This is a genomic window from Pseudophaeobacter sp. 1A16562 (assembly GCF_041008785.1).
GTDB lineage: Bacteria > Pseudomonadota > Alphaproteobacteria > Rhodobacterales > Rhodobacteraceae > Phycobacter > Phycobacter gallaeciensis_A.
Genome location: NZ_JAXGFT010000007.1, coordinates 167,913 through 224,988 on the forward strand (window position 1 = coordinate 167,913; position 57,076 = coordinate 224,988).

Below are 57,076 nucleotides of genomic sequence, written 5' to 3' on the forward strand. Positions count from 1 at the left end.
ACAAACCATGTTCCGACCCTAGCAACAAGATGCTTTGCCGGGGAGCGGCGCAGCAAAGGGGGCGACACATGCGCGCCGCCCCCTCTCTTCTCTCGGTTCTGGTGCCCATGTCGGGCTACTTACCTGCTGGCACTCTACCTCTTGCTCGCCCTGCCTCTTGCCGGACAACCGGTGTTTCAGGCCGCCTCGGCTTTTTCCATTTCCTCGGAAAAACTCTTGAAGAACTTGGCAGCCAGCTTCTTGGCCGTGCTCTGAATCAGGCGACTGCCGAGCTGTGCCAGCTTGCCGCCGATATCGGCCTTGGCGGTATAGGTCAGCAGGGTGCCGCCATCCTGTTCGGTCAGCACCACCTCGGCACCGCCCTTGGCAAAGCCCGCCGCGCCGCCATTGCCCTGACCTGTCAGTGAGAACCGCTCGGGCGGGGCATCGGGAGAGAGGGTCACTTGCCCTGAGAACTTCGCCTTCACCGGGCCGATTTTCAGCACCACCTTGGCTTCCAGCTCGGTGTCGGAATGTTTGATCAGCTCCTCGCAGCCGGGGATCGCCTTTTGCAGTACCTCCGGGTCGTTGAGGGCCGCGTAAACCTCGTCTCGCGGGGCGTTGATGAAGATTTCGTCGCTCAGTTCCATGCTCGTTTTCCTTCTAGCAACAGGGGAATTTGACGGAGGCCAGAACCTTGGCCTGCGCATCACTCAATTCGGGGAAAATACGCCACCATAGGCTGCGGATCAGATCACGCATCTGCTGCCTCCCCGCGCTGAAGCGCCCGGCGGCGTTGCACTAGTTCGGCAAGGATCGACAGCGCGATCTCATCCGGGGTGATGGCGTGGATATCAACGCCTGCGGGCGCCTTTACGCTGGCAAGAGCCTCAGGCGACACACCCTTGTCCTGAAGACGATGCGACAGGGTGGCAAACTTGCGGCGGCTACCAACAAAGCCGATATAGCGCGCCTTTTGCATGAGCGCCTGGCGGAGCGCCGCCTCGTCCCCGCGCCCCTGGGTTGCGACCACCACAAAGGGCGCGCTGTCCCAGATTGGGTGTTCGTCGAAATGCTCCACCACCCGGTCGGGCATGGGCAGGTCCACATCCTGCGGCCCCGGCAGGCATAATGTGCGGTCGAATTCGAACCGCGCCGACAGCTCCACCAGCGCCTGCGCCACCGGGCCGGAGCCGCAGACCACCAACGCAGGCAGCGGCAGCACGGGTTCCACGAAAATGTCCAGCACACCCTTACTGGGGCAGCCGTTCCGGGCGTATTTGATGCCGTCGCGTTCCTCGCCTGCGCTGACGCCCGCCTCTGCGAGCAATTCTTCCGGTCCAATCGACAGAAGCTGCGGCGCGCCACTCTCGATTGCCTCGCGCGCGGCGCGGCCCACGGCGCCGCGCACGCAGCCCCCGCCTAAGAAACCGACGACGATCTCGCCCCGCGCATCTATCAGCGCCTTGGCGCCCGGCTTGGCCGAGGTCGCCGCCACGGTCCGCACCACGGTCGCCATGGCAAAGGGTTCGCCGGCGCTGCGCCGTGCCTCGGTTTCGCGGGCCAGATCCTGTTCCAGGCGTGGTCCCAGTGATGAATGTCCTGCCATGATGAAACTCATATCGCCCCCAGTTTTTGATCGAGGCTGGCCAGTGCCTCCAGCGTGTTGGCCGCATCGAACAGATCCAAATACGGCAGTGCTGCCGCCATGCCGCGCGCAATCGGCTCGTAGCCCTTCCAGCCCTTCAGCGGGTTGAGCCAGACGATCCGGCAGCCACGCCGCTTCAGCGCCTCCAGCGCCGATGCGATGTGTTCGGGCGGGTCGCTGTCGTAGCCATCCGACAGGATGATCACCACTGATCGCCCATCCACGAACCGGCGTGCATAGGTCGCCGCGAAATGTTCCAGCGCGCCGCCGATGCAGCTGCCGCCGCCGATGCCCTCGGCCATCAGCGTCACCCGGTTGAGCGCGCGCATCGGGTCCTCTTCGCGCAAAGCCTCGGCAATGCGCACAAGACGGGTGTGAAAGAGATAGGCGTCTGCATTTGCATCGGCCCGCATCAGCCCCGCCAGAAAGGCCAGAAAGGGGCGCGCATAGACGAGCATCGAGCCAGACATGTCACACAGGGCAACGATCTTCACGGGGCGGTCGGGACGGGTGCGCCGGGCCAGCCTGAGGGGCACGCCACCGGTGGCCACCGCCTTGCGGATGGTGCGGCGGAAATCCACCGCCCTGCCCCGCCGCGCCGCCTTGCGCCTGCGGGAGCGTTTGTCACGCAAGGCCTGCCCCAGCCGCAGGGCAACCGCTTCGGCCCTGCGGATGTCTTCAGGATCCACAAGATCGCGCAGATCCTTCTTCATCAGGTTCTTCACATCCGAGGCGACCAGCCGCCCCAAGCCGTCGCTTTCCGCCTCGCCACCGCCGCTGCCGCCGGGGGCGTGGATTGTGCCTGCACCCTCTGTCTCTGTCTCGCCCGCGTCCTTGCGGGAGGAGCGCATGTCCTCATTCTTGTGTGTCTTGTCGGTGGACACGGTCTTCTGCCGCACGCGGCCCGCATCCATCCAGAAACTGTCAAAGAGCGCATCAAAGCGTTCCACATCCTCGGCGCGGCCTGCGCAGACGGCACGCAGGGCGGCGCGGGCCTGTGCCGGGTTTGCCGCCTCTACCGCACCGAGGGCCGCCAGCGCGGTGCCGGTTTCGGCCACGCCCAGCGCAAAGCCATGGGCACGCAGATGCGCCATGAAGCCCGCAACCCGCGCAGCCGGACCGGGATCGCGGCCCGCAAATTTGGTGACCCGGCTCATGCGGCGCGCCCCGCAAGCCGCTGGGCGACCTCTGCCGGAACCGCGCTGCGGTCGGCCTCGGTTTTCAGCAAGGTTGCCATGGCCGCCATCAGGGCGGCTGGGTCTTCGGTGAGGTCACCAACCCCAAGCCCAGCAAGGGCGGCTGCGAAATCCAGCATCTCGGCCACGCCGGGTTTCTTCACCAGATCTTCCTTGCGCAGGTCCTGCACAAAGCCGACGATCTGCCCCGCCAACTGGGCGCTAAGACCCGGACAGCGGGCGTCCAGAATGGCGAGTTCGGTCTTGCGGTCGGGATAATCCACATGCGCGTACAGACAACGCCGCCGCAGCGCGTCCGACAGATCGCGGGTGCCATTGGCCGTCAGGATCACCAACGGGCGGCTTTTGGCCGTGATGGTGCCAAGCTCCGGCACGGTGATCTGGAAATCGGCGAGCACCTCCAACAGGTAAGCCTCGAATTCCTCATCGGCGCGGTCGATTTCGTCAATCAGCAGCACCGGGGGAATGTCCTGGCGGATCGCCTGCAACAGCGGGCGTTCGAGCAGGTAGTCTTCGGAGAAGATCTGCGCCTCGGCCTCCTTGCCTGTCTTGCCGGAGGCCTGGATCGCCAGCAGCTGACGCTGGTAATTCCATTCATAGATCGCCTGTGCGGCATCCAGCCCTTCATAGCACTGTAGCCGGATCAGCCGGGTGTCGCGGGCGGTGGCCAGGGCGCGGGCGACCTCGGTCTTGCCGACACCGGCAGCCCCTTCCAGGAGCAGCGGGCGGCCCAGTGTCACCGCCAGATGCAGCGCCATCGCCAGATCATCGGAGGCGACATAGCCCTGGGCACCAAGGTCTTTCTGAAGGTCGAGATAGGTCATGATTGCAACAGGAGGGCCGCCGAAACGGCCCCCCGTTCTCCCTTTATCCGTGCAGGCCCAGATCGCTCGCGATCTTCCAGATCCGCCAGTGATCGTGGGGCATGTGGCTTTGGCGAAGACCAAAGGCACGGAAGGCGTCATGCACCGCGTTGGAGAAGGCCGGAACACCGCCGACGTTGGGGCTTTCGCCCACCCCCTTGGCGCCGATCGGGTGATGCGGGCTGGGGGTTTCGGTGTGATCGGTGGTGTAATGCGGCGTCTCAACGGCAGTCGGGATGAAGAAATCCATCAGCGTGCCGGTCTTGCAGTTGCCCATATCGTCATAGGCGATCTCTTGCCCCATGGCGATGGCGAGCGCCTCTGTGAGGCCCCCATGCACCTGCCCTTCGATGACCATCGGGTTGATCCGGGTGCCGCAATCGTCCAGCGCGTAGAACTGGCGGATTTCATGCTCACCGGTGTCAACGTCCACCTCCATGACGCAGATATAGGCGCCAAAGGGATAGGTCATGTTTGGCGGATCATAATAGCTCACCGCCTCAAGCCCCGGCTCAACGCCCGGGATGGCCTGGTTGTAGGCGGCATAGGCGATGTCCTTCATGGTCTTGAACCGCTCGGGCGCGCCCTTGACCAAGAACCGGTCCACGTCCCATTCCAGATCGTTGTCATGCACCTCCAAGAGGTAAGCCGCGATCATCTGCGCCTTGGCGCGGATCTTGCGCCCCGCCATGGCAGTGGCAGCACCGGCAACGGGTGTGGAGCGCGAGCCGTAGGTGCCCAGACCGTAAGGCGCGGTGTCGGTGTCGCCTTCCTCGATGGTGATGCTGTCAGCCGAGAGACCGATTTCAGACGCAAGGATCTGCGCGAAGGTGGTCGCATGACCCTGCCCCTGGCTGATGGTGCCAAGGCGCGCGATGGCCGAGCCGGTTGGGTGAATGCGGATCTCGCAGCTATCAAACATCCCCATGCCAAGGATATCGCAGTTCTTCACCGGACCCGCGCCGACTATCTCGGTAAAGTGCGTCAGACCAATGCCCAGAAGCTTGCGCGTCTTTCCGGCCTTGAAGTCCTCCACCCGCTGCGCTTGCTCGGCGCGCAGATCGTCATAACCTACAGCGGCCAGCGCCTTGTCCCAGGCGGTGTGGTAATCGCCCGAGTCATATTCCCAACCCAGCGCGGACTGATAGGGGAACTGATCGGCCTTGATGAAGTTGATGCGGCGCAGTTCGGCTGCGTCCATGTTCAATTCCATCGCCAGGACTTCGATCATGCGTTCAATGAAATATGCAGCCTCCGTCACCCGGAAGGAGCAGCGATAGGCCACGCCTCCCGGCGCCTTGTTGGTATAGACGCCATCAACGCCCACATAGGCGACCGGAATGTCATAAGATCCGGTGCAGATGTGGAAGAAACCAGCCGGGAATTTGGTCGGGTCGGCGCAGGCATCGAACGCGCCGTGGTCGGCGGTCACATGGCAGTGCAGCCCGGTGATCTTGCCCTTCTTCGTGGCGCTGATCTTGCCCTTCATCCAGTAATCGCGGGCAAAGGCGGTGGCCATCAGGTTTTCCATCCGGTCCTCGATCCACTTCACCGGCTGGCCGGTGACGATGGTCGCAACGATAGAGCAGACATAGCCCGGATAGACGCCGACCTTGTTGCCGAAGCCACCGCCAATATCGGGCGAGATCACGCGGATGTTGTGTTCCTCGATACCCGACAGGATCGAGGCCACGGTGCGCACCACATGCGGCGCCTGGAAGGTGCCCCAGAGGGTCAGTTTGCCGTTGATCTTGTCCATGCTGGCGACCGAGCCGCAGGGCTCCAGCGGGCACGGGTGGGTGCGGTGGTAATAGACCATCTCTTCGGCGACCACTTCGGCCTCGTCGATCGCCTGCTCGGTGGCCTCCTTGTCGCCCTCTTCCCAGAGGAAGATGTGGTTGTGATGGCGGCGGGGGCCATGGGCGCCCTCTTTTTCGTCCTTGATGTCTTCGCGCAGGACGACATCGGATTGCAGCGCCTCAAAGGGGTCCACCAGAACCGGAAGTTCTTCGTATTCCACCTCGACCAGCTCTACGGCGTCGGCGGCGATATAGCGGTCCTTGGCGACGACGAATGCGACCTCCTGCCCTTGGAACAGCACCTTGCCATCGGCCAGCACCATCTGCTTGTCGCCCGCAAGGGTGGGCATCCAGTGCAGGGCCAGCGGTTCAAGATCCTTGGCGGTCAGCACCGCAACCACGCCATCCAGCGCCATGGCGGCATCGATATTGATCGATTTCACCCGCGCATGGGCATAGGGCGAGCGCACGAAATCCCCGTGCAGCATGCCCGGCAGATTGACGTCATCGACGTAGTTGCCCTTGCCCTGGGTGAACCGGGCATCCTCGACCCGCTTGCGCGAGCAGCCCATGCCCTTGAGATTGTCGATCCGTTCTTGACGGTCCTCCAGATCCTTCATTGTGCGGCCTCCTTGGATGCGTTGAGTTCGGCCGCAGCGGCGAGGATCGCCTTGACGATGTTCTGATAGCCGGTGCAGCGGCAAAGGTTGCCTGCGATGCCGAAACGGACCTCTTCCTCGGTTGGGTTGGGGTTTTCCTGAAGCAGACGATAGGCCCGCGTGATCATGCCGGGGGTGCAGAAACCGCACTGAAGCCCGTGATGTTCGCGGAACATTTCCTGCAGGATGTGCATGCCATCGGGGCTTGCGATGCCTTCGATGGTGGTGATCTCGGCGCCATCGGCTTGTGCTGCGAACATGGTGCAGGATTTCACCGACTTGCCGTCGATATCCACGGTGCAGGCACCGCAATGCGAGGTTTCACAGCCCACATGCGGGCCAGTGAGGTTCAGCCTCTCGCGCAGGGTGTGCACCAGAAGTTCGCGCGGCTCGGCGGCGACCTCGTGCTTTTCGCCGTTCACCGTCAGGGTGATGATTTGTTTTCCCATGGTGTCCTCCCTCAGGCCCGCGACCAGGCGCGTTCGATGGCCCGGCGCAGGATGACGCCAGCCACGTGTTTCTTGAACTCGACCGGTCCGCGGTTGTCCTCGGTCGGGTCGATGTCGCCCAGCATGGCCGTGACTGCATCTGCCATGGCATCGGCGCCGCAATCGGTGCCAATCAGGGCCGCCGCCGCATCCGCCGAAAAAACCGGCGTGTCGCTGAGGTTGGTCATTGCAATCGAAGCGGAAGCGACCTTGCCGTCCGCCTTTTCCAGGATCACGGCCGCAGCCGCCGTGGCGTAATCGCCAATCTTGCGCTTTTGCTTTTCATAGGCCTGCCCGCCCTTTGGCACGGCAAAGAAAATCTCGGTCAGGATCTCGTCATCCTCGCGGTCGGTCATATAGGCGGCCTCGTAAAAGTCGCGCGCCTGAACCGCGCGGGTGCCATCCGGCCCGTGCAGGGTGAAGGTTGCATCCAGGCACTGCATCAGCCCCGGCATGTCGTTGCCGGGATCGCCATTGGCCACGTTGCCGCCGATGGTACCCATGTAGCGCACCTGCGGATCGGCGATCAGCAGCGCGGCTTCGCGCATGATCGGAGCAGCGGCTGCCAGCGCGTCATTCGTGATCAGCTCGTGCTGGGTGGTCATCGCGCCTATGGTGACGGTGCCACCCTCGACCGAGATGCCCTTCAGCTCGGCAATAGACTGCAGGTCGATCAGATGCGGCACATCCGCCATGCGCAGCTTCATCATCGGAATGAGGCTGTGGCCGCCCGCCATGACACGGGCGTCATCGCCGTGTTCTTCCAGTACCGCCAGGGCCGCGTCGATACTGCCCGGCCGGTGGTATTCAAACTCTGAGGGTATCATCCGTTTCCTCCCTGAATTCCGGATTGCGGATAGTAAAGGCGCCGCTGCCGCCCTGGGGCGAGGCTGCGGGAACGACCGCCGAGGTTGCGTTCACGAAATGCGAATGGGCTGCACGAGTTGCGAAAGCCCCGTCAGACATGGAATTTCGCCGCCAGGCACAACCAGAACATGCAGCACGAGTCGCGGCGGCAAATCGCAGATGTCCGGCGCAATAAGCAGAGCCCCGTCACGGCCCATTCGGGAGTGTCAGATAGGGAGGTGTTGGGCTGCGCTGTGACGCCCAATGGTTCCGGGCCCAAAAGTCAGCCAATGAAAAGCCGCCAGACCCGTCCGGGGGTTGGAGGGGGGCTGGAGGATGCAGGCAGAACCGCAGGCGCCCTGCCCTGCCCTCCGCTACATGCCCAGCTTTGCCCGCACCTCGCTCAGGCGGGAGCGGCTGACAGGCACCTTGGGCAGCGCAGGGGTTTCATCGAAGTAACACACGCCGTTGTCCTTCTTGCGCTCGAAACTGGTGACATGCGCCAGATTCACCAGATAGCTGCGGTGGGTGCGGATGAAACTGCCGGTGGCGGTGCGGGTTTCGGCCTCTGAGATTGACCAGGGACAGAATAGCTTCGCCTCGCCGCTGTAGAGCACGGTGTAGTGACCTTCGGCGCGGATGGCCGACACGCTGTCCGGGCTGATGAAATGGGTGCGCGCATCGGATTCGTAAGGTATACGCGCCTCCTGCGGGATCTCGGCGACCTCCGCTTCTGGCCCGGTCGCCGCCGGATCGATTTCCTCAGCCACAGGCGGCTGCACGTCAGCCTGCCCGGTCTGTGCCGTTCCCTCCCCGCTCAGCCGGGTGGCAAAGGTGGCGCCACTGAGCAGGAAACTGCCCGAGAGCACAAAGGCCGACAGAGTGACCCCAAAAGCCAGCACGCCCCGGCTCATCGGTGGCACAAAGGTGGTGTATTCGGCAGATTGGGTGAAACCCGTGCCCGCCATGGCGATGAAATGCACGGCAAAAACGGCGATGCCAAAGCCAAAGGTGCCCAGCACGATATTGCGGGCGCTGCGGTGGCCATAGGAGACCTGAAACGACGCCATACTGAGCGCGATGGAGGCGGCAAAAGCCATGGCGATCTGCGCCGGGGTATAGCTTGGCACGCACAGTTCCATCCCCGACATGCCGATGTAATGCATCGCCGCGATGCCGCTGCCCATGATGACCCCGGCCAGCATGATCTTGCCTCGTGTCCGGGTGCCGAAATGCACGATCAGCAGCGCCAGCCCCATGAACAGGATCGCCGTCAGGGCCGAAATCAGCGTCACTAGCGGATCGAAGTAATAGGCCACCGGAAGCTCCAGCCCCAGCATGGCCACGAAATGCATCGACCAGATGCCGCTGCCCAGGATCACCGACGCCGCCGAGACCACGATCTTGCGCACCGGCACCGACATCTGCGAGGCGCCCTGCGTCAGTGACAGGCCGGAAAACCCCGCGATCAAAGCAATGGCCAAAGATGCCAGAACAAACTGGCTGTTATGACTGTAGTCGAGCAAAAGGGCCTCCCTTCCCCATGCAGCACTGCGTCAGCATATCCGCAAAATTTCACCCGCGCATAGAAAAAGACGCGCCCCGGAGGGCGCGCCTTGATGTTCTGTCAGTTGATCACTTGTCGTCGTCTTCGTCGAATTCGGCCATCAGAGGATCCTCTTCATCCTCATCATCGTAATAGCCCTCTTCGCGAAGCTTTTCTTCGCGTTTCTTCTCGACCCGGCTGACCAGGAAGATCGAAATCTCGTAAAGCCCATAGACAACCGTGAACAGGATCAGCTGGGTGATCACATCCGGCGGCGTCACCAGCGCAGCCAGCACCAGAATGGCCACGACTGCGTATTTGCGCACCGATCCCAGACCTTCGGCGCTGACCAGACCGGCCTTGCCCATCAGCGTCAGCAGAACCGGCAGCTGGAAACACAGGCCAAAGGCCATGATGAACTTCAGCGTGATGTCCAGCGACTCGTTCACCTTACCAAAGAAGGTGATGCGCACGCCGTCAGCCGTTTCCGGCACCACCGCAGCATCCGTCGGCAGCTCGTCAACCGCACCTGAGAGCAAGTTGGCAAAGATCGACGACACATCCGCAAAGCCAAGGAAAAAGGCCATCGCCAGCGGGGTGACGACGAAATGCGCAAATGATGCGCCCAGAAGGAACATCACCGGCGCCGCGATCAGGAACGGCAAAAAGGCGTTCTTCTCGGTCTTGTAAAGGCCGGGTGCCACGAACCGCCACAATTGGAAGCCGATCACCGGAAAGGACAAGGCAAAGCCGAAGACCATCGAGATCCGGAACAGCGTGAACAGGTATTCCTGCGGGCTGGTATATTGCAGCGTCGGCGACGGGTCGCCCAGCTCGCGCAGGGTGGCCTCGATCGGCCCCAGCAGGAACTGCAGGATCGGTTCGGCCACGGTAAAGGCCAGCACGATCCCGACGATAAAGGCCCCCACCGCCCGGATCAGGCGGGTGCGCAGCTCTGCCAGATGCTCGATCAGCGGCGCCGTGGAGTCCTCGATATCATCCGTTTGACTCATGATTTGGTCTCTTTGTCTTGATCCGGCTCCCCGGCACCTGCCTTGGCCGCTTCCGCTGCCGCTGCGGCCTCTTCGGCCTCACGAGCCTGGCGGTCAGATGCGGCGCGGGCGGTGGCCTCCTGGATCTTCTTGGCATCGGCGGCGCGTTCGGCGGCCAGCTTTCCGGTTTCGCTGTCCGGATCGAATTTGGTCGGGTCAATCGATTTGGCCATATCCTGCGCCGCCTCTTTGACACCGTCCATGGCCGTGCCAACTGGATTGGTCGCTGCCTTCAGCCCCTGCGCCATATCCTTGACGCCCGCCTCATCGGCGGCGTCATTCATCGCGCGGCTGAATTCACGGGCCATGCCCTTGGCCTTGCCCACGAAGCGGCCGACGTTGCGGAACAGCACGGGCAGATCCTTGGGACCGACCACGATCAGCGCAACGATCCCGACCACCATGAGTTCGGTCCACCCAAGATCGAACATGGCGGATTACGCCTTGTCTTTTTCGGTCTCGGGGGTGATGTCCTTGGCGTCGGCAGCGGCGTCCTGCTCCAGTTCCTCGGTGCTGTCTTTCACGCCTTTCTTGAAGGCGGTGATGCCCTTGCCCACTTCGCCCATCAGCGAGGAAATCTTGCCGCGGCCAAACAGGACCAGAACCACGACGGCGATCAGCAGAATGCCCGGAAGGCCGATATTGTTAAGCATGTGAGTGTCTCCTTCTTATCCGGTGCCCATCCGCACCGGTTTTGTCTGTCATCCCCATTTTTACGGACGCGCCGCGCTGCCGCATAGATCTGGCAGGCTGTCGGGGGGCTCAGGCAGGGTAAAAATTACTGAAATCCACATCCGCCCAAACACAACTGACAGGTTTATGTCAGTTGCCCCCTGCTAGGTCCAGCCTGTCACATCAATAAGGAGACACCGATATGACAGACACCCAGACCACTCCGGTTGCCGAAATCGTTACCTTCACCCTGGCGAACGGAATCACCCCGGCGGCCTTTGTCGAGATCAGCCGGCAAAGCGAAGCCTTCGTGCGGGCGCAGCCGGGGTTCATGTTCCGCCGTCTCAGCTGCGGCGCCGACGGCCGCTGGAGCGATCACGTGGTCTGGCGCGATCACGCGGCGGCCATGGCGGCGGCAGAGGCCTTTCCCAAGCAGCCCTTTGCCGCGGCGCTGATGGAGGCGATTGAGCCCGGCAGCATCGACATGCGCCACGAAGACATCCTGTGGCAGATGGCGGCTTGACCTAACGGTGCGGCGCGGGCCAAGGCTAGGATCATGCGCCGCACCGACCGCCTTTTTGAAATCATCCAGATCCTGCGCGATGGAAAGTTGCACCGCGCGCAGGACATCGCGGCGCGGTTGGAGGTCTCTACCCGCACCATATACCGCGACATGGACACGTTAGTCGCCTCAGGCGTGCCGGTCGAAGGGGAGCGCGGCGTCGGCTATATGGTGCGCGAAGCAATCACCCTGCCGCCCCTCACACTAACCCCGGAAGAGCTGGAGGCGCTGAACCTCGGCATGGCCATCGTCGCCGAGGCCGCCGATCCGGACCTCAAATCCGCCGCGCAGTCCCTGGCGGCCAAGGTGGACGCGGTGCTGCCTGCCGAGACCATCGCCGAGGCGGATGCCTGGAAATTCGCCGTCTACCCCTTTGCCGATGCGGCGCGGGGCTTTGCCCAGATGCCCACCCTGCGGGCAGCGATCAAGGCGCGCCAGAAGCTGCAGATCACCTATCGCCGCATCGATGGCGAAATGACCCGGCGCAAAATCCGCCCGCTGCACATGGAATACTGGGGCCGTGTCTGGACCCTCACCGCCTGGTGCGAAGCGCGCGAGGATTTCCGTGTCTTCCGCGTTGATCTGATCGAAGAGGCCACCGCCCTGCCCCAGTTGTTCGTCGATGAGCCGGGCAAGCGGCTGTCGGATTACGATCCCTACCGCGACAAACAGGAGAGCTGATCACTCCTCCTCTTCCTGCTTTTTGCGGCGGCGCCGGACAAGCACATAGATACCGCTGCCCAGCGCCCCGCCGATGGCCGCAGCCAACGCAACATGCAACATCAGCGCGCCAAGGGTCAGGGGAAACAGGGCGAGCGTCATGATCACCGCCTCGGCAAAGCCGCCCGGTCCCTGATAGGAGGCAAGGGAGAACAGCGAATAGCAAACCCAGACGACCGACAGCAGACCAGCGCCCGAAAGCGCAACCCATAGCCTTCCCGCATCCTTTGGCTCGGCAACCGAAACAGCGGGCACCAGAACCGCGAGGACATACTCTCGCCACTTGCTTTGGCGCCCGCAGATTGCCGCCTTGCAGGCCGAAATCTCCGCAAGGGCGAGCACGATCAGCGGCACGGCGTGAAACAACGCGACGGGTATGAACAGGGACACGCCCCGCGACCAGGACACCATGGACACCCCGGCGTTCTGCAGCGTGATCCAGACCAGCCCCCCTGTTGCATAGATCGCCCCAAGGCCTCCCAGCCAAGTGAGATGGGCAATCAGGCGCACCCCACGCAAATTTCTGGCGGCCCAAGGCGGGATCTCTGGTTCGGTCTCTGGCTCTTCCGGCATGTTCTGTGCCTCCCGTGCCCGAGTATAAGACAACGGCAGAAACATCGGTTCAAGACGTCACCCCTTGGGGCGGCTCGGCCTGCCGGTGCACGCGCTTCACGGGAAAGTCACCTCTGCCCCGCCCGCCCGTATATTGCAGCCTTGCATCTGTTCCCCTAGCGTTTGCCCAGTTCATCACGCGGGAAGGCGTATCACATGGTCCAGGGAAGCTGCTGTTGCGGCGCGGTACAATTTCAACTGACTGTGCAACCGCCGATGATGGGCACCTGCCATTGCTCCCGCTGCCGCAAGGTCGGCACCAGCGCCATCGTGCTTGTGCGGCCCGGAGACGTGCAATGGATCAAGGGCAAGGATCAGGTCACCACCTACACGCCTGAGCCGCCCTTCAAATTCATCCGCTGTTTCTGCAAGATCTGCGGCACCTCGCTGGGGGAAATCCTGGCCGAGGACGAGCGTATCGCAATCGCGGCAAGCGCGCTGGATGGCGATATCGGCGTCAGAAACCAGTTTCACGAGTTCGTCGCTGACAAGGCCGATTGGTACGAGATTTGCGACGATGCCCCGCAATACGACGGTGCACCGACATAACGCCAACGACGGAGTGGTTCCCTATCCCTTTGGGAAGACGAAACACCGGTTGCGCGGCACGGTGAGCCAGAGGACGCGGCCCACTTCGGGCAGGAACACGTTAGGTACCGTCACCTTCAGGAGCGATCCGTCAAAATCCATGCGGAACTCGACCAGGCTTTCATGGCCAAGAAAGCGCGCCCGCTCGACCACACCGCGCGCCGGGACGCCGTCGCTGGGGGTCGGCAAGGGACCTTTGCCCGCGCGGTCGAAATCAATGCGCACATGCTGCGGGCGAAAGACGATCTCCACATCGGTGCCGTCTGGCACGCCCGGGGCCAGGAACTGGCCGAATGGCGTCTGCGCCAGCGCGCCGTTCACCTGTGCATCCAGAACGTTGACGTCGCTGAAAAAAGCCACCGCCGCCTTATCGACCGGGCGGGTATAGACGTTATAGGGCGCGCCCTGCTGTACGATCCGCCCGCCCCGCATCAGGGCGATCTCATCGGCCATGCGCATGGCTTCTTCGGGCTCGTGCGTCACCAGAAGGACTGCCGTGTCCTCTTCGCGCAAGAGCGTCAGCGTCTCGTCGCGGATGCCATCGCGCAGACGGTTATCAAGACCGGAGAAGGGTTCATCCATCAGCATGATACGCGGACGCGGCGCCAGGGCGCGGGCCAGCGCCACGCGCTGTTGTTCGCCGCCCGACAGCTGGTGCGGGTAATCGTCGATGTATTTCGACAGCGACACCTTGGCGAGCAGCTCCTCGACCCGGGCGCGTTTCTGATCTTTCGGCCCTTTCAGACCAAAGGCGACGTTATCCGCGACGCTCAGGTGCGGGAACAGGGCAAAGTCCTGAAACATCAGGCCAATCTCGCGCCGCTCGGGCGGGACACGGAACACCGTGTCGCAGATCAGCTTGCCATCGACATAGATTTCGCCCTCGTCCTGCATCTCCACCCCGGCGATCATGCGCAGAGTGGTGGATTTACCGCAGCCCGAGGGACCCAGCAGGCAGGTCACCTGCCCCGCCTGAATTTGCAGGGACACATCGTCGACCACCGGGCGCCCGTCGAAGAACCGCTTGATATTGCGGATTTCCAGCCGTGGCGGGGCCATGGTGCTGAGCAGTTCGGCAGGGGCAGTGTTCATGCGGCCTCGGGGCTGTCTCCGACGCTTTTCATCGGGTTTGGCGCAGATGTAGCAGCCCCCCTGTCAGGCTTCAACCCTGCGGCTGCCGCGTGCCACTGCGGCAAAGCCGACCACCAGCACGATCACGCAGATCTGCAAAAGCTGCTCGTATTTGTGCCCATCATAAAGCAGCGCCGAGACGCCAGGTGCATCGCGGAACATATAGGCCGCCGCGCCAAGTATGGCAGAGCCAAAGCTGACCAGATAGGCCCAGGTCGCCACCTGACGTTTACCGAGAAGTCCCGCTACCAGCACCGGGGTCAGGAACATCGAGGCGGTACCGGATACAGCCACCGCGTCAAACAGCGTCTTGTTGCCCCAAAGCGTCAGCGCGCCACCAGCAGCGGCAAAGACCACCATGGCGATACGGCCGCCCATCAGGCTGCGCGGCGCAAGGCGCAGTTCTTCGACCACCAGACGCGCGGCCGAGCTGAGCGCGGAATCCAGCGTCGAGAGCGCCGAAACCAGCAGCGACACGATCAGCATGACGAAAACCCAGCCCGGCAGCATAGTCGCCCATGTCCCCAACAGCTGCCCTTCGTATTCCGCGCCCTCAAGGGAGGCCTGAATGCCGAAAAAGCCAAAGGCGATGATGCAGAGCGCCGAAATCCAGAAGGCATGCAAAAAGCTTTTGCGGGTGGTGGCGGGATCGGCAAGAAAGCCGCGGTCCATCATCACCGGATCATGCACCGGGTAAGAGAAGACCTGCAGCGCAGCAACCACCAGCAGCACCCAGCCGTTGTGGGCGCCCGCCGCCCCCGGTGCGGTCATCACCGCAGAAATCTCAAAGCCCGGGCGCAGGATCAGCGCCACAAAGGCGGCGCCAAAGACCACGAGGAAAAGCGACATCTGGATCACATCGGTGCGCAGCGCCGCCGACAGCCCGCCCCATGCGGAATAGGCCAGCGCCAGCACACCGACCACCAGGATGGCGGTTGTCTCGGCCCCTGCCACATCCGGCAGGGCGGCGGCAAAGATCAGCCCGACCACCAGCAGGTTGGCAAAAACTTCGGACAACAGGCGCAGTGCGATCACCAGATTATAGGCGGTGGTGCCCGTGGCGCCGAAACGCTCCGCCAGCCAGGATTGCACCGATGTCGCACCCTGCGCGCGCATCCGGCCAACGATATAGCCGCCGGTCAGAAAGGATCCGTAGTAGGCCGCATAGGCCAGCGTGCCCGCGATGCCGTAGTAAAAGCCCAGGATCGCCGCGTTCATCAGCGAGCGCGCGAAGATCCATGTGGTCACCTGCGACAGCACCAGCGTCCACAGGGTCGGCGCCTCGCCCCTGTCGGATTGACCGCCGAAGAACCCGCCCACCGTCGCCCTGCGCGGCGCGTAATAGAGGCTGAGCAATATGATAGCGGCAAAGATGGTGGTTATGGCGATGGCCTGCATGATCGTTATCCCCGTTTTGATGGGCTTGGCGTAGCAGGCAGGCCTTCACCGCACCATATTGCCCACAGGAATGTGAAGCGGTGTCAGGGACAAACTGGGTGACCTGCGTGCAAAACAGGCACCCTCGGCGGCCGTTACGCCGGATATTCAAGCGTCCCAGCTGTTGCCGATTACTTCCCCGCTGGCAGCAGGTCGAACGCAGCCTCCGCCCGCACAGTGCCATTGACCAGCAGCTCCAGCCGATGCGGCCCGGGCACCAGTTTGAACGTGGTGGCATCCCCTTTCAGCTTATGCGCCTTGCTGAGCTTCAGAGTACCACGCACGAGCTTTGCCTGTTTCAGCTTGAACACCTTGGCCGAAGCTTTGCCGCCGGGGCGCTGAAAATGCAGCCGGTAATCAACCAGCACCGGCTGCTCGGCTGGCCCCGCCAGATCGACAGAGAAGGACAGCGCATCGCCGATGGGCACCTCTGCGCTTTGCAGCGTGATCCTGGCCTCCACCGGCGCCTCCGGATCATATCCCAGAAGGCCCAGTGCGCCCGGGTGCCCCGCCTTCACCAGTCCACGGCAGGCATGGCGGGTGATCCAGTCCATTTCCTTGCCCGTCTGTTGTCCTGCCTCGCCCCAGCGACGCAGGGTCTCGACCACCAGATCCGGCTCTTTCTTGGCGATGTCGTTCAGGTGATTGGCGACCGAGCGGGTGACAAAGCGCGTACCATCCCCGTGCAGCTGGTCCAGCAGCGGCAGCGGTGCCCGCAGGTCCAGACCGATCCCAAGGCCCCAGGGCAGACGCGGGCGCGTGCCCTCGCTGACCAGCCGCCGCACGTGGTAATGGTCGTGCCCGGCCCACTCCTGCATCCGTTCCAACGTCAAATCCGGCCAGCGGTTCAGGAAGGGTCGAATGGCGAATTCCATGGAGAACCGCTGTGTCAGCGCCTCCAGCAGATCCAGTGACAGATCCGGGTGCGCCTCAAGCCCCTTGGCCACCACGAATTCACCCAAGGGGGCAAAGATGAAATCGCCGAAATCGTCGTCGCTTTTGCCCGGGTCCAGCGGCGGCGGCAGGGCCGCGCGCAGCAGTGGCGCCACCTCGGGCAAGGGCGCGGCGTAATGCTGCCCCAGAACCTCGGCGATCCAGTCAATCCGCTGTTTCAGCTCCAACTCCGGCAGGCGGGCGTTCACCTGCGCCTCGAACCCCGGCGCGTCGAACCCGGGGTCACAAGCCGCAAAAAGACCCGCCAGATAGCGGGTCTTTTCCGGATTAAACAGCTGGTCCTTCAAGGAAAAACCACTGGCCATCGCGTTACAGCGTCATATTGGTGGCGCCGCCATCCAGCAGGATGTTCTGCCCCACGATAAAGCCCGCATGCTGCGAGCAGAGGAAGGCACAGGCCGCGCCAAATTCCTGCCGGGTACCATAGCGGCCCGCCGGGATGGTTGCTTCGCGCTGAGTGCGGGCCTCTTCGATGGAAATGCCCTTTTGCCCGGCCACACCGGTGTCCAGCGACACGGCACGGTCGGTTGCGTGAATGCCCGGCAGCAGATTGTTGATGGTGACACCGCTGCCTGCGACCTGCCGCGAAGTGCCCGCGACATAGCCGGTGAGACCGGCACGCGCCGAATTCGACAGGCCCAGCACTGCAATCGGCGCCTTCACCGATTGCGAGGTGATATTGACCACCCGGCCCCAGCCGCGCTCCATCATGCCGGGCAGCAGCGCCTTCATCAGCGCAATCGGCGCCAGCATATTGGCATCCAGCGCCTTGATGAAATCGTCGCGCTCCCAGTCCGACCACATGCCGGGGGGCGGGCCGCCCGCGTTGGTGACCAGAATGTCGGCCGCGCCTGCGGCGTCCAGCACCTTTTGCTGGCCTTCGGCGGTCGTCACGTCTGCCACCACGGTCTCGACCTCGACGCCATAGGTGTCACGGATGGTCTGCGCCGCCGCCAGCAGCGCCTCTTCTCCGCGCGCGTTCATCACTAGATTGACCCCGGCTTCGGCCAGCGCCTCGGCACAGCCAAGCCCCAGACCCTTGCTGCTGGCACAGACCAATGCGCGCTTGCCTGCAATTCCCAGTTCCATGTTCGTCCTCCATCTGGATTCTTCGTTTCCGGCGCAGACTGTGCACTCTGCGCCCGCCGTTGACCAGCCTTCCCGCCCCCGCCATGATCACCTATGTCGTGATCACGGGTCAGAAATTCTGTCCGTTGTCGTCTGTTTCGTGCCATATTTCCCGGATAGGTTAAACCAACCGCTGGCGCCCGCGCCGCCCCTTCTTTGCATAGACGAGCCATACCGTGACAGCCGACCGCACCGCGATCCGATCCATCCCGGCCCATGCCGCCGCCGCCTTTTTGGTGGAGACCGGCGCCAATATGGGCGATCCGCTGGGGGTGCTGGAGGATCTGGTGCTGGACGATGTCTATATGCTCGCCCCGGGCGCAGCAGCCCCGCAACGCCTGTCGGTGGCCAGCGGCAGCGACGGCAGTTTCACCATCGCCGAAGACAGCGAGCTGGGCCAGCCCGGCGCCGCACTGCATCTTGACTGCGCGCTCACCCTGATGGCCGAGGCCGGTCCCAATGTGGATGCGCTGGTGATGGTGGAGGTCGATGCCGAAGGGCTGATCGCCGCGGTCTACCTGGTGCCGATGGCGCCGCTGATGCCGCAGACCGGATATACGCTTCTGAAGGCCGAGCGCGCGCCGGCCCGGGCGCGACTGGCGCAGATGGCCTCGATCGCCTTTACCCGGGGCACTCATATCACCCTCGCCACCGGCGCCCAGAAACCGATCGAGGATCTGCGCCCCGGGGACCGCATCCTGACCCGCGATGATGGTGTGCAGGAATTGCGCTGGATCGGTCAGACCACTAGCCGCGCCACCGGCGCCATGGCCCCGATCCTGATCCGCAAGGGTACGCTCAACAACGCCCGCGACCTGCTGGTCAGCCCCGATCACCGGCTGATGGTCTACCAACGCCACGATGCGCTGGGGGCGGGAACGCCGGAACTACTGGTCGCCGCCCGCCATCTGGTGAACGGAGACAGCGTAGTGGTGCAGGACGGCGGGTTCGTGGATTATTTCCAGCTGCTGTTCGACCGCCATCACATCGTCTATGCCGAGGGCATCGCCGCCGAAAGCCTGTTCCTGGACCCGGTGACCGAACCCGCCCTTCCCCCAGGCCTGCTGCAGCGGATCGCAGACGGGTCCATCCCGCCCCAGCGCCGCGACAGCCACGGGCTGGACGTGCCAAGCCCGCTCTTGGACCGCCCGGATCTGGTGGAGCTGTTGAAGAGGGCGTCGCTGCGGTAGCCGTCCGCCCTGGTCAGCCGTGCTCAGCTAGCGACAGTTGCAAACTTCGACGACCCGGCCCAAACCTGTCATTGATCGCCCCCCTCTGGTGCTGCACTGCGGTCCGTCGAAGAAGACATCTGTTGAAACTGCTGTATAGGCGGTGCTCAGATGGCGGACGCTGATGTTAGACACTTCGTTTCTCCAAAAACCATGGCACCAACGTCGTGACGGACTTCGCCGATGGAGAAGGCTTCATTCGGCTGTTTGGAACCACCGCAATCGACATAAACGATCTTGCGATCACGCAAACTTTGGAGGGTGTTGAGTTCACGGTTGATGGCACCAGCATCTTGCTTGCAGGCGCTGATCTAGCCACTCTGTCCAACGCAGGTTTTGAGTTTGTGCAGAACCATTGCATCGTCGTTTTAAACGGCATTACATTCTCTAAAATTGCAATAATATTCCACCTATACGTGTTTAAATCTGGATGATTTTTTAAACCTCCCGATGCCAGAATGGTTCAATGCTTTGAGACATTTAGAGGTCACCATGCTTATCAATCAATCCCTGAACGCGAATACGCTCTCCCTTTTTGATACCGCAGGGACACGCCAAAACAGTATTGAGGCATCAAAAAACTCACTGGCCGCGCCATCAGGCTCCGATCAGGCCCTGAAAATCGCCATCAGCAGGATTGCACGTGCTGCAATTGCAGGCGAGTCCGGCGCATCGGCAGACGCAAAAACCGGAATTCCGAAGGAAGGCGGTACCTACGGGATGCAGTATACAGATCCTGCACAGCGCGCCAAAATGTTCGCCGATGCCTATGCAAGACAGGCAGAGTCCGATGCGTTCCAGGCGGAGAACGGATACAAGAACCGTCTGTCTTTGGGGCTCTACACGGCCCATTCCATGGCGAAGGCTCAGCAACCGGGCATGAGGGCTTATGAGACTCGTGAGGACGCAATTTTGGCTGCTGCGACACGGCTGGGTGATATGATTACCGCTGCCAATCAGGCGAACTTCCCTAGAAACAAGTTTGAAGTTCAGCTTGAAGATGCGTCATCAGGGCACTCAGTGGTGTATGCTTCGGCCAACACGCCCCTGGAGATGATCGAAGGCATTGTTGATGGGATGTCTTCGGAAGACATTAGAAAAAATAATGAAAAACAGGCTCACGACCTGAAAGCCACCGGCATGTGGTACGATGTGATTGCGTCGGAATTGACCCGCGACTTTGGTATCACAGTAGAAACCTCGACAAGCTTTGATGAGGACGGTCGCGTCACATTGAATGACTTCGAGGTCACGCATTCAAAATACGGCAAGCTCGGCGAAGTGAAAGATGGCGCGTTCTATATCGCGACGGAAGATGGGGGTCTTGTGGACCCCGAAGCCTACTACGGCCACAGCTGACACGTGCTGACCAGCCCTGGACATTCAATCAGCCGGAACCGGAGCCCTGCCGATTGGCGCAGGTGGAGCAATCGACATCCCCGCGGAGCTTTCAGATGGCGCAGCCTGGGTGTCGGTTGCGGCGAACAGGCGCTCGGCGAAGGCCTTGGGCGTATGGGAAATGAACGAAAAGAACATTTCTCTTCGCCCCGTGCATCAGATCAAGGGACACCATTTTTTTCGCGGCGCTGACCTCAGCACCAAATGTGGAATTGCCGCAGTCGATGCTGCATATCTGAACGTCCGGTCTCGCGAAAATCAGAACACGAAACCGGAGCCATAACATAGTGGATGCCGTACCCCATGCGAATGGCGAGTTTGTGCAGCCTGCCGCCCCTCACTCTCCGCGCCTCTCCCTCTCGTGCGCCTGGAAGTGGCCCGATAGCAGTGCCATCCAGTAGATGCGCAGCACCGCGTTGATGCCGCGGACGCGCCCCTCTCCAAAGGGTGGGTGCGATGCCATTTCCGTACTTTTGCCATGATACGGATCAAGGCCTGTATCTGTAGGTCGGTTCAGAATGCTTTGCGCGCGGAACCGAAAGGGGAAAGGTCATGGAAGCAAAAAGCCTCATCCGACTATTCAGCGTGGTCGCAGCCCTGAGTTTAACCGGGTGCTTGGATACGACCCAGGTCGGTATTCCGAGTGATGCGCAAGCGCAGTATTCAAAAATCGGCCTAGTCACTCAAATCAGTGATAATGTTGTGTCGACTTACTGGGACGCTGCATTCGCCGAGCCACAGCCGATTGACGGCAAATTGGGATGGAACGCCGCATCGGCGACGGGCGGTTTTGTAAGGGAACAACTCACCCCGACAGGCGCAGTCGTCGCAAACGTTCCCTCGCACACTGGCGCAGCGGCGCAGAAGACCGGCGCCGTCATCGTACTTCAGCAAACGCCCCTAGATATTCTGGGCCAGAACTACAATCCCGGACGCGACTTCTTTGCCCTCGGCGGCGGGCTATTTGCAATCGGCGCCATCGCAAGTGCTGAAAAAGCCAAAGGTGAAAAATACCAACCGCGTTTTGTCCTGTGGGTTCGCAACCCTGCAGTAAATAAAGCGCTTATCGGGGAGAATGCCTGCACAGTTGGCCTCACCGCATCTCTGGTCGATCCCGCGACTGGCAGTCAAGTTGTTGAAGGCAAACAGGTAAGCGGTCGATCTGTCATTCCAGGTAACTTGCAAGCCAAAGATTGGGCCAATTTTTCGACCAGCGAGAAGCAACTTGTACGTTCGCATTGTTCATTGGCGCTGCGCAGCGCTGTCTCACAAGCACTTGTGGGGTTGAAGGTCGTGCGCTGAAAGAGGGTGACGTCGGGCTGAAACCTCCCCGAGACGCGGCGCACGCAAGTTAGACATTTTGACAAAGGGTTGCCGGGACATGCAATCGACCCGGTGTATGCCCAGTGCACGTAGGGGCCCGCCTGTTTTTCTTGCCTCGACCCGCAATCCTGATATACGCGCGCTCATGCTGGATTCCGTCACAAACCGCCCCGAACTGCCGCCCGAAATCGCGCGGCGCCGCACCTTTGCGATCATCTCGCACCCGGATGCGGGCAAGACCACTCTGACCGAGAAATTCCTGCTCTATGGCGGCGCGATCCAGATGGCCGGTCAGGTGCGCGCCAAGGGCGAAGCGCGGCGCACGCGCTCGGACTTCATGCAGATGGAAAAGGACCGGGGCATCTCGGTTTCGGCCTCGGCCATGTCGTTCGATTTCGACGGTTTCCGCTTCAACCTGGTGGACACGCCCGGCCACTCGGACTTTTCCGAGGACACCTACCGGACGCTGACGGCGGTGGATGCGGCGGTGATGGTGATTGACGGCGCCAAAGGTGTCGAGAGCCAGACGCAGAAACTGTTCGAAGTCTGCCGCCTGCGCGATCTGCCGATCCTGACCTTCTGTAACAAGATGGACCGGGAAAGCCGCGACACGTTTGAGATCATTGACGAAATCCAGGAAATGCTGGCGATTGACGTGACCCCCGCCAGCTGGCCCATCGGAGTCGGGCGCGATTTCATCGGTTGCTATGACCTGTTGCGCGACCGGCTGGAGCTGATGGACCGCGCCGACCGCAACAAGGTTGCCGAGAGCATCTCGATCGAAGGGCTGGACGATCCGAAACTGGCAGAACACGTGCCTGCGCATCTGCTTGAGAAGTTCCTGGAAGAGGTGGAGATGGCCAAGGAGCTGTTGCCGACCCTTGACCCGCAATCGGTGCTGGAGGGTCACATGACCCCGATCTGGTTCGGCTCTGCGATCAACTCCTTCGGGGTGAAGGAACTGATGGATGGCATCGGCCGATACGGCCCCGAGCCGCAGCCGCAAAAGGCCAGCCCGCGCCAGGTCTGCCCGGAGGAAAAGAAGGTCGTCGGCTTCGTCTTCAAGGTACAGGCCAATATGGACCCCAAGCACCGCGACCGCGTCGCCTTCGTGCGCATGGCCTCGGGCCATTTCAAACGTGGCATGAAGCTGACCCACGTGCGCACCAAGAAGCCCATGGCGATCTCGAACCCGGTGCTGTTCCTGGCTTCGGACCGGGAACTGGCGGAAGAGGCATGGGCGGGTGACATCATCGGTATTCCGAACCACGGCCAGCTGCGGATTGGTGATACGCTGACCGAAGGCGAGGCCCTGCGGGCGACCGGTATCCCCTCCTTTGCGCCGGAACTGCTGCAGACCGTGCGGGCGGGCGATCCGATGAAAGCGAAGCACCTGGAAAAGGCGCTGATGCAATTCGCAGAGGAAGGCGCCGCCAAGGTCTTCAAACCCTCCTTCGGCTCCGGCTTCATCGTCGGCGTTGTGGGGGCTTTGCAGTTCGAAGTGCTCGCCAGCCGGATCGAGATGGAATACGGCCTGCCAGTGCGTTTTGAGCCCTCTCAGTTTACCTCGGCCCGCTGGGTCTCCGGGGAAAAACCGGCGGTGGAGAAATTCATCAACGCCAACAAGCAGCACATCGCGACAGACCATGACGGCGACACCGTCTACCTGACGCGGCTGCAATGGGACATCGACCGGGTGGAGCGGGATTATCCGGACTTGAAACTGACCGCGACCAAGGAAATGATGGTCTAACACCATCAATGCCCGGGCGGTTCAACATGGCCCGGGCGCGTTTCCAGACCGGCGGTGATCTGGAGACGACCGCCGACTGCGCCGTCCTGCTGAACCGCCGTTCTAAGAGGCTGCCCTGACACATTCGCCGACACAGACATGGGGTATCGTCAGCACCATCAAGGCCCAGGCCAAGGATGTGCTGAACTTTGCCGCCTATCATCTCGACGCAGGCGCGCATCGGCTTTTCCTCTATCTTGATGCCCCCTGCCCCGAGGCACGCGATCTCTTGGCGCAGCACCCGAAGATCCGGGTTTTCGACTGCGATGATGCCTCCTGGGCGCAGCGGCGCAAGGGCGGCAAACCTGACAAGCACCAGGTCCGGCAAACCCTGAATGCCACCCGCGCCTACAGACGTCAGAGCAAGGGGCTGGATTGGCTGATCCATATGGATGTGGATGAATTCCTCTGGTCCAAAGAGCCCTTGTCACAGGTGCTGGCGCGCCAGCCCGAAACGGCTCTCTGCGCGCGCGCGTACCCGATTGAAAGCCTGGCCGGAGGCGACGGCTCTGCCTTCAAGACGCAAATCCCCCGTGGTAGCGACAGAGGTGCCCGGGCCGGGCAGCTTTATCCCACCTATGGCGAGCATCTGCTCAGCGGCTTTCTCAGCCATACCCAAGGCAAGCTTTTCGTCCGTCCCGGCATGGAAGAGGGCAAGCTGCGCATCCACAATTTCTTCGTGGACGGGGAGGAAAATCCCAGCCAAGTGGTCCTGCCGGATGTCGACTTGTGCCATCTTCACGCCCGGGATTGGGACAGCTGGCTGTCGCATTACAGCTACCGGCTGAAGCAGGGCTCCTACCGATCCGAGCTGAAACCAGCCCGGCCCCGCGACAAGGGCGGTATCAATCTGCACGAACTCCTCTCGGCCATCGAAGCGGAACAGGGTACCGACGGTCTGCGCGGTTTTTTTGAGGAGACCTGCGCCGACAGCGCGGAACTGCGGGCGCGGCTTGAACAGGAAGGCTGCCTGCGAATCCGTGAACTGCGCCTCGCGGAGAAACGCACCAAACATTTTCCAAAATTCGCCTAAAGGGCGATAAACTCTGCAAATATGCACCGAAAGAGCGCGAAAAACCGCGTTTTTTCCTGCAAAATCAGCCTTCAATTGACGGTGCACCCGTATTTTGCTAAGTCCGCCCCGAAGCCGGAAGCTGCCAAACCGCATGACCTTGCGAAACCGGCTGACTCACACACGCGCGGGCCTGGTCAGTGTCCGCAAAAACGGACGCATATGACAAAATTCACCGATCTGAACTTGAACCCCAAGGTCCTCAAGGCAATTGAGGAAGCCGGGTATGAATCCCCCACCCCGATCCAGGCCGGAGCGATTCCGCCCGCGCTGGAGGGACGCGACGTTCTGGGGATCGCCCAGACCGGCACCGGGAAGACCGCTTCTTTCACTCTGCCGATGATCACGATGCTCGCCCGCGGTCGCGCGCGTGCGCGGATGCCGCGCAGCCTGGTGCTCTGCCCCACGCGCGAGCTGGCAGCACAAGTTGCTGAAAACTTCGACACCTACACCAAGCACCTGAAACTGACCAAGGCCCTGCTGATTGGCGGCGTCAGCTTCAAGGAACAGGACCAGCTGATCGACAAGGGCGTCGACGTTCTGATCGCAACGCCCGGTCGTCTGCTTGACCATTTCGAACGCGGCAAGCTGATCCTTTCTGATGTGAAGGTCATGGTGGTGGACGAAGCCGACCGGATGCTCGATATGGGCTTTATCCCCGATATCGAACGCATCTTTGGCCTGACGCCCTTTACCCGCCAGACCCTGTTCTTCTCGGCCACCATGGCGCCAGAAATCGAGCGGATTACCAACACCTTCCTGTCGAACCCCGAACGGATCGAAATCGCCCGTCAGGCGACGACTTCGGAAACAATCGAACAGGCCGTTGTGGAATTCAAAGCCTCCCGCAAGGATCGCGAAGGCAGCGAAAAGCGCAAAGTACTGCGCGCGCTGATCGATCAGGAAGGCGAAAAGCTGACCAATGCGATCATCTTCTGCAACCGCAAGATGGACGTGGATGTGGTGGCAAAGTCGCTGAAGAAATACGGCTATGACGCCGCGCCCATTCACGGCGATCTGGACCAAAGCCAGCGGACCAAGACCCTTGATGGGTTCCGCGAGGGCCAGTTGCGCATACTGGTGGCTTCGGACGTGGCTGCGCGCGGTCTCGACGTGCCCAGCGTCAGCCATGTGTTCAACTACGACGTTCCCGGCCACGCCGAGGACTACGTGCACCGGATTGGCCGCACCGGCCGCGCCGGCCGTGAGGGCAAGGCGATTACCATCTGTACCCCGCGCGATGAAAAGGCGCTGGATGCCGTCGAAAGCCTGGTTCAAAAGACCATCGCCCGCCTGGAAAACCCTGTTAAAAAGGCACCCAGCCGCAAGTCCACCGAAGATGCCGTGGACGCAGGCAAGGATGATACCGCCGCAAGCAAGCCCAAGCCGACCCGCAGCCGTCGTGGTAAATCGGCGGACAAGGGTCAGGACGCGCCCAAGGATGCAAAGGCAGATCAGGCAGCAGACGCGGATACGGACACAGCAACCGCGCCAAAATTCCAGTCCCGCTCTGGCGACAAATCGGCCAATGCAGAAAAGCCAGCGAAACAATCGCGTGGTGGCCGTGGAGGCAAGCAGGACCGCCGCGACGACCGCAAGGTTGTCGGCATGGGCGATCACATGCCCAGCTTTATTGCGCTGTCCTTTGACGAACGCCGCGCTAGCTGACGCATCAGCACTTTGACAGTTTTGACGGCTGCATCCTGAATGGGATGCAGCCGTTTTTCGTTCTCCCCTACGGCGCCTGCCAACCGATCATTCGCGGTTTGGTGACTTGCTTTGCACCTGCAGCATGGCGGCATTGATCATTTGACCGGATGTCAAACCCGCCGCAGGGGACTATGTCACCCGCAAGCAAGACAGACACATCTCATAGGTTGAAAAGTTAAATGACCCAGTTCGACAACACCCCGCTCACCGCACAGGACATCCAGGCCATCGAGCAACGCGCCCATGCAATGCGCAGCGCGGCAATGGGCAACATGCTGCGCGCCGTGGTGGCACGCATCGGCGGCGCCGTCCACAAGATCACCGCATTGGTGCACCGCCCGCGCCACGCCTGATCGCACTTTCGAATACCACCACTCACAAAAACGCCCTGACTTATCCAGTCAGGGCGTTTTCGTTTTCAGACTTTGACAAGGAGGGATCAGCGCATACGGCTGATCACCACTGTTACTTCAGGCTTCTTGCCGATCTCGTTGTTCGCGGTTTGACGCGCCACACGGCGCAACTCGCCTTCCAGTTTGTCATCGTCGCGCAGGGTCTTGGCACCGGCGCGCATCAGGAACTGGTTCAGATCCTCTTCGATCACCTCAGCCAGCGCCGCATCGGATGTTCCGGTCTCCGCTAGGCCTTTGATGTCGCACCAGGGCTCTCCCAGCGGTTCGTCTTCTTCATCAAGGATCACCGTGATCACCACGTGGCCGTTCAGCGCCATGCGGATCCGGTCACGCACGATGCCATCCAGCGCGCCAATCTTGACCGATCCATCCAGATAGGTCCGGCCGGTGTCCACATAGTCGACGATCTTCGGCCCCTGATCACCGGAAAGATCCAGCATGGTGCCGTTCACCGCCACAACGCTGGCATAGCCTTTTTCCTCGGCGATGCGCGCATGCTGGCGCAGGTGGCGGTGTTCGCCGTGCATCGGCACCAGGATCTTCGGTTTGACCAGCGCGTGCAGCTGTTCAAGGTCTGGACGGTTGGCATGGCCCGACACGTGGTACAGGCCAGAGCTGTCATCTACGACGTCGACGCCGCGCTCCGAGAACTGGTTCATGATGCGGATCACGCCCTTCTCGTTGCCCGGAATGGTTTTCGAGGAGAACAGGAACAGATCACCGGCCTTCAGCTCAAGCCCCCGATACTTACCGCGTGCCATCTGCGCGGTTGCCGCCCGGCGTTCGCCTTGGCTACCGGTAGTGATCAGCATCACGTTGTCGCGCGGCAGTTCCTGCGCGTCCTCGGGCTGGATCACCTTGGGGAAATCCTTCAGCACACCGGTTTCCACGGCGGCCTCAACCATGCGCAGCATGGCACGGCCCAAAAGCACGATGGACCGCCCTGCCCGCTCTCCCGCTTCGGCAAGGGTTTTCACTCGCGCAACGTTGGAGGCAAAGGTGGTGGCAGCAACCATGCCGGTTGCGCTCTCGATCAGTTTGGTGATCTCCGGCGCCAGTTCGGATTCAGAGCGCCCCGGATGAGCCGAGAAGACGTTGGTGGAATCGCAGACCATCGCCTGCACGCCCGGCGCGGCAATTTCCGTCCACATCTGCGGATCGAAAGCCTCACCGACCAACGGGTTCGGGTCCAGCTTGAAATCGCCGGTGTGCACGATCCGTCCAGCCGGGCTGTCGATCACCAATGCGCCGCTTTCGGGAATGGAGTGGGACATCGGCGCGACACCAACGGTAAATGGGCCGAGCTTGGTCACTTCGGGCCATGCCGATACGGTCTGCACCACCTTGGGATCATGGCCGCGCTCTTCCATCTTGCGGCGGGCAAGGTTGGCAGTAAAGGCGCGCGCGTAGACCGGAACCCGCAGATCCCCATAGAGATGCGAGACCGCCCCGATGTGGTCCTCGTGACCATGGGTGATGAAGATCGCCTCAAGCTGGTCAACGCGTTCCTTCAGCCAGGTGATGTCGGGCATGATCAGGTCCACGCCCGGGCTGGTCTCCATATCCGGAAACGCAACGCCCAGATCCACCAGGATCAGCCGTTCCTTGCCCGGTTTACCATAGCCATAGACATAGGCGTTCATGCCAATTTCACCTGCCCCGCCAAGGGGCAGATAGATCAATCGTTCAGTGCTCATTCGGAGTACCGTTATCCTTATTGTATTTATGGATGACCTGTAGGCCGTGCATCGTGAGGTCGTCCTCGAATGCGTCAAACAGATCCGCCGTTTGCTGGAACAAAGGCGCCAGCCCGCCTGTTGATATGATTTTCATAGGCACACCGCGCTCTTCCTTGATGCGGGTGCATATCTCTCGCACCAGCCCCACGTAGCCCCAGAACACGCCAGATTGCATGCAGGCCACGGTATTGGTGCCGATGACTTTTTGCGGTTTAGAGATGTCCACATGGGGCAGCGCAGCGGCCGCCTGATGCAGAGCCTCAAGACTAAGGTTCACGCCGGGGGCGATCACGCCGCCGACATAGGCACCATCTTCGGCCACCACGTCAAAGGTGGTCGCAGTACCGAAATCGACCATCACCAGATTGCCACCGTAGTGATCGAAGCCGGCCACCGTATTGACCAGACGGTCCGGCCCCACGGCGGTGCCTTCATCCACGCGTACTTCGACCGGCAGCAGGCAATCGGGCTTGCCAACCACAAGGGGCCGGGTGTTGAAATAGCGGTCCGCCAGAACACGGAGGTTGAACACCACCCGCGGCACAGTAGAGGAGATGATCATGTCGGTGATATCCGCCTCGATCCCCTGTAGCCGCATCAGCGTGTTGAGCCAGACGTAATACTGATCCGCGGTGCGTTTCCAATCGGTGGCGGTGCGCCACATGCCGATGAACTGCTCTCCGTCATAGATCGAGAAGACGGTATTGGTATTGCCACAATCGACGGCCAGAAGCATGGGCTTGTCCTTCCTAGAAATAGACATCCGCGGCCGGGATCGAAATGCGGCCTTTGGCGGTGTTTAGGACAAGGTTGCCACTGGCGTCCACCGTTTCAAACGTGCCTTCGGTTTCCGACGTTGCGGTGCGTGCCGTGATGACCTCACCCAGCTTGGCCGCGCGGGCCAGCCAGGCGGTACGGATCGGTTCAAACCCGTAGGTTACGAATTGCTCCTCGTATCGGGCAAAGGCCGCGGCCAGCGCCTCAAGGAAATCCTCGGGCGCGACCTGAATACCGGTTTCCGACAGCAGCGAGACCGGCCACACGGCGCCGGGCTCCAACCACTCCTTCATCGGGGTTTCCATCAGGTTCACCCCGATCCCGATGGACAGGTGGCTAACACCTGTGCCTTGTCCGACGCTTTCCAACAGGATACCGGCCAGCTTGCCACCGTTCAGGAGCACATCATTGGGCCATTTCAGCGCCAGTCCTTCGCTGCGTCCCGTCAGGGACTCGCAGGCGTCATAGACCGCCAGAGAGGCTACGAAGCTGCGCAACGCCACCTGCGACGCCGTACCTTCGGGACGGATCACCAGCGTGGCTGCGAAATTGCCCTTGGGATCTTTCCAGTCGCGGCCACGGCGGGCGCGTCCCTTGGTCTGGCGCAGGGCCAGGATCCACTCGGGGCCCTGGAGCTCACCGACGATCCGCGCTGCCTCGTCCAGGGTGCTGTCCACCTCGGGCAGAACCCGTTTCCCATATCCCGTCGGCCAGGTCATCAAACGCCTCCACCTTTACGCACAAAAGGCCCGGTCATGTGACCGGGCCTTCCGACACTGTCTGAACGACAGATCAATTTACAAGCGTTGCGGCGGCAGCAGCCGCTGCCCCGTCGATACCGAACTGGTAGACCACCCCGATCAGCATCAGCGCAGCCGATCCCATCAGCGCCAGCGTCAGCACCGGAGATCCTTTGATCTCGACCTCACCTTCGCCGGAGCCGAAGTACATGTAGAACACGATACGTAGGTAGTAGAAGGCACCAATAACCGAGGCGACAGCCGAGGCCACAACCAACCCCATCAGGCCCGCATCAACACCCGCCTGCCACACGCCCAGCTTGGCAAAGAAGCCCAGCATCGGCGGAACACCGGCCAGCGAGAACATCAGGATCAGCACCGCCAGCGCCTTGCCCGGCTCGCGCGATGCGAACTGGTTCAGAGCGTTGATATCGGTGACCGGCGTACCGTCTTTTTCCAGCATCAGGATGAAGGAGAAGGTACCGATGTTCATGGTGACGTAGATGGCCAGGTAAACCAGCATCGCGGTTACGCCCTGTTCGGTGCCTGCCGCCAGACCGATCATCGCATAACCCATATGCGCAACCGAGGAGAAGGCCATCAGGCGTTTGATGTTGGTCTGTCCAATGGCGGCAATGGCGCCGAGGAACATCGACAGTACCGACAGAACCACGATGACCTGCTGCCAGTCGGTAACCGCGCCGCCGAATGCGTCATGCAGAACACGGGCGAACAGGCCCATCGCAGCAACCTTGGGCGCCGTGGCAAAGAAGGCAGTCACCGGGGTCGGCGAACCTTCGTAAACGTCCGGGGTCCACATGTGGAACGGAACGGCCGAGACCTTGAACGCCATGCCCGAGATCAGGAAGACGAGGCCGAACAGCATGCCCAGCGACATGTGGTTATGCTCTGCCACCTGAATGATACCAGCGAATTTCGTGGTACCGGCAAAACCGTAGACCAGCGAGGCGCCATAGAGCAGCAGACCGGAAGACAGTGCGCCCAGCACGAAGTACTTGAGGCCCGCTTCGGTCGATTTCACGCTGTCGCGGCGCAGGGCAGCAACCACATAAAGCGCCAGCGATTGCAGCTCCAGCCCCATGTAAAGTGCCATCAGGTCGCCTGCCGACACCATGACCATCATCCCCACGGTGCTGAGCGCGACCAGGATCGGATACTCAAAGGGCAGCATGCCGCGGCGCGACATGTACTCTTGTCCCATCACCAGCACCGCTGCGGCACCGATCAGAACCAGAACCTTGGCAAAGCGGGCAAAGCCATCATCGACGAACATGCCGCCGAAGGCCTCGTGCGTGCCATTGCCGCCGGTTGCGATCCAGACCGCCAGGGCGACCATCAGGGCTGCGGTGGACCAGACCAGCGTCGCGGCCAGCTTGTCCTTGCCCGTGTAAACCGCCGCCAGCAGCGCCAGCATTGCGTAAACAGCCAGAATAATCTCTGGCAGGACGACGGAGAGATCAGCTTGGATCATCTGCCTTGGCTCCCTTAGTGCGAAGCAATCTGGGTCGCCGACGAGGTGTCAGCGGCGGCCAGAGAATGGTTGAAATTCGAGATCAGAGCCTCGGTCGACGGGCCGATGATATCGGTGACAAGCGACGGGTAGACGCCCAGCAGGATCGTCATCACCACCAGCGGCGCAAAGATGAACCGCTCGCGGGCATCCATGTCCTTGATGGTCTTGAGGCTCTCCTTGATCAGGTCGCCAAAGACCACCCGGCGATAGAGCCACAGCGCATAGCCCGCCGAGAAGATCACGCCGGTGGCAGCAACAGCCGCAACCCAGGTGTTCTTCTGGAAGGTGCCCATCAGGGTCAGGAATTCACCAATGAAGCCCGAAGTGCCCGGCAGGCCGACGTTGCCCATGGTGAAGAACATGAAGACCAGCGCATAGGCAGGCATCCGGATCACAAGGCCGCCGTAGGCGTCGATGTCACGGGTGTGCATACGGTCGTAGATCACGCCAACGCAAAGGAACAGGGCAGCCGAGATGAAACCGTGGCTCAACATCTGGAAAATCGCACCGTCTACGCCTTGTTGGTTGGCCGCAAAGATACCCATGGTCACAAAACCCATGTGCGCAACCGACGAGTAGGCGATCAGCTTCTTCATGTCCTCCTGCACCATCGCCACCAGCGAGGTATAGACAACAGCGATGGCGGACATCCAGAGTACCAGATCAGTCATCACGTCCGATCCGACCGGGAACATCGGCAGGGAGAAGCGCAGGAAGCCATAGCCGCCCATCTTCAGCATGATCGCTGCCAGCACGACCGAGCCTGCGGTCGGCGCCTGAACGTGCGCATCCGGCAGCCAGGTGTGTACCGGCCACATCGGCATCTTCACCGCGAAGGAGGCGAAGAAGGCCAGGAACATCAGCGTCTGCATGCCGCCCACCACATGGATACCCAGCACGTCAAAGCTCGCGGCCGAGAAGCTGTGGGTCAGCAGGGTCTCGATGTCGGTGGTGCCCGCGTCAGCGTACATCGCCACCATGGCCACCAGCATCAGGACCGAACCGAAGAAGGTGTAGAGGAAGAACTTGAAGGAGGCGTAGATACGCTCCTTGCCGCCCCAGATACCGATGATCAGGAACATCGGGATCAGGCCCGCTTCGAAGAACAGGTAGAAGAGCACCAGATCCAGCGCCATGAAGACACCCAGCATCAGGGTCTCTAGCAGCAGGAAGGCCACCATGTATTCCTTGACGCGCACCGTGACGTTCCAGCTGGCCAGAATGGTCAGCGGCATCACGAATGTGGTCAGCAGCACGAAGAGTACCGAGATACCATCGACACCCATCTTGTACTTCAGACCAAAGATCCAGTCGGCCTCTTCCACGAACTGGAAGCCCGTGTTGGTGGCATCAAAGTTCACATAGATATAGAGCGACGCCAGGAAGGTGATCGTTGTCGCCAGAAGCGCGATCCATTTGGCGTTGCGCTGACCCGCTTCATCCTCTCCCCGGAGCAACAGGGCCATCAGGCCCGCCGCAAATGCCGGGATAAAGGTGATAATAGAAAGGATGTTGTCCATCAGTGCGCTCCTCCGCCGATCGACATCCAGGTGACAAGGGCGGCAATGCCCAGCACCATCCAAAAGGCATAGGTAAAGATGAAGCCGGACTGGGCCCGGCCAGCGAGACGGGTGAAGAAGGGCACGATGCCCAAGGCCACACCGTTCAGGAAACCGTCAACCGTCTTGCCGTCGCCCTTCTTCCAGAAGAAGCGGCCGATCGCCAGGGCGGGTTTGACAAAGATCGCATCGTACAGCTCGTCAAAGTACCACTTGTTCAGGAGGAACAGGTACAGCGGACGCTGCTGTTCGGCCAGACGTGCGGGGAGCGAGGGGTTCCAGATGTAGAACCACAGCGCCAGGATCAGCCCGCCCAGCATCGCAAAGAAGGGCGCGGTCTTGACCTGCCACGGTGCCGCGTGGGCATCGTCCAGGACATGGTTATCCGGCGCGATGTACAGAGCACCCTCACCCGGCTCACCAGCAAAGACGTAGTGATGTCCACCAGCGGCTTCACCATGACCTTCATCTGCGGCGCCGTGTCCATCAGCGGCTTCGCCGTGAGCAGCCTCCTCGTCACCGCCTTCGGCGTCATGAAGCATACCGCCATGCTGATCCGGACCCAGCTTAATTTGGCCGTCCGCGCCAGCTTCGGCCACCGGGATTCCGTAGAACTTGCCCACCTGATCGGCGTGACCAAAGAAGCTGTTGTACCAGACCATGCCTGAGAAGACCGCACCCAGGGCCAAGACGCCCAGCGGGATCAGCATGACCATCGGGCTTTCATGCGCGTGATCATGGGTGTGCTTGTCGCCACGCGGCTTGCCATAGAAAGTCAGGAAGATCAGGCGCCAGCTGTAGAAGGAGGTCATCGCAGCAGCGATTACCAGCAGCCAGAAGCCATACATGGATCCACCTGCATAGGCGCTTTCGATGATCGCATCCTTGGACAGGAAGCCAGCGAAACCGAAGTGGGTCAGCGGAATACCAACACCGGTGATGGCCAGCGTACCGATCATCATCGCAGCAAAGGTATAGGGGATCTTTTTGCGCAGACCACCGTAGTTCGTCATGTCTTGTTCATGGTGCATTGCGTGGATCACGGAGCCCGCGCCAAGGAACAGCATGGCCTTGAAGAAGGCGTGGGTGAACAGGTGGAACATCGCTGCCGAATACATGCCCACGCCTGCGGCCACGAACATGTAGCCAAGCTGCGAACAGGTGGAATAGGCGATGACGCGCTTGATATCGGTCTGAACCAGACCCACGGTGGCGGCAAAGAAGGCCGTCGTGGCACCCAGCACGGTGATGAACATAGTCGCCTGCGGCGCCACTTCCATCAGCGGCGACATGCGGCAGACCAGGAAGACACCAGCGGTCACCATGGTTGCGGCGTGGATCAGGGCCGACACAGGCGTCGGGCCTTCCATCGCGTCCGGCAGCCAGGTGTGCAGGATCAGCTGCGCCGATTTACCCATGGCACCGATGAACAGCAGGATCGCGATCAGGTTTGCCGCGTTCCACTCGCCCCAGAGAAAGCTGAGCTGTGTTTCGGCAATCTCGGGCGTGGCCGCGAAGATGTCGTTAAAGCTGATGCTGTCGGTCAGGAAGAACAGGCCGAAAATACCCAGCGCAAAGCCGAAGTCACCGACACGGTTGACGATGAAGGCTTTCATCGCAGCGGCATTGGCCGAAGGCTTGCGGTAGTAGAAACCGATCAGAAGGTAAGAGGCAACGCCGACGCCTTCCCAGCCAAAGAACATCTGAACCAGGTTGTCCGAGGTCACCAGCATCAGCATCGCGAAGGTGAAGAAGGACAGGTAGGCAAAGAAGCGCGGCTTGTAGCTTTCGGCGTCTTTCCACTGCGGGTCATGGGCCATGTAGCCGAAGGAGTAGAGGTGCACGAGGCTGGAAACCGTGGTCACCACGATCAGCATGATCGCAGTCAGCCGGTCCAGCCGGATGCCCCAGGAGGTCGAAAGCGAGCCGCTTTCGATCCAGCGCATGATTTCGATGTGCTGCGTGGTCCCGTCAAAGGACAGGAAGGTAATCCAGGACAGGATCGCCGAGAAGAACAGCAGGCCCGTCGCCGTGATGGTGGCGGCCTTTTCGCCGATGAACTTCCAGCCAAAGCCGCAGATCACCGCCCCGACCAGCGGGGCAAAGAGAAGGATGGTTTCCATGACGCTTTAGCCCTTCATCACGTTGATGTCTTCCACGGCGATGGTGCCGCGGTTGCGGAAGAAGCAAACCAGGATCGCCAGGCCAATGGCGGCCTCAGCGGCGGCCACGGTCAGCACGAACAGGGTAAAGACCTGCCCCACCAGATCCCCAAGGAAGCTGGAGAAGGCCACAAGGTTGATGTTCACCGCGAGGAGCATCAATTCGATGCTCATCAGCAGGATGATCACGTTCTTGCGGTTCAGGAACAGTCCGAAGATGCCGATGACGAACAGTGTCGCCGCGACGGTGAGATAATGTTCAAGTCCGATCATTGCCTTACAGCCCCTGCCCCGGTTTGATGTCCTTGAGTTCCATCGCCTTGGCCGGGTCACGCATCATCTGTGCGACGATGTCCTGACGCTTCACGTCCTTGCGATGGCGCAGGGTCAGCACGATGGCGCCGATCATGGCCACCAGCAGGATCAGGCCCGCCAACTGGAACAGAAGGAAATATTGGTCATAAATGATGAGGCCAAGCGCCTCGGTGTTGTGGGTATCCGTCGGAGTCGGCTGCGCCAGCAGCTCGGATGCCAGCGGCGCGCTTTCCCAGGCGCCATAGGCCATGACGAACTGCATCAGGATGACAAGGCCGATCAGCAGCGCGACCGGCATGTACCTCGCCATCTCCGCTTTCAGCTCGGCGAAATCCACATCCAGCATCATCACCACGAAGAGGAACAGAACAGCGACCGCCCCCACGTAGACGATGACCAGCAGCATGGCGACGAACTCCGCCCCCAGCAGCACGAACAACCCGGCCGAGGAAATAAAGGCCAGGATCAGCCACAGCACCGAGTGTACCGGCTGGCGACTGATCACAGTGAACAGCCCGCCGGTGATGGCGCTGATGGCGAAGAGGTAGAAGGCAAAAACGCTCATGTCTCATCGTCCCTTTTGTCGTCCAGGACCTCCTGCGCCAGCTCGAGCGCGCGGGTCATGGCCGGAATGCCGGCAAAGACCGACATCTGTCCGATCGTTTCAACGATCTCTTGTTTCTTCGCGCCCGCCTCCAAAGCGTGGCGCACGGTCTGGCGCACGGCGGTATCCGCCTGCGCGCCCTGCATGGTCAGCCCGGCCAGCGTCAGAAGCAGCCGGGTCTTGGCGTCCAGACCGTCCTTGTTGACGGTCCTGCCGAACATCAGTTCCATCGCCTCTTTGGGCATGGTCGGCCAAAGCGCCTCGAACCCCTTGGGCGAGAAATGCTCAAGGCCGGGATTGAGAGCCCGGGCCATCTCGTGGGCCTGGGCCATCATGGCCTCAAAGGGGTTCTTGGTTTCGCTCATCTCTCATTCACCGGTACGGGGCGTCGATTTCCAGGTTGCGGGCGATCTCGGCTTCCCAGCGCTCCCCGTTCGAAAGCAGCTTTTCCTTGTCGTAGAACAGCTCTTCGCGGGTCTCGGTGGCGAATTCGAAATTCGGCCCTTCCACGATCGCATCCACCGGGCAGGCTTCCTGACAGAAACCGCAGTAGATGCATTTGGTCATGTCGATGTCGTAACGCGTGGTGCGGCGGCTGCCGTCTTCACGCGGTTCGGCATCGATGGTGATCGCCTGAGCGGGGCAAACCGCCTCGCAGAGTTTGCACGCAATGCAACGTTCTTCGCCGTTGGGATAACGACGCAGCGCGTGCTCACCGCGGAAGCGGGGCGACAGCGGCCCCTTTTCGTGCGGGTAATTGAGGGTGGCCTTGGGCGCGAAGAAGTACTTCAGGCCCAATTTCATGCCTTGCCAGAAATCCTGCAGCAGGAAGTATTTGGCGGCGCGGGTGTAATCGATCTGCGTCATGATCAGCCCCCAGTTGTCCAGCGTGCGAAGGCACCCCAGAACCAGTCGAATTTTGCAGCGAAGGAGACAAAAACCACCCAGACCAGCGAGAAGGGAAGGAAGACCTTCCAGCCAAGGCGCATCAGCTGGTCATAGCGGTAGCGCGGGGTGATCGCCTTTACCATCGCAAAGAGGAAGAAGAAGAAGGCCATCTTGCCAACCATCCAAAGGACGCCATCAGGCAGACCTGGGATCGGGGACAGCCAGCCGCCAAAGAACAGCAGCGTGGTCAGCGCGCACATCAGGAAGATGGCAATGTATTCACCGGCCATGAACAAGAGGAACGGCGTGGCCGAATATTCAACCTGATAACCCGCAACCAGTTCGGATTCCGCTTCGGGAAGGTCGAACGGCGGCCGGTTGGTTTCAGCCAGGGCCGAGATGAAGAACAGGAACACCATCGGGAAGTGCGGCAGCCAGTACCAGTTGAACAGGCCTGCGTTGCCATCCTGTGCACGCACGATTTCGCTGAAGTTCATCGAACCGGTCGAGATGATGACACCAACGATGATCAGGCCAATCGACACCTCGTAAGAAATCATCTGCGCGGCAGAGCGCAGGGAGCCGAGGAACGGATATTTCGAGTTCGAGGCCCAGCCGCCCATGATGACGCCGTAAACCTCAAGGCTCGACACCGCGAAGACATACAGGATCGCCACGTTGATATCCGAAAGGACCCAGCCATCGTTAAACGGGATCACCGCCCAGGCGATCATCGCCAGCACGAAGGATGTCAGCGGCGCCAGAATGAAGACGCTGCGGTCCGCCCCTGCCGGAATGACGACCTCTTTGACGACGTACTTCAGCGCGTCGGCCACCGACTGCAGCAGGCCGTAGACGCCCACCACGTTGGGGCCCCGGCGCATCTGCACCGCCGCCCAGATCTTGCGGTCCCCGTAGACGAGGAACAAAAGCGAAATCATGACAAAGGCAACAACTGCAAGCACTTGCGCCAGTATCAGAATGGCGATGCCGCCTGGGGTGTTAAAGAATTCAGCCATAGGTCCTCACACCGTGGGTATTCCGTTTGCCTCACAGTCGGCGACCACGACTTCAGCGTCGATGGTGCGCAGACCGCGCGGGAGGGAGGGCGAGATGGTGTAGACAGCATCTGCAGTCTGAACGCCACCCTCTTGTTTCATTTTTGTGCGCACGTGACGCGCGAAGCCGTAGCCCCGGATCAGCGCATATTGCGCGGCCGCACATTCGGCATAGTCATCCAGGTCCGCCTCGGAGCGGGCACCGGACATAGCAACGTTGAAACGCACCAGATCGCCGTTCAGCAGGCTGGTCTCGACCCCTTTGTATTCAGGGGTGGACCCGTCTGCCACGCCGGTACCGGGCACCTGCGCGCAGGCCCCCAGCAGCAAGGACGATATGAGCGCCGCGCGGATCACTCGGCCGCGATCTTGTCTGTCTTGCGGGCTTTTGCTGCGGCCGAGAGTTCGGCCATCAGCTGCGATGCACGTGCAATCGGGTTGGTCAGGTAGAAGTCCTTCACCGCAGGCAGGAAGTCGGCCTTGCCCAGCGGTTCGCCGTCGAGCGCGACAACCTCGTTTTCGATAACTTCACCCACCTTCGCCAGATGCGGAACTTCGCCGACCATCGCCTGACGCAGCTGCGCCAACGAGTCGTAAGGCAGTTTCGCGTCCAGCTCAGCGCTCAGCGCGCGCAGGATGGCCCAGTTTTCCTTCGCCTCGCCCGGTGCGAACCCCGCGCGGAAGGTCAGCTGCGGCCGACCTTCGGTATTGACGAAAAGACCGTTTTCTTCGGTATAGGCTGCGCCCGGCAGGATCACGTCGGCGCGGTGTGCGCCGCGGTCACCGTGGCTGCCCTGATAGACAACGAAGGCACCCGGATCGATTTCGACTTCATCCGCCCCCAGGTTGTAGATCACCTCGGCGCCATCGATGGCTGCGGCCATGCCGCCTTCGGTCACGGCGCCGATGTCCATCGCGCCAACACGGGCTGCGGCGGTGTGCAGTACCAGAACCTTGGCGCCGGATTTGGCGGCGAGCTCCTGAACCTTGGCCATCACGGCCAGACCGTCCGCCTCACGCAGGGCGCCCTGCCCCACGATGATGACCGGCGCCTTATCCGCAATGTCATGGGCGTTTGCCACAGCAGCGTCCAACGCAGCGCGGTCGGTGCCGATGTGTTCGTAATCATAGGTCAGATCCGCAGCGGCGCCGATCAGCCCCACATTGGCACCCTTCAGCCAGGCCTTGCGGATACGGGCGTTCAGAACCGGCGCTTCGTCGCGCGGGTTGGTGCCGACCAGCAGGATCGCCTGCGCCGCGTCGATATCCTCAATCGCCGCAGTGCCCACATAGGCCGAACGGTTTCCGATGGCGAGGCGCGCATTGTCGGTGCGGCATTCCACCGAACCGCCCAGACCTTCGATGAGTTGTTTCAGAGCAAAGGCCGCCTCGACCGGCACCAGATCGCCGATCAGACCGGCAACTTTCTTGCCCTTCATTGCAGTTGCCACGGCATCCAGCGCCTCGGGCCATGTGGCGGGGCGCAGTTTGCCATCAACACGCACATAGGGCTTGTCCAGACGCTGGCGACGCAGACCGTCCCAGACGAAACGGGTCTTGTCAGAGATCCACTCTTCGTTCACGCCGTCATGGTTGCGCGGCAGGATCCGCATGACTTCGCGGCCCTTGGTGTCCACGCGGATGTTCGAGCCAAGCGCGTCCATCACGTCGATGGTTTCGGTCTTGGTCAGCTCCCAGGGGCGGGCGGTAAACGCATAGGGTTTCGAAGTCAGCGCACCAACCGGGCAAAGATCGATGATATTGCCCTGCAGGTTCGAATCCAGCGTCTCGTTCAGGTAGGAGGTGATCTCCGCATCTTCGCCGCGACCGGTCTGACCCATCTGGGTGATGCCGGCGACTTCGGTGGTGAAACGCACGCAGCGGGTGCAGGAAATGCAACGGGTCATGGCGGTGCCGACCAGCGGTCCCAGATCCAGATCATCCACGGCACGCTTGGCTTCACGGAAGCGAGAGAAGTCGACGCCATAGGCCATCGCCTGATCCTGCAGATCGCATTCGCCGCCCTGGTCGCAGATCGGGCAATCGAGCGGGTGGTTGATCAGGAGGAACTCCATCACGCCTTCGCGGGCCTTCTTCACCATCGGTGAATTGGTTTTTACCACCGGTGCCTGACCCTCGGGGCCGGGGCGCAGATCGCGGACCTGCATGGCGCAGGAGGCTGCGGGCTTGGGCGGGCCGCCAACGACTTCGACCAGGCACATACGGCAGTTGCCGGCGATGGACAGGCGTTCGTGATAGCAGAAACGCGGGATCTCTACCCCGGCCTCCTCGCACGCCTGGATCAGGGTCATGGCCCCGTCCACCTCAATCTCGGTTCCGTCAATGTTGATCTTGCGGAGGTCAGACATGGTCTATTTCGCCCTCAGTAAAACGCCGATCGCGCTGTTGTTCTTAATTTCCGTACGTCCGAACGCACAGAAGGATTCCGGTTTTCCGTATGAGACGCCACGGCTTGCAAACAGCGTCTCTCCCTTTGCCCGCATCCGGGCCTTTTCCGTGTCCGAGCCGATGTAGGCGCGGATTTCAGTGTCCGAATAGCCAAGGTCATTGGCCCGCGCGCGCAGGCGTCGCAACTCTCCGGCGCCCTTCCAGAATCGCGCACTCAGGCTGTCGCAGTGATCGGCGATCTCTTTGGCGACAGCGACGGCAAACAGCGGTTCTTCGATTTCCGCGACCGAGCGCAGCGGCGGCTTCGCCAGCAGCGACGATGGCACCAGCGCCAGCGCGACAGCGGACACAAATGACAGAACAACCCGTTTCACATGACTCTCCTTCTTTGCGGAGCGCCAATGGAACGGGGAGCCTGCGTCGTTATGCAATAACGCCGGGCCAGGATATGAGGCCATACCGATCACGTGTCGCAGGTCCCGTGGAAAATCGCGGTGTCGCCATCAAGGCGCAGCTCGGCCTCGGGGTCGTAGGGATCCACGTCCCAGATGATGTCGGAGGTGCCGTAACCGGCTTCACTCAGGCAATAGGTGACGCCAGCGTGATGCGCAGCCATACGCGCGCCCTTGAAGGATTGCGACGCCTTGGAGACCTCAACGCGAAAATCCGCGCGCGTGACCTTCTTGTCCACCGGTTTGGCCTTCGCCTTGAACGCCACGCCATCATAGAGCGTGCGGTCGCTGAAGGAACTGCCACAGCCAGCCAGAACTGCCGCCGACAGCAACAGGACACCTGCGGATTTCAGTTTCCGGTTCATCGTGCCCCCTCCCCGTCGCAGCTGCACAGACCCCATGCCCCCAGACACAGCACAGCCGCCCGGGCAGAAACGCCTGCCTGGCCGGATGTCATTGTGAGGGTAAAATTGCTCATCATGGGTTCTGCTATCTGCCTGTCTTTTATTACTATTCAGCCGCCATCGCGCCCATGCGGCCCGACTTTTGCGCCTTGATGCGGTCTTCGATCTCTTCGCGGAAGTTGCGGATCAGGCCCTGGATCGGCCATGCAGCCGCGTCGCCAAGGGCGCAGATGGTGTGGCCTTCGACCTGCTTGGTCACATCCCACAGCATGTCGATTTCTTCCGGTTCCGCCTGGCCTTTGACCAAACGATCCATCACGCGCATCATCCAGCCGGTGCCTTCGCGGCAGGGTGTACACTGGCCGCAGCTTTCGTGCTTGTAGAATTTGGACAGGCGCCAGATCGCCTTGATGATGTCGGTCTGCTTGTCCATCACGATGACCGCCGCAGTGCCAAGGCCGGAACCCAGTTCGCCGCGCAGGTAATCGAAATCCATGATCGCATCGCGCATGTTCTCACCGCGCACACAAGGTACGGAAGAGCCGCCGGGGATCACCGCCAGGAGGTTGTCCCAGCCGCCACGGATGCCGCCGCAATGCTTTTCGATCAGCTCCTCGAAGGAGATCGACATCGCCTCTTCGACGACGCAGGGGTTGTTGACGTGCCCCGAGATCGCGAACAGCTTAGTGCCCGCGTTGTTGGGGCGACCAAAGCCCGCAAACCATTCAGCGCCACGGCGCAGGATGGTGGGCACAACCGCGATGGATTCAACGTTGTTCACGGTGGTCGGGCAGCCATATAGACCCGCGCCCGCCGGGAACGGCGGCTTCATACGGGGCATCCCCTTCTTGCCTTCAAGGCTTTCGATCAGGGCGGTTTCCTCGCCGCAGATATAGGCACCGGCACCGTGGTGCAGGAAGACGTCGAAGTCCCAACCGGAACCAGCAGCGTTCTTGCCCAGAAGACCTTTGTCGTAGCATTCGTCGATGGCCGCCTGCAGCGCCTCGCGCTCGCGGATGTATTCGCCGCGAAGATAGATATAGCAGGTGTGGGCGTTCATTGCGAAAGACGCGATCAGCGCACCTTCGATCAGCGTATGCGGATCGTGGCGCATGATTTCGCGGTCTTTACAGGTGCCGGGCTCGGATTCATCCGCGTTGATCACCAGATAGGCCGGGCGACCATCGCTTTCCTTGGGCATGAAGGACCACTTGAGGCCAGTGGGGAAGCCCGCACCGCCGCGACCACGCAGGCCGGAGTCCTTCATGGTCTGGATGATCCAGTCACGCCCCTTTTCGATCAGACCGGCGGTGCCATCCCAGTGGCCGCGCGCCTGAGCGCCTTTGAGCGTCCGCTCATGCATACCGTACAGGTTGGTAAAGATCCGGTCCTGGTCCTTCAGCATGTCTGCCTACCTTTGGTTGTCCTGACGCATGCGCCAGAGTTGAACGATGTTGACCCCTGCATAGATCATCCCAGCCAGCGCGAGAAAATCGAACAGAAGCGCGTAACGGCCCGGCAATCCCATCGCCGGACCAATGATCAGGGACAAAGCGAGCCATGCGAGCATGGTTCCGGCAATCACCAGGGCGATGTGGCGCCCCTTGGCTGCGATGGCTTTGTCCTGTTCAGCGCTCATTGGGTCCCAATGTCTGCTCCCCCGCCCCCGGTTCAGAGGCGGAAGACGGGTTAATCTTCGTAGCGGCCGTCATCCTTGGCCTTCTTGGCGAACTCGGTCTCTTCACCAGCGGCGAGCTGTTTGGACTGTTCGATCCAGCCATCGCGTTCGATGCGGCCCTTGAACTTGAGGCGGCTGTCGACCCATGCGATTTCGGCTTCGGTCCATTTGGCGATCTGGTCAAAGTGGAAGAAGCCGAGTTCATTCAGCGTCTCTTCCAGCTTGGGACCAACGCCTTTCAGCATCTTCAGATCGTCGGCCTTGCCACCGCGGGCTTCGCTCAGCGTCTCAGGCGCGCTTTCTTCAACCGATTTGGCGGCTGCCCCTTCGGGCGACGCAGGCTCAGCGGCTTTCTTGGCCGGAGCTTTCTTCGGTGCGGGCTTAGCCTCGGCAGCCTGTTTGGCAGCCGGTTTAGCCGCTTCGGGCGCCTTCGGAGGCTGACCGTCGGCAGCGCGGCCAGCGACGACGCCGTCCTTGCCAACCCAAGGCGTCAAGATCGGAACTTCATCGCCCTGAATGCGCTTGACGCTGTCGCCCAGATCCACGGCCAGCTGCACAGACGCGTTATACTGCGTCTTGCCACTGTCGTATTCGGTGAGCGACGTCAGGCCCGATTTCGGCTCGGCCGCGTAACGCCCGTTCTGCGGCCCCGGAACAACCGGATTGCCTGCCGCCAGATCATCGAGGATCTTGGTGAAGCTTTCGGTGGTCAGATCCTCGAAGTAATCCTTGCCGATCTGCGCCATCGGCGCGTTGGTGCAGGACCCGAGGCATTCCACCTCTTCCCAGGAGAACTTGCCATCGGCAGACACGGTGTGCGGCTTCTGCGCGATCTTTTCCTTGCAGACCGCGATCAGATCCTCGGCGCCGCAGATCATGCAGGAAGTGGTGCCACAGACCTGCACGTGGGCAACGGATCCGGTCGGGACCAGCTGGAACATGAAGTAAAAGGAGGCAACCTCAAGAACGCGGATATAGGCCATGCCCAGCATATCCGCGATATATTCAATCGCGGGCTTGGTGACCCAGCCTTCCTGCTCCTGGGCACGCCACAGCAGCGGAATAACCGCAGAGGCCTGACGCCCCTCGGGGTATTTGGTGAGTTGCGCTTCGGCCCACTTCTGGTTGTCGGGCGTGAAGGCAAAGCTTTCGGGTTGTTCGGAATGCAGACGACGAAGCATTAGCGGTCAATCTCTCCAAATACGACGTCCATGGTGCCGATGATGGCAGCCACGTCGGCAAGTTGGTGACCCTTGGCCACATGGTCCATGGCTTGCAGGTGCAGGAAGCCCGGAGCGCGCAGCTTGGCGCGGTAGGGTTTGTTGCTCCCGTCCGCCACAAGGTAGACGCCGAATTCGCCCTTAGGCGCCTCGACGGCGGCATAGACTTCGCCCTCGGGAACGTGGAAGCCTTCGGTGTAAAGCTTGAAGTGGTGGATCAGGCTTTCCATCGAGGTTTTCATGTCACCGCGTTTTGGCGGGGTCAGCTTGCCACGGGCCAGAACGTCGCCGGTGGCTTCGCGCAGCTTGTGGATGGCCTGACGGATGATCGACAGCGACTGGCGCATCTCCTCCATGCGGACGAGGTAGCGATCATAGCAGTCGCCATTCTTACCGACCGGGATCTGGAACTCGAATTCGTCATAGCATTCATAGGGCTGCGCACGGCGCAGATCCCATGCAAGGCCGGAGCCACGCACCATGACGCCGGAGAAACCATAGTCCTGGATCTCCTGCTCGTTCACCACGCCAATGTCGCAGTTACGCTGCTTGAAAATGCGGTTTTCGGTCAGAAGTCCGTCGATATCAGCGAGAACTTTGGGGAATTCAATCGCCCATTCTTCGATATCGTCGATCAGTTCATCCGGCAGATCCTGATGCACACCGCCGGGACGGAAATACGCCGCGTGAAGGCGGGCACCACAGGCGCGCTCGTAGAAGATCATCAGCTTCTCGCGCTCTTCAAAGCCCCACAGCGGCGGGGTAAGCGCACCGACGTCCATCGCCTGTGTGGTGACGTTCAAGAGGTGGTTCAGGATGCGGCCGATTTCCGAGTAGAGCACCCGGATCAGCGAGGCCCGGCGGGGAACTTCGACACCGCAGAGCTTTTCGATTGCCAGACACCATGCGTGTTCCTGGTTCATCGGCGCCACATAGTCGAGGCGGTCGAAATAGGGCAGGTTCTGCAGGTAGGTGCGGCTTTCCATCAGCTTTTCGGTGCCGCGATGCAACAGGCCGATGTGCGGGTCGCAGCGCTCAACGATCTCACCGTCCAGCTCCAGCACCAGACGCAGCACGCCGTGCGCCGCCGGGTGCTGCGGACCGAAGTTGATGTTGAAGTTGCGGATCTTCTGTTCGCCCGTCAGGGCGTCTTCGAAACCTTTGGAGCCGTCCATCATTTCGCCCCCTCTTTTTCATCGCCGGGCAGGATGTATTCGGCACCCTCCCACGGGGACATGAAGTCAAACTGGCGGTATTCCTGAACCAGGCTTACGGGTTCGTAGACAACACGCTTCTGCGCCTCGTCATAGCGGACCTCGGTATAGCCGGTGGTCGGGAAATCCTTGCGCAGCGGATGGCCACGGAAGCCATAGTCCGTCAGGATCCGGCGCAGGTCGGGGTGACCGGTGAACAGGATCCCGAACATGTCGAAGACCTCGCGCTCGAACCAGTTGGCCGAGGGGTGCAGATCGACAATCGAGGGGACCATTTCATCTTCGCGTACGGAAACCCGCAGGCGGATACGCTGGTTCTGATACATCGACAGGAAGTGATAGACCACGTCGAACCGCTTGGTCCGCTCGGGGTAATCGACTGCCGTAATATCGACCAGGGTGGAAAACTTGCAGGTCGCATCCGCTTTCAGAAAATCGACCAGCGCCGCGATATTCGCGGGCGCCACGTCCACGTTCAGCTCACCATGGGACACATCCCAGGACAGCACGCATTCGGGGCGCTTGGCCGCGATCTGGGTCCCGAGTTCGTTCAGTGCTTCAGTCATCATCAATTCTCCAACCAAAGCCGATCAGCGGACCAGGGTGCCGGTGCGGCGGATTTTGCGCTGCAGCTGCATCAGACCATAGAGCAGAGCCTCTGCGGTCGGCGGGCAGCCGGGCACATAGACGTCAACCGGAACGATGCGGTCGCAGCCGCGCACAACCGAGTAGCTGTAGTGATAGTAACCACCACCGTTGGCACAGGATCCCATAGAGATCACGTAACGCGGCTCGGGCATCTGATCGTAGACCTTGCGCAGTGCCGGGGCCATCTTGTTGGTCAGTGTGCCCGCAACGATCATCACATCCGACTGACGCGGAGAGGCGCGCGGCGCGATACCGAAGCGTTCGGCGTCGTAGCGCGGCATCGAGGTGTGCATCATCTCAACGGCGCAGCAGGCCAGACCAAAGGTCATCCAGTGCAGCGACCCGGTGCGGGCCCAGTTGATGATATCCTCGGCCGAGGTCAGCAGGAAGCCTTTGTCCTGCAGTTCGGCGTTCAGGGCCTGGGTGACGACTTCCTTGTCGACGCCCGCCGTATTGGCTCCGGTCATCACTCCCATTCCAGGGCCCCCTTCTTCCATTCATAGGCAAAGCCGGCTGTCAGCACGCCCAGGAACACCATCATCGACCAGAAGCCTGCGTCGCTCATGTCCTTGAAGCCGACGGCCCAAGGAAACAGGAAGGCGATTTCCAGATCGAAAATGATGAACAGAATCGACACCAGGTAAAAGCGCACATCGAATTTCATACGGGCGTCATCGAAGGCGTTGAAACCACATTCGTAAGCACTTACTTTTTCCGGGTCGGGATTGCGTACGGCGAGCACAACTGCTGCCAGAATAAGAACAATTCCAAGGCCGATAGCGACGGCCAGAAACACCAGGATCGGGAGGTATTCCCGCAACATCTCTTCCACGAGTGGCTCCTTTCCGCGCGCGCGGATTCTCGCGCGCCGTCAATTGGCGTGTTGACTTGGGGCCGTGTCTACTCCCCTGCCCCCCGACCGTCAACACAGGCATTTGGTTTGGCTAAAGCTTCCTTTAACAGCGCGGCGCGGGCACATCACATGGCCCGCAAACGCATATAAATATGCATATTTTTCTATGTATAAGAAAAGAACAGCGCGCCCAAAATTTGGGCGCGCCTGAGGGAAATACTCGGTCTTTGGCAAGGCGGCGAAACCGCCTTTAAACCCGTGTCTGAGGCCCCTCTCAGACCCGTTTCAGACCTGCCAGCTGGGTTTGCGTTTGTCGAAAAACGCCGCGATGCCCTCGGAGGCTTCGCCGCCTTCCCAACGGTCAACCAGCGCCTTGATGGTGTGGTCGATGGTGGCGTCGTCCAGACGCGGACCCAGATCGCGGGTCAGTTTTTTCGCTGCGGCGACCGCGCCCGGGGCGCAGGCCATGTAGGGGGTGACTTCTGCTTCGACCGCTTCGGCCAGCTGATCGGCCGGAACGATTCTGGCGAGCAGCCCCAGATCGACGGCCTCGGCTGCGCCAAACAGACGGGCCGACATGAAGACACGGCGCGCGCGCGCTTCGCCCATGCGAGCAATCACATAGGGGCCGATGGTGGCCGGGATCAGGCCCAGTTTGGTTTCCGTCAGCCCCATCTTCAGATGATCCACGCCAATCGCCACATCGCAGACAGAGGCCATGCCGACACCGCCGCCAAAGGCATTGCCCTGAATCGCTCCGATCAGCGGCTTGGGCAGGGTGTTGAGCAGCATCAGCATTTCCGCCAGCACCCGCGCCTCTTTCGCGCGGGTTTCCGCATCGGCCGTCATCTGCGCCTGCATCCAGCCAAGATCGCCGCCCGCGCAAAAGCTTTTGCCTGCGCCGGTCAGCACCACGACCCGCACCTTGTCATCAGCGGCAAGGTCCTGTGCGGCCTGTTTCAGCTCCAGCAGCATCTCGCCGGACATGGCGTTGTGCTTCTCGGGCCGGTTCAGGGTCAGGGTCGCCACGCCGCGCGCATCGGTCTCAAGGGTAATCGTATTGAACATCGTATCGCTCTCTTTCCTAAATTCGCCCAATCAAACCGCGCCGCGCATGGCGCGAGCCACCTCGGCAGCCTCATCCAGCACCCGCACATCGAGCCCGGTGTCATATCCCAGCGCCGTCAGATGCGCGTGCACCGTTTCCGTCGCCACGTTACCCGCAGCGCCCGGCGCATAGGGGCAGCCGCCCAGCCCTCCGACGGCGGCATCAAACACCCGCACGCCCTGCGCAAGCGAGGCGTCGATATTGGCAATCGCCCGCCCGGCGGTGTCATGATAATGTCCCGCCAGTTTCTCGACAGGCACACGTGCCTTTACGGCCTCTAGCATTTTCGTGATCGTTTCCGGCGTCCCCTGTCCGATGGTGTCGCCCAAAGAGACCTCATAGCAGCCGAGTTCAAACAACCGCTCAGCCACTTCTGCCACCTTTTCCGGCGGGGTTGCGCCATCATAGGGGCAATCGGTCACGCAGGAGACATAGCCCCGCACCGGCAGGTCGATCTTCTTTGCCGCCTCAAGGATGGGCACGAAGCGCTCGATGCTCTCGGCAATGCTGGCGTTGATATTGGCCTTGGAGAACCCTTCGGAGGCCGAGGCAAACACGGCGATTTCATCCGCCTTGGCCGCCACCGCGTCCTCGTATCCCCGCATGTTGGGCGTCAGCGCGGCATAAGAGACCCCGGGCGCGCGTTTGATACCCGCCAGAACCTCACCGCTACCAGCCATCTGCGGCACCCATTTGGGGGAGACAAAGCTCGCCACCTCGATCCGCCGGAAGCCCGCGCGTGACAGGCAATCCACCAGGGCAATCTTTTCCGCCACCGGAATCGCCCGCTTTTCATTCTGAAGCCCGTCACGCGGGCCCATTTCGAAAATTTCAACGCTTTGCGTCATGGCGCGCCCTCCCCGGCAATCCTGCCTTCGATATCCAATCGCGTTGGCAGCACTCTGCCGCCAACGCAGTTTCTTCACGAGAACCGATCAGTCGTCAGCATCCTCCAGCCGCACCAGCGCGGCGCCAGCCTCGACCTGATCGCCTGCAGCGGCGAGAACCTCGGCCACGGTGCCATCGCGGGCCGCCAGCAGCGAATGCTCCATCTTCATGGCTTCGAGAATGGCGAGCCGGTCGCCCTCTTTCACCGCCTGCCCCGCCTCGGCAAAGACCGCCTTGACCAGCCCCGGCATCGGCGCCTCGATCAGGTTCATGTCACCCCCGGCGGCAGAGGCCCGGTCGAGCGGATCGATCACCTCGAACTGGATCCCGTAGCCGTCGAAAACGGTGATCGTATTCCCGGCCTGCGCCATTGGCGGCAGCCGGTCGCCGCCCAGAACCCAAGCCCCTCCGATACGGTTTGCCACGACCTGATCTTCTCCGATCACCCAGATCTGGCGATCCGGTCCATCGACCTCGACCATGGCCTCAAAGGCATCGCCCTGATGGCTGAGATGGACCGAGCGGTGCATGTCGGACCACAGGGTAAAACCGGTGTCCCAACCCGTGTCGATCAGGCCCAGTGCCTGCATCCCTGCGGCGGCCTTGTGCTCGGGCTTGACCTCGGGTGCCTGCACCAGCTGATCCAGATCCCGCGCGATCAGGCCAGTGTCCACATCGCCCGCAGAGAAGCCCTCATGCGCGGCCAGGGCCCCAAGGAAGGCAAGGTTGGTCACCGTACCGCCGACCTCGGTTTCCGCCAAAGCCTGCGACAGGCGCGACAGGGCCACAGCGCGGGTGGGGCCATGCACGATCACCTTGGAAATCATCGGATCATACCAGGGGCTGATGGTGTCCCCTGCCCGCACGCCACTGTCGGCGCGGCAGCTTTCGGGGAATTGCAGATGCGTCAGCGTGCCGGTTGCGGGCAGGAACCCCTTTGGCACGTCTTCGGCATAAAGCCGCGCTTCAAAGGCGTGACCGGTGATCATCAGCTCGCCTTGCTGTTTCGGCAGGCTTTCACCCGAGGCCACGCGCAGCTGCCATTCCACCAGATCGACGCCGGTGATCAGCTCCGTCACCGGATGTTCCACCTGCAGGCGGGTGTTCATCTCCATGAACCAGAAACCGTCGGGGCGCAGACCATTCGATCCGTCCACGATGAATTCCACCGTACCGGCGCCTTTATACCCAATCGCCTCGGCTGCGCGCACACCTGCGCGGCCCATGGCCTCGCGCATTTCCTCGTTCATGCCGGGCGCGGGGGCCTCTTCAATGACCTTCTGGTGACGACGCTGGAGCGAACAGTCCCGTTCAAAAAGATGCACCGCTGTGGTGCCATCGCCAAAGACCTGCACTTCGATATGGCGGGGCTGCTGGATGTATTTCTCGATCAACACATCCGGGTTGCCAAAGGCCGTGGTGGCTTCGCCCTGCGCGCTTTTCAACGCCTCGTCAAAATCCTTGGGATCCTCGACCAGACGCATACCCTTGCCGCCGCCACCGGCGACCGCCTTGATCAGGACGGGATAGCCGATGGTGTCGGCAGCGCCCGACAGGTGCTCGGGGTCCTGGTTCTTGCCGTGATAGCCGGGCACGACGGGCACGCCCGCCTCTTCCATCAGCGCCTTGGCCGCGTCTTTCAGCCCCATCTTGCGGATCGCATCCGCCGAAGGACCGATGAACACAAGGCCAGCCGCCTCTACCGCATCCACGAACTCGGGGTTTTCCGACAGGAAGCCATAGCCCGGATGGATCGCCTGCGCGCCGGTCGCCTTGGCGATGGCGATGATCTCATCCCCCAGAAGGTAGCTGTCGGCGGGCGCAGAGCCGGTGCCGATGTGGACTGCCTCATCCGCCATGGCCACATGTTTCGCGGCCCGGTCGGCATCCGAATAGATGGCCACGGTTTTCACGCCCATGGCGCGGGCGGTTTCCATAACGCGGCAGGCAATTTCGCCCCGGTTTGCGATCAGAATTTTGTCAAACATGGTTCGTCCTCACATCCGGAACACGCCAAAGCGCGTGTCTTCAATCGGTGCATTCAAAGCGGCGCTCAGCGACAGGGCCAGCACCTCGCGGGATTTGCGCGGGTCGATGATGCCATCGTCCCAAAGCCGCGCCGAGGCATAGAGCGGGTGGCTCTGCTCCTCGAACATCTCGATGGTGGGGCGCTTGAACTCGGCCTCTTCCTCGGCGCTCCAAGAGCCGCCCTGGCGTTCGATGGCGTCGCGTTTCACGGTGGCAAGAACGCCTGCCGCCTGTTCGCCGCCCATCACGGAAATGCGGGAGTTCGGCCATGTCCACAGGAAGCGCGGCTGATACGCGCGCCCCGACATGCCGTAGTTACCGGCCCCGAATGAGCCACCCACCAGCATCGTCACCTTGGGCACATTGGTCGTCGCAACCGCCGTCACCATCTTGGCACCGTGGCGGGCGATGCCCTCGTTCTCATACTTGCGGCCCACCATGAAGCCGGTGATGTTCTGCAAAAAGACCAGCGGGATCTTGCGCTGGCTGCACAGTTCAACGAAATGCGCGCCTTTCTGTGCGGCCTCGGAGAAGAGAACCCCGTTGTTGGCGATGATGCCCACCGGGCAGCCCTTCACATGGGCAAAGCCGGTGACCAGCGTCTCACCAAAGCGCGGCTTGAACTCGTCAAAGCGAGACCCATCCACCAGACGCGCAATCACCTCGCGGATGTCATAAGGCGTGCGCAGATCGCCCGGCACCACGCCAAGGATTTCTTCAGGGTCATAGGCGGGCTCTTCCGGGCTGGCCCAGTTGACGCCCAGCGGCTTGGTAATGTTGAGCGATTGCACCGCGCGCCGCGCCAGCGCCAGCGCGTGGGTGTCATCCTCGGCCAGATAATCGGCCACACCAGAGAGGCGCGTGTGCACATCACCGCCACCCAGGTCTTCGGCGGAAACCACCTCACCCGTTGCGGCCTTCACCAGCGGCGGGCCGGCGAGGAAGATGGTGCCCTGTTCCTTGACGATGATGGTCACATCCGACATCGCGGGCACATAGGCGCCGCCTGCGGTACAGGAGCCCATGACCACGGCGATCTGCGGGATGCCTTTTGCGGACATACGCGCCTGATTGTAGAAGATGCGGCCAAAGTGGTCGCGATCCGGGAAGACCTCGTCCTGGTTGGGCAGGTTGGCCCCACCGCTGTCCACCAGATAGATGCACGGCAGGCGGTTTTCCTCGGCGATCTCCTGCGCGCGCAGGTGTTTCTTGACCGTCATCGGATAGTAGGTGCCGCCCTTCACGGTGGCATCGTTGCAAACCACCATGACCTCTTGCCCATGCACCCGGCCAATGCCCGCGATGACCCCTGCCGCCGGGGCCGCGCCGTCATACATGCCATGGGCCGCCGTCGCGCCGACCTCCAGAAAGGGAGAGCCCGGATCCAGAAGGTTCGCAACCCTGCGGCGCGGCAGCATCTTGCCCCGGCTTTCGTGACGGGCGCGGGATTTCTCACCGCCGCCCAGACGCGCGGCCTCCGCCGCCTCGTTGATCTGCGCCAGCGCCTCAAGATGCGCGGCGCGGTTCTGCTTGAAGCCTTCGGAGGAAGGCATTGCCTTGGATTGAAGTTTCATACGGAAGACTCCTGTTCAGCGGCCGCACGGGCCTTCAGTTCCTTGCGGATCACCTTGCCGGTGACGGTCATCGGCAGGTCGTCCAGAAATGCGATTTCACGGGGGTAGGAATAGTGGGCCAGACGGCCCTTGACGTAGTCCTGCAACTCTTTCTCGGTGGCCGCAGCGCCCTCTTTCAGCACCACATAGGCCTTCACGATCTCGGTGCGCATCGGGTCGGGCTTGCCGACGACGCCGACGGTGGCGACGCTGGGATGGGTCAGCAGGCAGTCCTCTATCTCGGCCGGGCCGATCCGATAGCCGGAGGAGGTGATCACATCATCCTCGCGGCCCACGAAGCGCAGGGAGTCGCCCTCCCAGTTGCCACGATCGCCGGTCACCAGCCAATCACCGTGGAATTTCTCCGCCGTTTCCTTGGGTCGGTTCCAGTATTCCAGCATCATCGAGGCAGAGCCGCGCCGCACCGCCACATCGCCCTCCTGATCGGTGGGATTGCCATCGGCGTCGATTACGGCGACCTCATGCCCCGGCACCGCCTTCCCGATGCAGCCCGGACGGGACGGGTAATCCACGCCGCAAGAGGAGGCGACCATGTTGCATTCGGTCTGCCCGTAGAATTCGTTGATCGTAAGACCAAAAGCCTCCTGCCCCCAGGCCAGCATCTCGGCCCCCAAGGGCTCACCACCCGAAGCGACCGAGCGCAGACCGGGCACAGCCTTGCCGGCGGCCTTGAGCATCCTGAGTGCCGTGGGCGGGAAGAAGATATTGCGCACGCCGCCCCGCGTGATCAGATCGACGCAGGCCTCGGGTGTAAATTTATCCAGCCGCGCGGCGACAACCGGTACGCCCAGCGCCAGACCGGGCATCAGCACATCGAATAGCCCGCCGATCCAGGCCCAATCGGCAGGGGTCCAGATACAGTCGCCCGGCTGGCCCAGGTGATCATGGCTGATGGCGACGCCCGGCAGATGGCCGGTCAACACCCGGTGGGCGTGCAGCGCGCCCTTGGGGCTGCCGGTGGTGCCGGAGGTATATATAAGGACAGCCGGGGTTTCCGGGCCGGTCGCGGCAAAGGGCACCGGGGCGCCGTCAATGCCTGCGTCCTGCACCATCACCGCCTCGGCCAGGTCACCCAGCAGCAGCGCACCCTCGGGATCGGTCAGCACGAAACGCACCCCCGCATCCCCGGCGCGCGAGGCCAGCGCATCGTGCTGGAACAGCTTGAACAAGGGCACCGAAATGGCGCCGACCTTCCAGATCGCCAGATGCGCGGCAGCACACCAGGGCGACTGGCTGAGCAGCACACCCACCCGGTCGCCCGGCTGGATCCGCGACAGAAGATAGCGCGCCAGACCATCGACCATCGCCGCCAGTTCCCCATGGGAAATGTCGCGCCGCGCGGCGCCGGTCAGATCGATCAGCGCCAGCGCATCTGCCGGGTGATCCATGGCCTGTGCCGCCATATTGAGCCGCTCTGGCAGATCCCAGCGACCATCGGGCGTCAGCCCCGGTATGCTACTGTAGTCCTGCATAGTCAGATCTTCCTAAAATGCATGGCAGGCATGCGCGTTTTGTGGTGCATTTCAAAGGCTCGGCACAAACCTGCTTGATCCAGATCAGAGACGTTTTCGCCTCCATGGCGCATGATTCCGGCGTACTCGAAAGAAAAGGGATCTTCCCCATGAAACGCATCGTTTCCGCCCTCGCCCTCTCTGCTGCATGCGCCGCCTTTGCGGCCCCGGCCCTTGCCCAGTCGCAAGGCGACTGGACCTTCGGTGCAGGGATCGCCAACGTGAACCCCAAATCGAACAACGGCACGTTGGCCGGGGGTGCCGCAACGGTCAGCGATGAAACGCAACTGTCGCTGACAGTTGAATATTTCATCCGCGACAACCTTGGCATCGAACTCTTGGCCGCGACCCCGTTCGAGCATGACGTCACCATCGCCGGTGTCGGCTATGCCGGTTCGACCAAGCAGTTGCCGCCGACCCTGTCGCTGAACTACCACTTCCCGACCAACAGCAAGATCACTCCCTTCGTCGGCATTGGTGTGAACTACACCACCTTCTTTGAAGAAAGCTCGCCGCTTGGCGTGCTGAACCTTGATGACAGCTGGGGTCTTGCGCTCAACGCTGGTGCGGACTGGCAAGTGTCGGACAACGGTGCGCTGCGTCTGAACGTGCGCTACATGGATATCGAGACCGACGCCTTCCTGAACGGTGCCGCGATCGGTACCGCCGAGATTGATCCGGTTGTTGTGGGTGTTGCCTACGTCCACCGCTTCTGACCCTCTGATCCGGTTTCCCGGGCGGGCGCTGCCGCCTGCCCGGACCACAGACAAGCCCGCGTGCCTTCCCTCGGTCACGCGGGCTTTCTGCGTTTACATGGTTGCCATCAGCTCGCGGCCGATCAGCATACGGCGGATTTCCGAAGTGCCCGCGCCGATTTCCATCAGCTTGGCATCGCGGAAGATCCGGCCCACCGGATTGTCAGACAGATAACCGGCACCGCCAAAGGCCTGCACCGCCTGGTGCGCCTGCACCATTGCCTGCTCAGAGGCATAAAGGCAGCAAGCCGCCGCGTCCTGGCGCGTCACCGAGCCATTGTCGCAGGCCTTGGCCACTTCGTAGATATAGGCGCGCGAGGAATTCATCGCCGTGTACATATCGGCGATCTTGCCCTGCATCAGCTGGAAGCTTCCGATCGGCTTGCCGAACTGCTTGCGCTCTTTCATGTAGGGCATCATCTCGTCCATGCAGGCGGCGATGATACCGCTGCCGATGCCCGCCAGAACCACGCGTTCGTAATCAAGGCCGGACATCAGAACCTGAACGCCCTTGCCCTCTTCACCCAGCACGTTCTCAAACGGCACTTCGCAGTCCTCAAAGATCAGCTCGCCGGTGTTGGAGCCGCGCATGCCCAGCTTGTCGAAATGCACCGAGGTCGAGAAACCTTTGAACTCTTTCTCGATCAGGAAGGCGGTGATGCCCTTGGAGCCTGCTTCGGGATCGGTCTTGGCGTAGACCACCAGCGTGTCGGCATCGGGGCCGTTGGTGATCCAGTATTTGTTGCCGTTGAGGCGATAGTGATCGTTGCGCTTTTCGGCACGCAGGGACATCGACACAACGTCAGAGCCAGCGCCCGCTTCGGACATCGCCAGCGCGCCGACGTGTTCACCCGAAATCAGCCGGGGCAGGTATTTCTTCTTCTGCTCGGCGTTGCCGTTCAGCTTGATCTGGTTGACGCAGAGGTTGGAATGCGCGCCATAGGACAAGGACACCGAGGCGCTGGCGCGGGCGATTTCCTCGACCGCGATGGTATGGGCCAGATAGGACATCCCGGCTCCGCCGAATTCCTCGGGGACGGTGATACCCAGAAGACCGAGCTCACCCATCTCCTGCCACAGCTCGGCGGGGAATTCGTTCTTCTGATCGATCTCCTGCGCCATCGGCTTGACGCGCTCTTGCGCCCAGCGGTGCACCATGTCGCGCAGGGCGTTTACATCTTCGCCCAGATCAAAAGTCATGCTTGCGTTGAACATCTCGCGTCTCCTCCCGAGTCATCGCGAATTATTTGAACATGTGTTCATTTATTGCCGACAAGCCATCACAGGTCAAGAGGTCACGTGGGGACACGAAAAGGCCGGACCCTGTCGGGGCCCGGCCAGTCGGAGTTGATTGGTTCTGAAAACAGCCTCTGCTGTGGTTCAGGCGCCCTGAAACACTGCACCGACCTCGGCGCGGATGATGCGGGCGATCTGGGCGCAGTCCTCAAGGCTGAAGGTCAGCGGAACCCGCATATCGACGATCCCCGCCAGAATGCGATCACTTTTGGGTAGCGACGGCGTCTCGGCGTAGCGCCAGCTGTCATAGCGGGAGGTAAAGGCAACGGGTTGCGGTTCACCAAACCACTTCAGCTCAACCCCTCGGGCGGCGCAGCGGCGCAGGACTTCCTGCACCCGGTCCGCAGCCCAATCCAGCAACAGAAACTGGATAGAGGAGCCCACATAGGTTTCCGCAGCCGGGCGCTCCACCACAGTCAGACCCGGCGTGCCGCGCACCCCGGTTTCGACCTCCCTGTAGCGCTCATTCCAGCGGGCGACCTGCACCTCCAGATCGCGCAGCTGGGGCCGCAGGATCGCCGCCCGCAGATTGTCCATCCGCCCGGAGATATTCGGGGTTTCGTATTTCACCCGTTCGAACACCTCTGACCCCGGCGCGGCCAGATGACGGCCATAGAGCATGTAGGATCCGGACAGGATGATAGCCCGCGCGGCGACCTCCTCGTTATCGGTGATCAGCAATCCGCCCTCGCCCGAGTTCACGTGCTTGTAGGTCTGGCAGGAATAGCAACCCACCGTGCCATGCCGTCCCGAAAGCGTGCCATTCCAGGCCGCCCCCATGGTGT

The 57,076-nt window shown here is 61.6% G+C and carries 57 protein-coding genes (1 of these 57 running past the window's edge); 12 read left to right on the top strand and 45 right to left on the bottom strand.

Annotation, left to right across the window (positions count from 1 at the left end; translation table 11 throughout):
- Positions 1-176 precede the first annotated feature (176 nt).
- The 11 genes from SM764_RS11920 to SM764_RS11970 form a co-directional block, all read right to left on the bottom strand.
- Positions 177-629 carry an SRPBCC family protein gene (locus SM764_RS11920; protein WP_065273159.1) on the bottom strand — a complete coding sequence of 151 codons (453 nt, stop codon included), beginning with the start codon at positions 627-629 and terminating at the stop codon, positions 177-179.
- A 104-nt stretch (positions 630-733) separates the two neighbouring features.
- Positions 734-1,588 (bottom strand): XdhC family protein, encoded by an 855-nt coding sequence (locus SM764_RS11925; RefSeq protein WP_369001869.1) that lies wholly within the window; start codon positions 1,586-1,588, stop codon positions 734-736.
- A gap of 8 nt (positions 1,589-1,596) precedes the next feature.
- Complete coding sequence (locus SM764_RS11930) at positions 1,597-2,784, bottom strand: vWA domain-containing protein (protein WP_369001870.1); 1,188 nt, start codon at positions 2,782-2,784, stop codon at positions 1,597-1,599.
- A complete protein-coding gene (locus SM764_RS11935; protein ID WP_369001871.1) occupies positions 2,781-3,647 on the bottom strand; it encodes an AAA family ATPase in 867 nt (288 codons plus the stop codon). The genes SM764_RS11930 and SM764_RS11935 overlap by 4 nt, the downstream gene beginning before the upstream one ends.
- 43 nt (positions 3,648-3,690) lie before the next feature.
- Complete coding sequence (locus SM764_RS11940) at positions 3,691-6,105, bottom strand: aerobic carbon-monoxide dehydrogenase large subunit (RefSeq protein ID WP_369001872.1); 2,415 nt, start codon at positions 6,103-6,105, stop codon at positions 3,691-3,693.
- Positions 6,102-6,593, bottom strand: coding sequence for a (2Fe-2S)-binding protein (locus tag SM764_RS11945; protein WP_369001873.1), 492 nt, complete (start codon positions 6,591-6,593; stop codon positions 6,102-6,104). Before SM764_RS11945 ends, SM764_RS11940 begins: the two co-directional genes overlap by 4 nt.
- 11 nt (positions 6,594-6,604) lie before the next feature.
- Positions 6,605-7,459, bottom strand: a complete 855-nt coding sequence (locus tag SM764_RS11950; protein ID WP_369001874.1) for an FAD binding domain-containing protein — start codon at positions 7,457-7,459, stop codon at positions 6,605-6,607.
- Positions 7,460-7,852: 393 nt separating this feature from the next.
- Positions 7,853-9,004 carry an MHYT domain-containing protein gene (locus SM764_RS11955; RefSeq protein ID WP_369001875.1) on the bottom strand — a complete coding sequence of 384 codons (1,152 nt, stop codon included), beginning with the start codon at positions 9,002-9,004 and terminating at the stop codon, positions 7,853-7,855.
- Positions 9,005-9,113: 109 nt separating this feature from the next.
- Complete coding sequence (tatC, locus tag SM764_RS11960) at positions 9,114-10,037, bottom strand: twin-arginine translocase subunit TatC (RefSeq protein WP_274831849.1); 924 nt, start codon at positions 10,035-10,037, stop codon at positions 9,114-9,116.
- Entirely contained in the window at positions 10,034-10,507 is a 474-nt protein-coding gene (gene tatB, locus SM764_RS11965) for a Sec-independent protein translocase protein TatB (RefSeq protein ID WP_274831848.1), read from the bottom strand. Before tatB ends, tatC begins: the two co-directional genes overlap by 4 nt.
- Before the next feature lie 6 nt (positions 10,508-10,513).
- Positions 10,514-10,729: a twin-arginine translocase TatA/TatE family subunit gene (locus tag SM764_RS11970; protein WP_274828764.1), complete on the bottom strand. Its 216-nt coding sequence runs from the start codon at positions 10,727-10,729 to the stop codon at positions 10,514-10,516.
- A 221-nt stretch (positions 10,730-10,950) separates the two neighbouring features.
- On the opposite strand from SM764_RS11970, the gene SM764_RS11975 reads away from it, so the two are divergent.
- Positions 10,951-11,271, top strand: coding sequence for a hypothetical protein (locus SM764_RS11975; RefSeq protein WP_065273148.1), 321 nt, complete (start codon positions 10,951-10,953; stop codon positions 11,269-11,271).
- A gap of 33 nt (positions 11,272-11,304) precedes the next feature.
- Entirely contained in the window at positions 11,305-11,991 is a 687-nt protein-coding gene (locus SM764_RS11980) for a helix-turn-helix transcriptional regulator (RefSeq protein ID WP_369001876.1), read from the top strand.
- On the opposite strand, the gene SM764_RS11985 is transcribed toward SM764_RS11980, so the two are convergent.
- Positions 11,992-12,603 (bottom strand): hypothetical protein, encoded by a 612-nt coding sequence (locus SM764_RS11985; RefSeq protein ID WP_369001877.1) that lies wholly within the window; start codon positions 12,601-12,603, stop codon positions 11,992-11,994.
- Positions 12,604-12,798: 195 nt separating this feature from the next.
- On the opposite strand from SM764_RS11985, the gene SM764_RS11990 reads away from it, so the two are divergent.
- A complete protein-coding gene (locus SM764_RS11990; protein WP_274831844.1) occupies positions 12,799-13,191 on the top strand; it encodes a GFA family protein in 393 nt (130 codons plus the stop codon).
- Between the two features lie 21 nt (positions 13,192-13,212).
- Here the strand turns inward: SM764_RS11990 and SM764_RS11995 are convergent, their stop codons facing one another.
- The 4 genes from SM764_RS11995 to SM764_RS12010 form a co-directional block, all read right to left on the bottom strand.
- The gene (locus SM764_RS11995) at positions 13,213-14,322 is read right to left on the bottom strand and encodes an ABC transporter ATP-binding protein (protein WP_369001878.1); all 1,110 of its coding nucleotides are present in this window, start codon (positions 14,320-14,322) and stop codon (positions 13,213-13,215) included.
- A 63-nt stretch (positions 14,323-14,385) separates the two neighbouring features.
- Positions 14,386-15,759: a sodium:proline symporter gene (locus SM764_RS12000; protein WP_369001879.1), complete on the bottom strand. Its 1,374-nt coding sequence runs from the start codon at positions 15,757-15,759 to the stop codon at positions 14,386-14,388.
- A 170-nt stretch (positions 15,760-15,929) separates the two neighbouring features.
- Entirely contained in the window at positions 15,930-17,057 is a 1,128-nt protein-coding gene (locus tag SM764_RS12005) for a DNA alkylation repair protein (RefSeq protein WP_369001880.1), read from the bottom strand.
- Between the two features lie 4 nt (positions 17,058-17,061).
- Positions 17,062-17,841: an SDR family oxidoreductase gene (locus SM764_RS12010; protein ID WP_065273141.1), complete on the bottom strand. Its 780-nt coding sequence runs from the start codon at positions 17,839-17,841 to the stop codon at positions 17,062-17,064.
- A 215-nt stretch (positions 17,842-18,056) separates the two neighbouring features.
- Between SM764_RS12010 and SM764_RS12015 the strand changes: the two genes are divergently transcribed.
- The 8 genes from SM764_RS12015 (at position 18,057) to SM764_RS12050 (ending at position 26,757) form a co-directional block, all read left to right on the top strand.
- A complete protein-coding gene (locus tag SM764_RS12015) occupies positions 18,057-19,070 on the top strand; it encodes a Hint domain-containing protein (protein WP_369001881.1) in 1,014 nt (337 codons plus the stop codon).
- Between the two features lie 206 nt (positions 19,071-19,276).
- A complete protein-coding gene (locus SM764_RS12020; protein ID WP_368947480.1) occupies positions 19,277-19,543 on the top strand; it encodes a hypothetical protein in 267 nt (88 codons plus the stop codon).
- Between the two features lie 58 nt (positions 19,544-19,601).
- Positions 19,602-20,468, top strand: a complete 867-nt coding sequence (locus SM764_RS12025) for a hypothetical protein (protein ID WP_369001882.1) — start codon at positions 19,602-19,604, stop codon at positions 20,466-20,468.
- A gap of 591 nt (positions 20,469-21,059) precedes the next feature.
- Complete coding sequence (locus SM764_RS12030) at positions 21,060-21,809, top strand: hypothetical protein (RefSeq protein ID WP_368947482.1); 750 nt, start codon at positions 21,060-21,062, stop codon at positions 21,807-21,809.
- Between the two features lie 166 nt (positions 21,810-21,975).
- Positions 21,976-23,583, top strand: a complete 1,608-nt coding sequence (locus SM764_RS12035) for a peptide chain release factor 3 (RefSeq protein WP_065273138.1) — start codon at positions 21,976-21,978, stop codon at positions 23,581-23,583.
- A gap of 178 nt (positions 23,584-23,761) precedes the next feature.
- Entirely contained in the window at positions 23,762-24,655 is an 894-nt protein-coding gene (locus tag SM764_RS12040) for a glycosyltransferase family 2 protein (protein WP_368947483.1), read from the top strand.
- A 201-nt stretch (positions 24,656-24,856) separates the two neighbouring features.
- Entirely contained in the window at positions 24,857-26,362 is a 1,506-nt protein-coding gene (locus tag SM764_RS12045; protein ID WP_369001883.1) for a DEAD/DEAH box helicase, read from the top strand.
- 221 nt (positions 26,363-26,583) lie between these two features.
- On the top strand, positions 26,584-26,757 hold the full coding sequence (locus SM764_RS12050) for an RSP_7527 family protein (RefSeq protein WP_274831831.1): 174 nt from the start codon (positions 26,584-26,586) through the stop codon (positions 26,755-26,757).
- An 86-nt stretch (positions 26,758-26,843) separates the two neighbouring features.
- Here SM764_RS12050 and SM764_RS12055 read toward each other — a convergent pair whose 3' ends face one another.
- The 27 genes from SM764_RS12055 to SM764_RS12185 form a co-directional block, all read right to left on the bottom strand.
- Entirely contained in the window at positions 26,844-28,514 is a 1,671-nt protein-coding gene (locus tag SM764_RS12055) for a ribonuclease J (protein WP_368947485.1), read from the bottom strand.
- A complete protein-coding gene (locus tag SM764_RS12060) occupies positions 28,504-29,292 on the bottom strand; it encodes a type III pantothenate kinase (protein ID WP_274828795.1) in 789 nt (262 codons plus the stop codon). The genes SM764_RS12055 and SM764_RS12060 overlap by 11 nt, the downstream gene beginning before the upstream one ends.
- Positions 29,293-29,305: 13 nt before the next feature.
- Complete coding sequence (locus SM764_RS12065; protein WP_369001884.1) at positions 29,306-30,055, bottom strand: biotin--[acetyl-CoA-carboxylase] ligase; 750 nt, start codon at positions 30,053-30,055, stop codon at positions 29,306-29,308.
- Positions 30,056-30,125: 70 nt separating this feature from the next.
- On the bottom strand, positions 30,126-31,565 hold the full coding sequence (nuoN, locus tag SM764_RS12070) for an NADH-quinone oxidoreductase subunit NuoN (protein WP_065273133.1): 1,440 nt from the start codon (positions 31,563-31,565) through the stop codon (positions 30,126-30,128).
- Positions 31,566-31,579: 14 nt separating this feature from the next.
- Entirely contained in the window at positions 31,580-33,127 is a 1,548-nt protein-coding gene (locus SM764_RS12075; protein WP_274828799.1) for an NADH-quinone oxidoreductase subunit M, read from the bottom strand.
- Complete coding sequence (gene nuoL / locus SM764_RS12080; protein WP_369001885.1) at positions 33,127-35,289, bottom strand: NADH-quinone oxidoreductase subunit L; 2,163 nt, start codon at positions 35,287-35,289, stop codon at positions 33,127-33,129. The genes SM764_RS12075 and nuoL overlap by 1 nt, the downstream gene beginning before the upstream one ends.
- 6 nt (positions 35,290-35,295) lie before the next feature.
- Complete coding sequence (gene nuoK, locus SM764_RS12085) at positions 35,296-35,601, bottom strand: NADH-quinone oxidoreductase subunit NuoK (RefSeq protein ID WP_005624625.1); 306 nt, start codon at positions 35,599-35,601, stop codon at positions 35,296-35,298.
- A 4-nt stretch (positions 35,602-35,605) separates the two neighbouring features.
- A complete protein-coding gene (locus tag SM764_RS12090) occupies positions 35,606-36,208 on the bottom strand; it encodes an NADH-quinone oxidoreductase subunit J (protein WP_065273130.1) in 603 nt (200 codons plus the stop codon).
- Positions 36,205-36,612, bottom strand: coding sequence for a carboxymuconolactone decarboxylase family protein (locus tag SM764_RS12095; protein ID WP_065273129.1), 408 nt, complete (start codon positions 36,610-36,612; stop codon positions 36,205-36,207). Before SM764_RS12095 ends, SM764_RS12090 begins: the two co-directional genes overlap by 4 nt.
- Before the next feature lie 7 nt (positions 36,613-36,619).
- The gene (nuoI, locus tag SM764_RS12100) at positions 36,620-37,114 is read right to left on the bottom strand and encodes an NADH-quinone oxidoreductase subunit NuoI (protein WP_065273128.1); all 495 of its coding nucleotides are present in this window, start codon (positions 37,112-37,114) and stop codon (positions 36,620-36,622) included.
- A gap of 2 nt (positions 37,115-37,116) precedes the next feature.
- Positions 37,117-38,154 (bottom strand): NADH-quinone oxidoreductase subunit NuoH, encoded by a 1,038-nt coding sequence (gene nuoH, locus SM764_RS12105; RefSeq protein ID WP_065273127.1) that lies wholly within the window; start codon positions 38,152-38,154, stop codon positions 37,117-37,119.
- Positions 38,155-38,160: 6 nt separating this feature from the next.
- The gene (locus tag SM764_RS12110; RefSeq protein ID WP_274831825.1) at positions 38,161-38,550 is read right to left on the bottom strand and encodes a YNQ4 family lipoprotein; all 390 of its coding nucleotides are present in this window, start codon (positions 38,548-38,550) and stop codon (positions 38,161-38,163) included.
- Entirely contained in the window at positions 38,547-40,562 is a 2,016-nt protein-coding gene (nuoG, locus tag SM764_RS12115) for an NADH-quinone oxidoreductase subunit NuoG (protein WP_369001886.1), read from the bottom strand. Before nuoG ends, SM764_RS12110 begins: the two co-directional genes overlap by 4 nt.
- 3 nt (positions 40,563-40,565) lie before the next feature.
- On the bottom strand, positions 40,566-40,976 hold the full coding sequence (locus SM764_RS12120) for a DUF5333 domain-containing protein (protein WP_065273124.1): 411 nt from the start codon (positions 40,974-40,976) through the stop codon (positions 40,566-40,568).
- An 89-nt stretch (positions 40,977-41,065) separates the two neighbouring features.
- Positions 41,066-41,419 carry a hypothetical protein gene (locus SM764_RS12125; RefSeq protein ID WP_065273123.1) on the bottom strand — a complete coding sequence of 118 codons (354 nt, stop codon included), beginning with the start codon at positions 41,417-41,419 and terminating at the stop codon, positions 41,066-41,068.
- 145 nt (positions 41,420-41,564) lie between these two features.
- On the bottom strand, positions 41,565-42,863 hold the full coding sequence (gene nuoF / locus SM764_RS12130) for an NADH-quinone oxidoreductase subunit NuoF (protein WP_065273122.1): 1,299 nt from the start codon (positions 42,861-42,863) through the stop codon (positions 41,565-41,567).
- A gap of 6 nt (positions 42,864-42,869) precedes the next feature.
- Positions 42,870-43,097: a DUF5337 domain-containing protein gene (locus tag SM764_RS12135; protein WP_065273121.1), complete on the bottom strand. Its 228-nt coding sequence runs from the start codon at positions 43,095-43,097 to the stop codon at positions 42,870-42,872.
- A 50-nt stretch (positions 43,098-43,147) separates the two neighbouring features.
- Positions 43,148-44,317, bottom strand: coding sequence for an NADH-quinone oxidoreductase subunit E (locus SM764_RS12140; protein ID WP_369001887.1), 1,170 nt, complete (start codon positions 44,315-44,317; stop codon positions 43,148-43,150).
- Positions 44,317-45,531 (bottom strand): NADH-quinone oxidoreductase subunit D, encoded by a 1,215-nt coding sequence (locus tag SM764_RS12145; protein WP_274834452.1) that lies wholly within the window; start codon positions 45,529-45,531, stop codon positions 44,317-44,319. The genes SM764_RS12140 and SM764_RS12145 overlap by 1 nt, the downstream gene beginning before the upstream one ends.
- On the bottom strand, positions 45,531-46,136 hold the full coding sequence (locus tag SM764_RS12150; RefSeq protein WP_065273118.1) for an NADH-quinone oxidoreductase subunit C: 606 nt from the start codon (positions 46,134-46,136) through the stop codon (positions 45,531-45,533). The genes SM764_RS12145 and SM764_RS12150 overlap by 1 nt, the downstream gene beginning before the upstream one ends.
- A 24-nt stretch (positions 46,137-46,160) precedes the next feature.
- On the bottom strand, positions 46,161-46,694 hold the full coding sequence (locus SM764_RS12155; RefSeq protein WP_082996117.1) for a NuoB/complex I 20 kDa subunit family protein: 534 nt from the start codon (positions 46,692-46,694) through the stop codon (positions 46,161-46,163).
- A complete protein-coding gene (locus tag SM764_RS12160) occupies positions 46,685-47,050 on the bottom strand; it encodes an NADH-quinone oxidoreductase subunit A (RefSeq protein WP_065273116.1) in 366 nt (121 codons plus the stop codon). The genes SM764_RS12155 and SM764_RS12160 overlap by 10 nt, the downstream gene beginning before the upstream one ends.
- A 306-nt stretch (positions 47,051-47,356) precedes the next feature.
- Positions 47,357-48,139, bottom strand: a complete 783-nt coding sequence (locus SM764_RS12165) for a crotonase/enoyl-CoA hydratase family protein (RefSeq protein ID WP_369001888.1) — start codon at positions 48,137-48,139, stop codon at positions 47,357-47,359.
- A gap of 30 nt (positions 48,140-48,169) precedes the next feature.
- Positions 48,170-49,027, bottom strand: coding sequence for a hydroxymethylglutaryl-CoA lyase (locus SM764_RS12170; protein WP_369001889.1), 858 nt, complete (start codon positions 49,025-49,027; stop codon positions 48,170-48,172).
- Between the two features lie 87 nt (positions 49,028-49,114).
- Positions 49,115-51,055 carry an acetyl/propionyl/methylcrotonyl-CoA carboxylase subunit alpha gene (locus SM764_RS12175; RefSeq protein WP_369001890.1) on the bottom strand — a complete coding sequence of 647 codons (1,941 nt, stop codon included), beginning with the start codon at positions 51,053-51,055 and terminating at the stop codon, positions 49,115-49,117.
- Positions 51,056-51,064: 9 nt separating this feature from the next.
- Positions 51,065-52,669, bottom strand: coding sequence for a carboxyl transferase domain-containing protein (locus SM764_RS12180; protein ID WP_368947493.1), 1,605 nt, complete (start codon positions 52,667-52,669; stop codon positions 51,065-51,067).
- Positions 52,666-54,201, bottom strand: a complete 1,536-nt coding sequence (locus SM764_RS12185; RefSeq protein WP_368947494.1) for an AMP-binding protein — start codon at positions 54,199-54,201, stop codon at positions 52,666-52,668. The genes SM764_RS12180 and SM764_RS12185 overlap by 4 nt, the downstream gene beginning before the upstream one ends.
- Positions 54,202-54,350: 149 nt before the next feature.
- Here SM764_RS12185 and SM764_RS12190 point away from each other — a divergent pair, with 149 nt between their 5' ends.
- Positions 54,351-54,956: an OmpW/AlkL family protein gene (locus tag SM764_RS12190; protein ID WP_065273793.1), complete on the top strand. Its 606-nt coding sequence runs from the start codon at positions 54,351-54,353 to the stop codon at positions 54,954-54,956.
- Positions 54,957-55,049: 93 nt separating this feature from the next.
- Here SM764_RS12190 and SM764_RS12195 read toward each other — a convergent pair whose 3' ends face one another.
- A complete protein-coding gene (locus tag SM764_RS12195; protein ID WP_369001891.1) occupies positions 55,050-56,210 on the bottom strand; it encodes an isovaleryl-CoA dehydrogenase in 1,161 nt (386 codons plus the stop codon).
- Positions 56,211-56,375: 165 nt separating this feature from the next.
- On the bottom strand, positions 56,376-57,076 hold the 3' portion of the coding sequence (locus tag SM764_RS12200; protein WP_369001892.1) for a DegT/DnrJ/EryC1/StrS family aminotransferase. 493 nt of this gene lie beyond the right edge of the window; only the last 701 of its 1,194 coding nucleotides appear in the window; the start codon falls outside the window, past its right edge; the stop codon is at positions 56,376-56,378.

Coding starts and splice junctions, on each gene's coding strand:
- nuoL (WP_369001885.1), bottom strand. CDS start 35,289: ATGGAAACCATCCTTCTCTTTGCCCCGCTGGTCGGGGCGGTGATCTGC.
- SM764_RS12155 (WP_082996117.1), bottom strand. CDS start 46,694: ATGGGAGTGATGACCGGAGCCAATACGGCGGGCGTCGACAAGGAAGTC.
- SM764_RS12165 (WP_369001888.1), bottom strand. CDS start 48,139: ATGTTCAATACGATTACCCTTGAGACCGATGCGCGCGGCGTGGCGACC.
- SM764_RS12095 (WP_065273129.1), bottom strand. CDS start 36,612: ATGAGCGAAACCAAGAACCCCTTTGAGGCCATGATGGCCCAGGCCCAC.
- SM764_RS12125 (WP_065273123.1), bottom strand. CDS start 41,419: ATGAACCGGAAACTGAAATCCGCAGGTGTCCTGTTGCTGTCGGCGGCA.
- nuoN (WP_065273133.1), bottom strand. CDS start 31,565: ATGATCCAAGCTGATCTCTCCGTCGTCCTGCCAGAGATTATTCTGGCT.
- SM764_RS11940 (WP_369001872.1), bottom strand. CDS start 6,105: ATGAAGGATCTGGAGGACCGTCAAGAACGGATCGACAATCTCAAGGGC.
- SM764_RS12050 (WP_274831831.1), top strand. CDS start 26,584: ATGACCCAGTTCGACAACACCCCGCTCACCGCACAGGACATCCAGGCC.
- SM764_RS11980 (WP_369001876.1), top strand. CDS start 11,305: ATGCGCCGCACCGACCGCCTTTTTGAAATCATCCAGATCCTGCGCGAT.
- tatC (WP_274831849.1), bottom strand. CDS start 10,037: ATGAGTCAAACGGATGATATCGAGGACTCCACGGCGCCGCTGATCGAG.
- nuoK (WP_005624625.1), bottom strand. CDS start 35,601: ATGATCGGACTTGAACATTATCTCACCGTCGCGGCGACACTGTTCGTC.
- tatB (WP_274831848.1), bottom strand. CDS start 10,507: ATGTTCGATCTTGGGTGGACCGAACTCATGGTGGTCGGGATCGTTGCG.
- SM764_RS11970 (WP_274828764.1), bottom strand. CDS start 10,729: ATGCTTAACAATATCGGCCTTCCGGGCATTCTGCTGATCGCCGTCGTG.
- SM764_RS12180 (WP_368947493.1), bottom strand. CDS start 52,669: ATGAAACTTCAATCCAAGGCAATGCCTTCCTCCGAAGGCTTCAAGCAG.
- SM764_RS11935 (WP_369001871.1), bottom strand. CDS start 3,647: ATGACCTATCTCGACCTTCAGAAAGACCTTGGTGCCCAGGGCTATGTC.
- SM764_RS11920 (WP_065273159.1), bottom strand. CDS start 629: ATGGAACTGAGCGACGAAATCTTCATCAACGCCCCGCGAGACGAGGTT.
- SM764_RS12190 (WP_065273793.1), top strand. CDS start 54,351: ATGAAACGCATCGTTTCCGCCCTCGCCCTCTCTGCTGCATGCGCCGCC.
- SM764_RS12175 (WP_369001890.1), bottom strand. CDS start 51,055: ATGTTTGACAAAATTCTGATCGCAAACCGGGGCGAAATTGCCTGCCGC.
- SM764_RS12055 (WP_368947485.1), bottom strand. CDS start 28,514: ATGAGCACTGAACGATTGATCTATCTGCCCCTTGGCGGGGCAGGTGAA.
- SM764_RS12025 (WP_369001882.1), top strand. CDS start 19,602: ATGCTTATCAATCAATCCCTGAACGCGAATACGCTCTCCCTTTTTGAT.
- SM764_RS12140 (WP_369001887.1), bottom strand. CDS start 44,317: ATGCTTCGTCGTCTGCATTCCGAACAACCCGAAAGCTTTGCCTTCACG.
- SM764_RS12145 (WP_274834452.1), bottom strand. CDS start 45,531: ATGGACGGCTCCAAAGGTTTCGAAGACGCCCTGACGGGCGAACAGAAG.
- SM764_RS12195 (WP_369001891.1), bottom strand. CDS start 56,210: ATGTTCAACGCAAGCATGACTTTTGATCTGGGCGAAGATGTAAACGCC.
- SM764_RS11995 (WP_369001878.1), bottom strand. CDS start 14,322: ATGAACACTGCCCCTGCCGAACTGCTCAGCACCATGGCCCCGCCACGG.
- SM764_RS12000 (WP_369001879.1), bottom strand. CDS start 15,759: ATGCAGGCCATCGCCATAACCACCATCTTTGCCGCTATCATATTGCTC.
- SM764_RS11975 (WP_065273148.1), top strand. CDS start 10,951: ATGACAGACACCCAGACCACTCCGGTTGCCGAAATCGTTACCTTCACC.
- SM764_RS12060 (WP_274828795.1), bottom strand. CDS start 29,292: ATGCTTCTGGCCGTCGATTGTGGCAATACCAATACCGTCTTCTCGATC.
- SM764_RS12045 (WP_369001883.1), top strand. CDS start 24,857: ATGACAAAATTCACCGATCTGAACTTGAACCCCAAGGTCCTCAAGGCA.
- nuoF (WP_065273122.1), bottom strand. CDS start 42,863: ATGCTGAAGGACCAGGACCGGATCTTTACCAACCTGTACGGTATGCAT.
- SM764_RS12005 (WP_369001880.1), bottom strand. CDS start 17,057: ATGGCCAGTGGTTTTTCCTTGAAGGACCAGCTGTTTAATCCGGAAAAG.
- SM764_RS11950 (WP_369001874.1), bottom strand. CDS start 7,459: ATGATACCCTCAGAGTTTGAATACCACCGGCCGGGCAGTATCGACGCG.
- nuoI (WP_065273128.1), bottom strand. CDS start 37,114: ATGACGCAGATCGATTACACCCGCGCCGCCAAATACTTCCTGCTGCAG.
- SM764_RS11990 (WP_274831844.1), top strand. CDS start 12,799: ATGGTCCAGGGAAGCTGCTGTTGCGGCGCGGTACAATTTCAACTGACT.
- SM764_RS11985 (WP_369001877.1), bottom strand. CDS start 12,603: ATGCCGGAAGAGCCAGAGACCGAACCAGAGATCCCGCCTTGGGCCGCC.
- SM764_RS12135 (WP_065273121.1), bottom strand. CDS start 43,097: ATGAGCGCTGAACAGGACAAAGCCATCGCAGCCAAGGGGCGCCACATC.
- SM764_RS11925 (WP_369001869.1), bottom strand. CDS start 1,588: ATGGCAGGACATTCATCACTGGGACCACGCCTGGAACAGGATCTGGCC.
- SM764_RS11945 (WP_369001873.1), bottom strand. CDS start 6,593: ATGGGAAAACAAATCATCACCCTGACGGTGAACGGCGAAAAGCACGAG.
- SM764_RS12075 (WP_274828799.1), bottom strand. CDS start 33,127: ATGGACAACATCCTTTCTATTATCACCTTTATCCCGGCATTTGCGGCG.
- SM764_RS12090 (WP_065273130.1), bottom strand. CDS start 36,208: ATGAGCGTTTTTGCCTTCTACCTCTTCGCCATCAGCGCCATCACCGGC.
- SM764_RS12150 (WP_065273118.1), bottom strand. CDS start 46,136: ATGACTGAAGCACTGAACGAACTCGGGACCCAGATCGCGGCCAAGCGC.
- nuoG (WP_369001886.1), bottom strand. CDS start 40,562: ATGTCTGACCTCCGCAAGATCAACATTGACGGAACCGAGATTGAGGTG.
- SM764_RS12010 (WP_065273141.1), bottom strand. CDS start 17,841: ATGGAACTGGGAATTGCAGGCAAGCGCGCATTGGTCTGTGCCAGCAGC.
- SM764_RS12185 (WP_368947494.1), bottom strand. CDS start 54,201: ATGCAGGACTACAGTAGCATACCGGGGCTGACGCCCGATGGTCGCTGG.
- SM764_RS12030 (WP_368947482.1), top strand. CDS start 21,060: ATGGAAGCAAAAAGCCTCATCCGACTATTCAGCGTGGTCGCAGCCCTG.
- SM764_RS12170 (WP_369001889.1), bottom strand. CDS start 49,027: ATGACGCAAAGCGTTGAAATTTTCGAAATGGGCCCGCGTGACGGGCTT.
- SM764_RS11930 (WP_369001870.1), bottom strand. CDS start 2,784: ATGAGCCGGGTCACCAAATTTGCGGGCCGCGATCCCGGTCCGGCTGCG.
- nuoH (WP_065273127.1), bottom strand. CDS start 38,154: ATGGCTGAATTCTTTAACACCCCAGGCGGCATCGCCATTCTGATACTG.
- SM764_RS12035 (WP_065273138.1), top strand. CDS start 21,976: ATGCTGGATTCCGTCACAAACCGCCCCGAACTGCCGCCCGAAATCGCG.